Source organism: Thalassobellus sediminis (assembly GCF_044386045.1).
GTDB lineage: Bacteria > Bacteroidota > Bacteroidia > Flavobacteriales > Flavobacteriaceae > Thalassobellus > Thalassobellus sediminis.
The window spans coordinates 57672-115342 of sequence record NZ_JBISCD010000036.1; the positions used below are offsets into that span (position 1 = coordinate 57672).

Here is a 57671-nt window from a genome sequence, read left to right on the forward strand (position 1 = left end):
GTGCTTGTTCGTTTGTTCTACTTCTTGTATGTATAGCTGGCCACCCAAATACACCTTTAACAAAACCATTTTTTGTGTGAATGTTTACAATTTTACTTGGAGCTATCTGGTGGTCACTACCGCCATTTCTAATCACGTAAATAAGTCCGTTATCACTTATATAATTAACATACCACGAAATTTCATCGGCATGTCCTTCAATAACAACTTTGTATTTTGCTTTGGGGTTTATAACGCCTACGGCCGAACCGTAAGTATCGGTAATGAATTCATCAACATAAGGTTTCAGGTAATCCATCCATAGTTTTTGACCATCCCACTCATAACCAGTTGGTGAAGCGTTATTTAAATATTTTTCAAGAAAGTCAATCGACTTTTTATTAAGAATGCTCTTCTTTGCCATGTATAAAAGTTTTGCACTAAAATAATAATATAAATACAAAAAAAATGTTTTAAACAGTGGAAATTAGTAATTTTGATGCATTAAAGCTTTGTTGTTTTTATAGATGAAATATTTAAAACTTATAATATTATTTTTCCCTGTTTTGCTTTTTGCTCAAGTTGCTGATGCTGAGCAAGATTCAACAGAAACAAAGTATCTTATTATTAAAGGCGATTCAGTTCCTAGAACAACTATAAATCTAGAAGAGGTCATGCTTTTAAATAAGCTGAAGTTTGATAGTAAAAAAGACAGAATTAGGTATTTAATTTTACGTAGAAAAACTATAAAAGTATATCCGTATGCTAAAATGGCGGCTGATAGATTAGATTCTTTAAGTGCTCGTTTAGAAACAATGACTAAAAAGCGTGATAAAAAGCGTTATACTAAAATGCTTCAAAAGTATATTGAAGGTGAGTTTTCTGAAAAGCTTAAAAAATTCACAAGAACAGAAGGGCAAATATTGGTTAAGTTAATACATAGGCAAACCGGAAGAACAGCATTCGATTTAGTAAAAGAATTGCGAAGTGGTTGGCGTGCCTTTTGGTATAATACAACGGCAAGTATGTTCGATATTTCTTTGAAAAAAGAGTTTGATCCTCTTAATGAAAAAGAAGATTATTTAATTGAAGATATTTTGCAACGTAATTTTCAAAGTGGACGTTTAGAGTATCAAAAATCTGCTATTCCTTTTAATTTTTACGATTTAACTGATAAATGGCTACATCAATCTAAAGAACCATAAACTATGCACATTCAAACAGCATACGAAGAAAGGCTAAATGCTCTCACGCATGCTTTTGGTACTTTGTTTGGTATTGTTGCTTTGGTATTACTTGTTCGTTTTGACAGTAATAAAACTGTTTGGAGTCTTTTTAGTGTTATTGTTTATGGTATTTCTATTATAGTTTTATTTTCAGCCTCTACTTTATATCATTCTGTAAAGAATGAAAAAAAGAAACATTACTTCAGAATTGTAGATCATATTAGTATTTACTTGCTCATTGCTGGTACATACACACCTGTTTTATTAATTACACTTAGTGAAAGTAGTGGATGGTTGCTTTTTTGGATAGTTTGGGGAATTGCAGCTTTTGGCGTGGTTTTAAAGCTATTTTTTACGGGGCGTTTTGAGTTGTTTTCAACATTGCTGTATTTAGTAATGGGGTGGCTTATTGTTTTCGATTTTTCTAATTTATCTTATATTATTGGAAGTGATGGTATTTTGTTTCTTTTTGCTGGCGGATTAGCATATACAGTCGGCATTATTTTTTATGCCATTCAAAAAATACCGTATAATCATGTTATTTGGCATTTGTTTGTTTTAGCAGGTGCGGTGTTTCATTTTTTTATGATATTCTTTTATGTGATTTAGTATGATTAAACTTCAACCAGCAACTACGAAAACCGATTACGAATGTATTTCAAAATTAGCACATACTATTTGGCATGAGCACTATATAAAAATCATCAGTTTAGAACAAATAGAGTATATGCTAGAAAAGTATAATTCTGTAAAAAGCATTGAAGAACGTGTACAAGCAGGTGTAAAATTTTATTGTTTAACTTATAATGATAAACCCGTAGGTTATACAGCCATTGAAAACAAATCTGATTATTTATACATTAGTAAATTATATGTTTTAAAAACTTATAGAGGTAAAAAGATAGCAAAAGCAGCCATGTTATTTACAGAGTCTATGGCTAAAGCTCAAAATATATCTGTTATAAAACTTAATGTGAATAAGTATAATACCAATTCTATGCTAGCTTATGAGAAAATGGGATTTGTAAAAACAGCATCTACAATAGAGGATATTGGTAATGGCTTTGTTATGGATGATTATTTGATGGAGAAACAAATATAGTTTACAGTCTCAGTCTTCAGTAATTCAAAAATCGCTAATCATAATTGGTTAATCAAAAATCAATTTCACCCTTCAATAACCTCCTTATATTCCTCAAAAAAGGCTTCAAATAAGCTCATGTTTTCGTTAAAGAATTCCATAACATCACGCCAAGTGTTTTTGTTATGTATAGATACTTTCTGTTCTAAAGGCAAGTAAATACGAGAAATTTCTTTTTCATTTTCTAAAAAATACTCTTCTTCAAAAATAGCATCAGGCACGTATTCTTCAATAAAGATAGATTTTAAAGCCACTAGTTTTTCCCAGTATTTAATACGGTTTTCTAAATCGTCTTCAAGGTCTAAAGCAATTAAAGCACTTTTGGTATCAAAATGAAATTTAAAACTAAAGCCTTTCAGTTTGGTGTTGTATAAAATCCATTTCCGTGGAAATGATTTTCCAAAACTCGTCCAAAATTCTTGTTTTAATTTGCGTGATTCTTCTTTACTAAACATCAAAAAGTTGTTTTTAAATTCCCTTGAAGAAGGGAATCTCCTCAATTTTATAATTTCAATTCTTGTCATTCCTGCGCAGGCTGGAATCTATTTTACATTAATTCAGTTTCAATTTATGAGATTCCTGCATTCGCAGGAATTACAGGTTATATCAAATAAGCAATACCAACCCCTAAAATAATGGAAATAAATTTCGATAAATTAAATTTATGTCCTTCACCACTTTCAAACAAAATGGTTGTCGAAATATGGAAAAAGATACCAATAACAAGCGCATTTATAGCGTGTCCGTAATTAGAAAGCGCTTCCCAAGTATGAGAAATCATGGTGCCTAAAGGCGTCATACTTGCAAAAACAAGCAGAAACAATCCAATTTGAATTTTACTGTAATTAGACTTAAATAAAAACATGCTAATAATAGTTGCAATAGGAATTTTATGTATTAAAACACCATAAACCATATCGTTATGTTCATGTATAGAAAACCCTTCTAAAAAACTATGAATACATAAACTAACAAACAACAACCATGGGAACGACGTGTCGTGCTTATGTACGTGTACATGCCCGTGTTCGGCACCTTTAGAAAACAGTTCTAACACTATTTGCAGCATAATACCACACATAATAAAAAGTCCAGTAAGTTTGGTGTCTAAATGCTCATACACTTCTGGTAATAACTCAAAAAGCGTTAATGCCAATAAAAAAGCACCACTAAAAGATAGTAGGAGCTTAGTGTTCCATGTTTTTTTGTTTTTGGTAAAACTTGCAATAAGTACACCCAAAATAACAGCGTAAAAAGGTAATAAGTAGTTATTCATTTAAAAAAATAAAGCTCACAACTGTGAGTATAATTTGCAGTCAAAAATTGACTATTTAAAAATCATGACTAATCTGTCGGAAGTCTTAGCATTAAACTTACGTAATTTATAATCGCCAAAAACATCTAGTAAAAATACACCAGCTGCTTCAAAAAGCGCTTCAAAATCCGCTAAAGTAAAAGCCCGAACACGTTCCTGAAAATTATATAAAGTACCATCAACCGTAAAGTTAATGTCTTTTACAATATAACCGTCTTCCACAAAGCGTTTTAAATTAAAGGTAATACCATCAACTGTTTTAATCTCTTCGGGCACTAGATTATCAATAACAAATTCACTATTCATAAAATCAATCACCCCAAAACCAAATTCGTTAAGGTTCGCTTTTATAGCCTTAATCGTGTTTAAGTTGTCCTCATCCTTATCAAAATACCCAAAACTCGTAAACAAATTAAAAACAGCATCAAACTGTTTAGAATAAGGTTTACACATGTCGTGCACATCAAAATGTAACGAATGGTTTTCAAACTGTTTGGCGTAATTAATACTGTTTTCGCTTAAATCTACACCAGTAACATGGTAGCCTATTTTGTTTAAATACAAAGCATGTCGCCCTTTGCCACAAGCCAAATCTAAAATAGTACCACGCTCCGGAATATTTAAATAATCGGTAAGCGTATCCATAAAAGCATGTGCCTCCGTATCGTCTCTATCCTTGTATAAAATATGGTAAAATGGTGTGTCAAACCACGAGGTAAACCATTTTGTAGTGTCTTTGCTCATATATGTTTTTGGGGTTCCCTCATGTTGCTTAGGCAACATAAGGTCAGGCTTTCCGCTATATCTTTTGCAAAAAAAAGCAAAAGGATGCCGCATCAATCCTTAACCCGAATTATCAATAAACTTTAACGTTTGCCGCAAAATTACGTTATTTTTGCAAAGTATTTGATAAGAAAAATGGAAGAAAATTTTACAATGGTAGCCAAAACCCTTTTTGGCTTTGAAGAATTATTAGAAAAAGAACTCACTCAACTAGGTGCGCAAAATATAAAAAAAGGCACGCGAAATGTTTCATTTTCAGGCGATAAGGGGTTTATGTATAAAGCCAATTTAGCACTACGTACTGCTATTAAAATATTAAAACCTATACATAGTTTTACCGTAAATAGCGAAAAAGATTTGTATGATAAAATCTATGCCATGGATTGGTCTAAGCATTTAAAAGCCACAGGAACGCTGGCTGTAGATGCTACCATTCATTCCGATTTGTTTTCACACTCACTATATATAGCACAAAAAACAAAAGATGCTATTGTAGATAAGTTTAGAGATACAACAGGCGAACGCCCTAATGTCGATTTAAAATTTCCAGATCTTAAAATAAATGTACATATAGATAGGCATCAATGTACCATTTCTCTAGATTCATCTGGAGATTCGCTTCATAAACGTGGTTATAAAACAGCCACTAATATTGCACCAATAAATGAGGTATTGGCAGCAGGACTTATTATGTTGTCGGGTTGGGACGGACAAACCGATTTTATGGATCCTATGTGCGGATCGGGCACCATGCTTATTGAAGCCGCTATGATAGCTTGTAACATACCACCAAACCTCATGCGTAAAGAATTTGCCTTTGAACGTTGGAGCGATTGGGATGTAGATTTGTTCGAAAAAATTGAAGAATCCTTATTAAAGAAAACTCGCGATTTTCATCATAAAATAATGGGTTATGATAAAGCACCAAGTGCTGTAACTAAAGCCAAAGAAAACGTAAAAAATGCCCAATTAGAAGATTTTATAGAAGTTAAGCACGAAGACTTTTTTAAAACCCAAAAAGGCGGCGACGAAAAACTACACATGGTATTTAACCCACCATACGGTGAGCGTTTAAATATCGATATGGAAGAGTTTTACGCAAACATTGGCGATACACTTAAACAAAGTTACCCAGGTACCGATGCTTGGTTTATTACTTCTAATTTAGAAGCCTTAAAACATGTAGGCTTACGACCATCAAGAAAAATACATTTATTTAACGCCAAACTAGAATCAAGATTGGTTAAATACGTTATGTATGAAGGAAGTAAGAAAGGTAAATACATGAACAAAGACTAAATTCCTGCGCAGGCAGGAATCTTTTGATAGTAGTTCGTATTTAAATACAACTATAAAATTTAATAAACACATTTAGTCATTTCGACGAAAGGAGAAATCACATCATCATTTTAGCGTCTATATGCGATTTCTCCTGTCGTCGAAATGACTTAGGAACGCAAAACATAAAGTGAGTTTAGTTAAACACGTTTGTGCAGCATATCAATAAATAATGATTGTTTGTATTTGAGTTTTTAGGTATAAATAGTTGTTGTTAGTCATGTCGAAGGAGGTACGACTGAGATATCACATTCCTTTTTTTGTGATGATAAGATTACTGTGATGCGATTTCTCCTGCCGTCGAAATGACTAAGGAACGCAAACATAAAGTGTGTTTAGTTAAACACGTTTGTGCAGTATATCAATAAATAATGATTGTTAGTATTTGAGTTTTTAGGTATAAATAGTTATTGTTAGTCATGTCGAAGGAGGTACGACTGAGATATCACATTCCTTTTTTCGTGATGATAAGATTACTGTGATGCGATTTCTCCTAGCGTGGAAATGACATAGGATTGACTTTTACTTCTAAAACAAAGGTAAACGCTCACACTGAGCAATTAAAAACAACTTACCACAAGCACGTGCATCAGACAAGGCGTCGTGATGTTTTAAAGCAATATTATGCACTTTACAACAGGCATCTAACTTAGCAGGCTTATAGCCTTTTTTGCGATAAATTTTAAGCGTACATTCCCAACGGTCTTCCATAACTAAATCTGTGTGCGGAATGTTATAATCTTTCATCGTTTTTAGTAAAACGGATCTGTCAAACGATTCGTTGTGAGCCACGGTAACAATACCAGAAATACGTTTTTTAATCTCAGGATATACAGCATTAAATTTAGGAGAAAACCGCGTGTCGTCTTCTGTAATACCATGCACTTGTTGGTTGTGCCAATTATAATCGTTGTTTGGTGGTTGTATTAAAGCATGAAACTCCTCAATAATAACTCCATCTTTAAACGTAACAATACCAACAGAACAAATGTTGTGTCCTTTTGCGGTTTCAAAGTCTATTGCAGCGAAAGTGGTTGCCATGGTTTGGTTTTGGGAGTAAAGTTACTGTTTTATGTTTGGAAATTGAATTAAAAATCCCTGCGCATGCTGGAATCTCATTAATATAAGTACTTAAGTTTCTTTATGTGATTTCTCCTTGCGTCGAAATGACTTTGGTAACGCCACTAGTTGCAAACTAGTGGTAGAGGTTAAGAAATAATGGGGTTTACTTTGTTATATTTTCATTGCTTCAATTTGCTTATTTAAAAATTCTTGAATCTCTTTTTTATGTCTAGAACTTAAAGGTCCACTAATTCTTCCGTTTTTTTCCATATCCGTTATTTCATCTTCCTTTTTTGGAAAAGGAAAGCGACCAGCCCAACTAGTATAATTTTGAAAATTGTTTAATAGTTCAATTTCTTTTTTAGATAGCTCTATTTTATAGTGATCAACTATTTCCATGTATCCATGACCATCAGTTTTTTTTGATTTCCATTTGTTCATGAATTCCTTGAAAGAAGTAATTTGCCCATTAAGAATATTGTCTTTTTCTTCAAATAATGCTCTAGCTTTTAATATTAATTCTAAACTTACTGCGTACATAAGCATACTTCCTCTAATTAATCCAAGAATGTGAATTCGTTCATTATCGTCTTTATTTTTTATAACTTCTTTTGCTTTTTCGAATGAATCGTCAGCAGCAAGTTTTAGACTTAAAGCATGTTCTTCATAAATGAGCCATGATAGTGAAGATCTTATGTTGGAATATTTTCTAATAATAACGATATTCTATTTTGAAATTGGGTTTTAATTCTTTAAATCGATTTATTTTCATAAATAAGCTAAAGTAGATTTTTTTATGGTATTATAAATAAGTTGATAAAAGTATATTAACAACAGTTCATCTTTTAAGTCTATTTAACAATCTCTTACTATGAGTTATACTTAACTTTAGAAGAGGCTTCATAAGACCGTTTCAAGCCTTACAATGATATCTAGTTTTTAATACTCCCAAATTTTAGTTGGTGTTTTCTTTTGCTTGTGAATATCATTGCCGCTTATTCTGTCCCAAAAACGTCCACCTACAATTTGTTCTACATCGTATGTGCAAACAAGATAGTCTTCAATATTACCACTTAATCGCTTGTTTTCCATTTCGAAAGTCCAAAGCGATAACCTGCCTTTAATATCTTCAGCAAGTACACTTTTTACAAAAGCATGCGGAACAGGAACGTCTATTCCGTATTTATCGGTAGGATTTCCTATGGTTTCAACCTTTTTCTGAAAATAGAATATGGGTGCGGTTAGTACATAGGTTTCTAAAATATCGTCTTTGTTGTTAAGGGTGCGTATGGCTTGTTCTAGTTTACGCCACATACGTCTGTTAAAATGGGGTTTTTGAGGCGACATATTAGATAACAAAAAGGTTTCGCTATTTTGAATTTCTTGTATGTCTTGGTTGGCACTTGCTACAAGATGCCCTCTGTCGAATCCGCTGCCTTTATAAGCGTTTAAACCTGCTCTAAACCTTTTTGGAAGTCTTATATCTGCACGGAAATTATTCATCCTGTCTGCATCTTGCAATATGTACTGATTTCTATTAATTATTTCGAGCGTCCATTTTGCTTGTCTAAAATACCATGAGTATCCTATGGTAAAATATCTACCAGTTAATATTTCATCGCAAACGGGAGCTCCATAGCGGAGTTCTGGTTGAATTTGAAAAGGATTATTCATTTTGGTTGGTTTTTAGGTTTAATAATGGATGGTGTTTGTATTATTTGTGAATTCGTTTTTAGAGTCTAACAATTTGATATTAAATTGATTAAAAAAAGTGTATCTGTCGATAGGCTAAGTTATATTTTTAATAAATGCCTGTCAATAAGTACTTGTACGTAATTTTAAGTAAGTTGTTTTTAGTCTATCCTGTAGAAAAAATGGGGTAGAAAACATGATATAATAATATGCTATTTTGAGATGTGCATATAATTTTTAAAACTAGTCATTTAACTTAGTTCTTTATGGCATTTTCTATTTGTCTTCTGTGTCTTAAAATATGAACTATGGCATGTTCCATTAATTGTTCAAAATCATAAGTGACGTTCCATCTGGTGTTAAACTTTAGTTTTTCGATGTCTTTATTTGTTTTATACCAAAGGCTTTCAAAAGATTGTTCGGTAAAATCTAACATCTTATCAATTTCTGTAATTCCTTTGTTTGGTGTTTCTACGTTTTCGCTGTATTCAAACCATGCTTTATTATTTGCTGCGTTTATATAATTGGCATAGGTGTAACCCGATTGAATAATGTGGGTGGTTATAGTTTGTACAGATTTGCAATCTGGATCTTTAGTGTCTTTATCTGTTATTTTTTCAAAAGATTCCTGAGAAAGAGTAGCTAAGATTTGTTTAAGTGCTATGGTAGCCCTTTTGTATTCGTCTAACAACGCTAATAACATGCCGTTTTTTGTCATATTTACTAGGTTTATTTTTTAAAAGGCTTCACAATTGATTTAGCAAAACTATCATGAATTGCTTGTCCTTTTTTATCTCCGTGAATGGTTAGTAAAGATAACCAACCTAATGCTGCTTTTAATATAAAACGTACAATAGCTATTGGAAAATTGATATTCTTAGTTTCATCTTTTTCTTTTTTAACCACAATGTCATTAAAAAAATGTCCAATGGTTGCTCCAAATATACTTACCAATATAGGTTCGTATAGTAAAAATAAAAATATAAAAACCGATATTCTAACCGTATTTGAAACTGTTTCGAATGCATTAAAAATTTCGGTTGCTGAATACATTAAAGTAATTAATACAATGGAATCAATAACAGCCGCTTTAACTCTGGTTGATAATCGTGCGTAATTGTTTCCCATGCTATTTTATTTAAGTTTTTTTTAAATCTTTTATACAGTAAAATATATTAAGTTAAGACTTATTACTTTCTAAATTATAAAGATCTTTTTCTGTAAAAGCTCTAAAAGCAAATTTATAACCTTCGTAAGCAGCTATAGCGTAAAAGAATAAATCCATAGGGCTAAAGGTTTCTACCATTAATGATGGTACTAAGCTGTAATCTATTAAGCCTAAAACTTCTATATAGCCTAAGCTTTCTTGGTTAGCGGCAAAACCAATCATGCTAAAAAAGTTTCCTAATAAGCAACTAAGTATAGCAATAACAGCACCTGTAATACCAAATATTTGATCGATACCTTTACCAATATAACGCATAGTTAAGCCAACACCTGCACCTATAGCAATGGCCATATAACCTATTTGATATTCTGTTGCAACAGTTATAGCTGCCCATAATAAACCACCTGCAATACCTACAATTAAGCCTGCTATGAGTGCTTTTGGGTAATCTTGCTCTGCTTTAAATTTATCGATGTCTCGTTCTGATAGGTTTTGTAAAACCTGCCCGTGTTCAACAACTTCGGTATCATCAATTTTTTCAATTACTTCGTTATCTAATTCAAACGATTTACATTCTGTATCAAAATTGGCAATTTCCCCTGTTTCACTACAAATGAGACCTATTTTCATATCTAGTTCTCTTTTAGTACATTTTTTACAAAATTTTAAATGTGCTTCTCTGTTCATGTGCTGCTAAGTTGAAGGTTTTTAAAAAAAAAGTCTCCTTCAAACATAAGTAAAAACTTTTGAATACGTAGGAAAAAATCGATGTTAATTAAAGTTGTTCTGTAATTTAAAGTGATAATAAATTATTAGCAATATTATCTCGTAGTTCTGGTTTAGCATAAACTTCTTCCGCGTAAGCGTTCCAATCAGCAACTACTTGATTTATTTCTGTAATGATATTGTCTGCCTTTTTAATGTTCATGCTTTTGGCTACGGTTAATAAATCATGGCGTGTAAAATCCTTCCGTTTTCCATTGATACTTAAGGCATGCTGACTTACCCAAACGCTACCAGGTCTGTAAGCGTAGCAAATATCGTAAGCGGGGGCTAGCTCCCATGGTTGCCCTTGTTTTAGTCTGAAAGCGAAATTTTTGGTGTGGTCGTCACAATTTTTTGCAATAACGTTAAATGCCATTCTGCGAAACATTTGTTCTGCCTGTGGATAAGGCAAGCGAAGTATACGCATGGTTTGAAAGAGTTGCTCGTAACTAAAACTTTGCATCTCGTTAAAATCGAAATGTTGCATGGCGCAAAAGGTTTGTATGTGGTGTTTAATGTTGCCACCTTCTCTATCAAAACGTTTGGTCATAAAGTGAGCGCGTCCGTTTTCTTCTAATAGAATAGATTCCATCATGTCAATACCGCAGTCTCTTGCCATATTGTAATAGGCCATTTCAATTCTGCCGTAGCCTTTGCTTTCTCCAAATTGTGCTTCGCTAACACCATCTAATTTTATAAGATATTGCTCGAAACCTTTTGGCGATTTGGTTTGTCCGGAGCGTATTTGTCCAGTTTTTTTATTGTAAGCTATAATCGCTTTTGGTCGCGCACCACCTGCAGATGTTCCTATTTTTAGTATGTCGAGCATGGCTTGTTGCTCGTCTTGGTTTAAATTGGTTTCAAAATCCTCTCGCTTATTTAGCATGCGTTGTGCAATATCAACCAAACTGTGTATTTCTACTTCAAAAGTGCGTTTGTTAGGCTTTAGTTGCGTGGGTTCAAATTCTAAAGCTCCCATACCTCTGGTACCTATAAAGCATAATTGCTCAATAGGGTTCATGCTGTTTTCTGCACGTCCTTGTTGCGCTAACCAGCTATTTATAAGTTGATTTCCGTATTTGTCTGGTAATACATCGGCTAATAAACCTGGTAAGCCTTTAAATGTGTCGTAATCGCCATTTCTTAGCATGCGCAATTCAGGAAAAGAAAATATTTGTGTTCCAGATTGAACAGGGATTTTAATAGGTGCTAAATCGATACCTGTGGCTTTAAATTTAGGATCGTATTCAAAACTAGCAATTCCTGTGGCATCATCCCAAGAAACGGCACCAACTATTTGATCCCATATTTTAACAAAAGCTGTGTTTGTACTTACCATTCCGATTCAGTTTCATTGTTATTATTACTGTTTCTAGCACGTTGGCGTTTTTGTTTTTCTAGTTTAGCTAACTCTAACGGACTTATTTGAGTCTCTATTTTAAATGAATTAAAAACATGAAGCAAATCGAGTGCGCGAAGTATTTGTACAAGAGATGTTAATGAAATAGCTTCTCCGTTTTCTATTTGACTAATGGTCCAGCGATTAACACCTGCGTGTTCTGCTGTTTGTGCCTGGGTTTTATTTTGATTTAAGCGTTGCTGCTTAATATAGCTACCTATGGTCTCAATGATAGATTTATCGCTCATTGAAGTCCAGTTAATGTTAGTATTTGCCATAATTAATATATTTAAATACCATTAATGTTAGTATTTACTAATGCAAGTTACTAAAAATATTTGAGATAGGCGTGTAGAATGATGTTGATTGTTGGTAAAAGCCATCAATAATAATTGTTTCAAATGTTAATGTTGGTTTTTACTTTCTTTAAAACAGGTGGTAGGAGGTGTTATTTGTCTTTTTTGTAAAGCGGAATGCGATACGAAATGGTATAGCTGTAACCAACGCCTATACCGCCACTATCAAAAGTTTTGTTGAATCCAGGAATGTATACGTTTTGGAAGTTATCTGGTTCAGTTTCACTAGCTAAAACTTTAAGTTGCACATTAAGACCTATAAATAAATTATTAAATAATTCGGCTTTCATACCTAACATAAGTTCTACCCAAACAGCTGTTAAATCTTTAAACTCTATTAAATCGGGTGAAGAAAATTGTGGCTCCCAGTATTGGTTAGTATTATATATATTGTAGCTATTAAGATTTTGACTAAAAGTACTTGCTCCAACACGAAATCCTGCAAATATCATATTATCCATATCTAACCAGTTTTGATACATGTTGTAGTCAATACCTGCTTTAATATAGCTTCCTTTACTAGTAATATCAAGGTAGTCAGTACTCGTGTTTTTCTCTTCAGTGCCAATTTCTCCAGCAATATATAGCCGTTTTTTTAATCTGTAATCTGCTGTAACTTCAAACCCTGTATAGTCATCATCAAGAAATGTACGTGCAAGTTTGCTGATATCTGCGCCTACCCGAAGACCATATTTTTCTTTAATCTTTATAGAATCGGTTACAGTACTAGTAATAATATCATTTTGTGCGTTTACAGGAGCACAAATGAAAAGTATTAGTATGATGTTACTAATAAAATATAATAAAATGTGCTTCTTCTTCATTTTCTACAGGTTGATTATCGTTTGTGGGTTGACTTGACTGTATCCAGTTATCGGAATCTGGCTCAATATTAAAAGTTACATTTTTAAAAATGGTTTTGTAGCCACAAGCACGAGATACATATACATCTTCTCTTGTGTAATTTATGGTTATAATATCTGGATTGCCCTCTGCAAAATCGTCGTTAGGATCATTAGGTGTTCCATTATTATTTACTTCATAGTTATTGTGTAGTATGTATTGTGTTGTATCTTCATTAGTGTTTAATGGTAATACAATAGTGCTTGTTGCAGTATAAATACCTAAGGCATCGTCATTACCAACTCCAATAATAAGCAGATTAGTAGCGTTTTTTTTGTTTTCTATATTTTCTGAATTATAAACATCAACAATTAAATTTGGAGTTGTTGGTGTATTTTCAGGACATATATCATCACGTTCGCAACTTATGTAGGTTATTGTTGCAATTAGAATGATAACAAGTAGGCTTATTTTTTTCATTAATAATTTTATCGTTTTTCCAAAAGTACAACATTTTCTACATGGAATGTTTGTGGAAACATATCAACAGCTTGGGTTTTTGTTACTTTATACTGCGCATCCATTAAGGCTAAATCTCTGGCTTGCGTAGCGCTATTACAGCTTACGTAAACTACTTTTTTAGGTGCTATATTTAATATTTGTTGTACGACATCTTTGTGCATACCATCACGTGGCGGATCGGTAATAATAACATCTGGTTCGCCATGTGTGTTTATAAAATCAGCATTAAATACATTTTTCATATCGCCAACAAAGAATTCAACGTTATTAATGTTATTTAATTGTGCATTTTCTTTGGCAGCTATAATAGCATCTGGTACTGCTTCCACACCAATTACTTTATTAGCTTGTTTTGCAACAAATTGAGCAATAGTACCGGTACCTGTATATAAGTCGTAAACTAATTCGTTTCCATTTAAACCAGCAAAGTCTCGTGTTATTTTATATAACTCAAAAGCTTGATCGGAATTTGTTTGATAAAACGATTTGGCGTTAATTTTAAATTTTAAGCCTTCCATGTCTTCAAATATGTGGTCATTTCCTTTATAACAAATAACATCTTGATCGTAAATGGTATCGTTTGCTTTTTCGTTAATAACGTATTGTAAGGATGTTATTTCTGGAAACGTTTCAGCAATAAAATCTAATAATAATTCACGTTTCGTTTTATCTTCTTGAAACATCTGAAGCATCACCATAATATCACCAGTACTTGATGTACGAATCATCATGGTACGTAATAAACCGGTTTGATTACGCGTATTGAAAAATTCTATGTCATTTTCAATAGCAAATTTTTTAACCGCATTTCTTATGGCGTTTGAAGGATCTGCTTGTAAATGGCATTTGTTTATGTCTAAAATTTTATCCCACATACCCGGAATATGAAAACCTAAAGCATTTCTATCTCCTAGATCTTCATCAGATTGAATTTCTTCTAATGTTAACCAACGGCTATCGCTAAAAGAGAATTCCATTTTATTTCTGTAGAAATATTGATTAGCAGAGCCTAATATAGGTGTTACTTCAGGAAGTTCTATATGCCCAATACGGATTAAGTTATTGGTAACTTCTTTTTGCTTGTAAAATAACTGGTGTTCGTATGCCATATCTTGCCATTTACAACCACCACAAACTCCAAAATGCTCGCAAGCAGGTTGGGTTCTTTTATCAGAAAGTTTATGAAAAATCGTTGCTTTTCCTTCGTAATAAGCTTTTCGCTTTTTAAAAGTCTGTACATCAACAATATCACCAGGTACGGCATTTGGTAAAAAAATCACTTTTCCGTCAGGTGCTTTGGCTATGGTTTTTCCTTTTGCGCCAGCATCAATGACTTCTACGTTTTCAAAAACTTGTTTTCTTGTTTTTCTTCTAGACATGCTGCAAAAATAGTGAACTCATTTGTACTTTTTTGATTGAAGCGAAAAATAGTTATTTTCTTTTTATATTTTGTTTTTTTCGAGCTGCATAGCCTCGTTACGGAGCAATAGAGAAAGATGAAATTTGGGAAGAAAAGTACATTTTACAGCCAATTATAAAAAGTGTAAATGAGTTTATGAATAACCACAAATAAATATTACTTTATTTCCATTAACTTTAAAGGAATTTCAATTTAATCTAAAATAAAATGAACCTTTTTAGAATCTTACGGTCTTTAAAGTATAAAACGAAAGTTTTACAATGAATAAAAAAGAAGAACTAATAGATAGTAAGTTGATACTTGAATACCAGTCTGGAAATGGTAAAGCTTTGGCTCTATTAGTTAAACGCTGGCATAAGTCATTCTGCAACAAGGCTTTTTGGGTAGTTAAAGATGCTGATTTAGCAAAAGATATAGCACAGGATAGTTGGAATGTTGTAATTGATAAAATAGATAGGTTAAAGAATCCTAATAGTTTTGGTAGTTGGGCATTACGTATTGTTTATAACAAATCTCTAGATGTTATAAATGCAAATAAAAGGAATAATAAAGCTCTTGAAGATTATAAATATGAACAGAATGAACTCGTTATAGAAGACGAAAACGATACTGAAAACTTGAAAAACACACTTTTAAAATCAATAAAAGAATTACCACAACATCAACAGGTTGTAATTAGGTTGTTTTATCTACAAGACTATTCATTAAAAGAGATAAGTGATATTTTGAATATATCAGTTGGTACAGCAAAATCGAGATTATTTCATGCTAGAGAAAAATTAAAACAAACATTAAAAAATAAAAATTATGAAAACTAATAATGAAGACATCGACAAATTAATTAAAGAAACCTTAACAGAAGAAGAAGCTAAATTCTATGACGAGTTGGATGAGCAAAACCTATTTCAAATGTTAGCAGGTATTTTTAAAGGTAAAAACACATGGTTAGCTATAATTATGAATATTATGAACATAATTATTTTTGGATTACTTATTTATTGTATTATTCAAACTATGGATGTCGAAAAAACTAACGATTTAATTTTATGGGTAGGTGCGGTGATATTATGTTTTTTGACCATGAGTATGATTAAAATATATATGTGGATGCAAATACATAAGAATGCTGTTATTCGTGAGATTAAGCGATTAGAATTACAAGTATCATCACTCTCAGGAAGAATGTCTGAATAACATTTTTTGAAGCAATTAATATTTAGTAATTTGCGAGTCCTAGGGATGATTTCTCTCCCACGCTGCTTTTTCGAATCTTCGGAAGAATAAAGGTACAGAAGGAATGGTTATTTATTAATTTAACACAAATTAAAATGGCTGTTTTAAAAAAATTAGGTTCTCAGCAATTAATTGAATTAGAAAACAAGTATGGAGCTCACAACTATCACCCACTTCCTGTGGTTTTAAACAGGGGAGAAGGTGTGTATGTTTGGGATATAGATGGCAAACAGTATTACGATTTCCTTTCGGCATATTCCGCAGTAAATCAAGGGCATTGTCACCCAAAAATAGTTAATGCTATGGCGCAACAGGCGCAAACTTTAACGTTAACCTCTAGAGCATTTCATAACGATGTGCTTGGTAGATACGAAAAATTTGCTTGCGATTTTTTTGGGTTTGATAAGCTATTACCAATGAATACGGGAGCAGAGGCAGTTGAAACCGCTTTAAAGCTTTGTAGAAAATGGGCTTATGAAGTAAAGGGTATTGATGAAAATAAAGCTGAAATTATTGTTTGCGAAAATAATTTTCACGGACGTACAACAACTATTATTTCTTTTAGTAATGATCCTGTTGCACGTGAAAATTTCGGACCGTTTACAAACGGGTTTATTAAAATTGAATATGATAATTTAGAAGCTTTAGAAGCTACTTTAAAAAATAATCCGAATGTAGCAGGTTTTTTAGTGGAGCCAATACAAGGAGAAGCAGGTGTTTATGTGCCAAGCGATAATTATTTAGCAAAAGCAAAAGCACTTTGCGAACAGTATAATGTATTGTTTATTGCAGATGAAGTTCAAACAGGTATTGCTAGAACTGGACGTTTATTGGCTACTTGTGGTAATTGTAATTGTGAAAACAAAAATTGCTCAAATACACCAGATGTAAAACCGGATGTTTTAATACTTGGTAAAGCCATAAGTGGCGGTGTGTATCCTGTGTCTGCTGTTTTAGCAAACAATAGCATTATGGGTGTTATTAAACCAGGAAATCATGGTAGCACTTTTGGGGGCAATCCTGTAGCTGCTACAGTAGCTATTGCTGCTTTAGAAGTTGTAAGAGATGAGAAACTTGCAGAAAATGCAGAAACATTAGGGCAATTGTTTAGAAGTGAATTAAATAAATATATTGAAACGAGTAGCATTGCTAAATTGGTTAGAGGTAAAGGTTTGCTTAATGCGATTGTTATTAATGATGATGAAGAAAGTGATACAGCTTGGAATATCTGTTTAGCATTACGCGATAATGGTTTGTTAGCAAAACCAACTCATGGTAATATTATACGTTTTGCGCCACCTTTGGTTATGACTAAAGAACAATTATTAGATTGTGTTAGCATTATTATAAAAACATTGAAGCAATTTGAAAGCTAAAAATGGATATTTGATAGATAAAAATTAATTTTATATGGAAGGAAAGTCGGTTTTTGAAAGTTTTGAATTAGAAGTAAATGATGAAATTAAAGGGTTTTTAAAAGAAATAGCAAAATGGGCTTATTTTTTATCTATTCTTGGTTTTGTGGGTATAGCATTTATGATTATTGGAGGTGTTGGTGTTAGTCTCTATACAGGTTTAAATCAATTTGGAGGAAATACAGCTTATGGGTTGGGGTATTCCGCTGGAATAGGTCTAGTGTATGTTATTTTAGCTTTGATTTATTTTTTCCCAGTTATATATTTGTTTAAATTTTCTGTTAAAATGAAAAAGGCTTTAAAATCTATTAATAATGAAGACTTTAAAAATGCTTTTTTAAATTTAAAATCACATTATAAGTTTATGGGGATTTTTACCATAGTAATAATATCTATCTATTTTTTTATATTAGTAGGAGCTATTGCTGGCAATGCATTATTTTAATTTAATACCTACTAGTAGTAGAAAATAAAAAAGAGGCTATTTTAAAAATTAAGATAGCCTCTTTTTATATATTTAATAATTTACTGGTTTTGTTGTGCTTCTTCAATTGCTTGTTCAATAACACTTTGAAATTCTTCCCAATCGCCAGTAGCTAAAACATAAATAATTCTTAGTAATACAAGAACACTAATAACAGCTGATATCAAGGCGACTATTTTTGCTGTTTTCATTGCTTGAATGTCTCCTTCATAGTCATCAGGGTTTAATTGAGCATCTTTAACTTTATTATGTGCAATTATATATGCTGGAACAGATAGTATGGCTCCACCTAGGCAGCAGCAAATAAAACCTAAAATAGATAAGACGTATACAATAGTTGGGTTAAGTTGTTTTTTCATGGTTGTATATTTAATTAATTTTTTTCAATATAAAACTAACTATTATGGTAGCAATAGAAATAATTGCTAATGAACTTATAATTTTATTTGAAAATTTAAATTTATAAAATAGATTAATAATTATTATTAAAAACAAAGGGATTAGTGTGTAAATAGCAGGGTACATATAAAATGCCTCAACAAACTCTCCTTTAAAAACCAAAAGTGCTGATCGTTGTATACCACACCCCAAGCATTCTATTCCAAAAAGCTTCTTATTTAAGCATGGTAGCATGTATTCTTCTGGAGATTGCAAAAGTAATTGATGTTTGTTTTAGCAAATTTAAAAAAATAAACATAAGCTAAAACCTACTATTGATTTTTATTTTGAATCATGTTCATCTTTCTTTATTGTTAATTTGATTTGGTTTTTTTAGTGTAATTTAGCCGTCTTAATTTTTAAGAATAACAAATGAAATATTTAAACTACTTACTAATCATTATTGGAGGATTTGTAGCAATGTATGCTAAGACTGGTTTAGAGCAAAACCAATACATTTTAATAGGAGGTATTGTTTTACTTATGATTGGAGTTTATAGAATATCAAAAACGATTCCTAGTAAAAATACTGATGAAGATAATTTTGATGAGGAAACAAATAATTAGTTATGACTTTTAAAATAGGCGATCATGTAATGGTTTTAGACGAAAACATGTCTGGTGTTGTTAAAGGCATTGTTGGAACTTCAATTTCTATAGAAACTGAGGATGGTTTTTTGTTAGACTTCAAAAGTGAAGAGCTTATAAAAAATGCTTCTAAAAGTATGTTAAACAAAGCTAGGATACCAAATTCTGTTATTTCAGAAAAAGAACTGCCAGCAAGGAAACAACAAAAGCGTGTAAAAGCTAAAGACAGATATGAACCAACTATGGAAGTGGATTTGCATATTAATCAGTTAGTAAAATCGTCACGAAGTATGTCTAATCATGATATGTTAACCCTTCAATTAGATACAGCTAGACATAAACTAGATTGGGCTATATCAAAGCGTATTCAAAAAATTGTTTTTATTCACGGAGTAGGTGAAGGGGTTCTAAAAATAGAATTAGAATATTTATTTGGACGCTATAGCAACGTAAAATTCTATGATGCTAATTACCAAAAATATGGTTTAGGAGCTACCGAAGTTTATATTTATCAAAACTCTAATTAGAAGTCTATTTAGTTATAGTTCTTGTGTAAATACCAAAATCAAGTTCATCACTTTGTATTGTCCCTAAATCAAAATCTAATAATTTTATAGAAACAGTTATAGTTCTTTTATAAGAGTTAGTAAGTAATGCGCCAGAAGAGAACGAATCTTTAGCGTTTTCTTCCAGATATCTTGGAATTTGTCTTTCTACTATAGTTTCATCAGTATCATTAAGAAGGTTAGAGTCGCTATTTTCATCTTCATTTATGGTTAGTACACCATCACCATCATCATCATTATCTAAATAATTAGGAATACCATCTTCATCTGTATCTAAAGCATCGCTAATGTTTCCATCACCATCTATATCTGGTTTTTCTAATGATGTTTTTACATTGTCATTATCATCATCTTCATCAATATAGTCAGGAATTCCATCTTCGTCTGTGTCTTGAGCATCTGTAAAATTACCATCACCATTAGGGTCTTGGTTTTCTAGTTCATTAGAAATACCATCACCATCATCATCAGTAAAAGTTGATAAAAAACTTACTTTGGCACCAGAAGCAGCGCTAAAATCACTTAGGATATTAGTGGCAGAACCAGGGATGTCTTGGCAAATTAAATCGCTAGGGTCACCATCATAAGTTCTGTAATTAAAAACAATACTGGTGCCGTTAATAGTTAAAGTTCTTTCTGTATTAGCTTCTGTTGGGTTAAATATGGCTTCATTGGTTGTTGAATACGGAAATAAAAGAATCAATGATTCATATGGATCTTTACGAACATCAGACAAAACATAATTGTCTCCAGTAACAAATTTGTCAATATTTGCTTCACGACATAGCTCTAGAGTTTTGTCAAAATCAAATTCAACTGTAATAATATCGCCATCATCACAGGTGTATAAAGTTAGTAAACTTAAAGGAAGAAGAATATAAAATAACTTACGCATTTGTATTTGGGTTTTAGGCAAAAATAAAGGAATTGTTATTTATAACGTAGGATATTAATAATAATTTTATTTCAAGTATTTTTGTGGTTTAAAAGAAATAGATGAATCCAATATATTTTGATAATGCTGCTACCACTCAAATACGAGATGAGGTGATTAATGCGATGACGAAAGTTATGAGAAGTAATTACGGAAACGCTTCGTCTTCACATAGTTTTGGTAGGTCATCAAAAGTTTTAATTGAGAAATCAAGAAAGATTATTGCGAGTAGTTTAAATGTTTCTGCAGGTGAAATTGTGTTTACAGCAGGTGGTACAGAAGCTGATAATTTAATATTAAATAGTGCTGTTAGAGATTTAAATATTAAACACATTATAACTTCAAAAATTGAACATCATGCTGTTTTACACACTGTAGAGCAATTGCAAAAAGAATATGGAATTACTGTTAGTTATGTAAATATAGAAAAGAATGGAGATGTAGATTTTTTGCATTTAGAAACTTTATTGCAAGCTGAAGAGAAAACACTAGTTAGCTTGATGCATATAAATAATGAAATAGGTAATATACTAGACATAAAACGTGTTGCCGATTTATGTAAAGCGAATGATGCTTTGTATCATACTGATGCTGTGCAATCTGTAGGGCATTATAAAATAGATTTGCAAGATATTCAAGTTGATTTTTTAGCGGCTGCTGCACATAAATTTCATGGGCCAAAAGGTGTTGGGTTTGCTTTTGTTAGAAAAAATACTGGTTTAAAACCCCTTGTTTTTGGAGGCGATCAGGAGCGTGGACTTCGAGCAGGGACCGAAAGTGTACATAATATTGTGGGACTTGAAACGGCTTTAAAAATGGCTAATGATAATTTTGAAACAGAAGCTGCATACGTTAAAGAACTAAAACAATATTTTATAGATTCTGTTACTAAGTATATTCCTGAAGTAACTTTTAATGGACAGTCACATAATTTAGAAAAGAGTAGTTATGCCTTGGTAAATGTATGTTTGCCTGTGCCTCCTGAAAAATCGGCGATGTTATTATTTCAGTTAGATTTAAAAGGAATTGCTTGTTCAAAAGGAAGTGCTTGCCAAAGTGGAAGCTCTCAAAACTCTCATGTTTTGACTGAAATTTTAACAGATGAAGACTTGCTTAAACCTTCTTTTCGTTTTTCTTTTAGTATTTATAATACTAAAGAAGAAGTAGATTACGTTGTTGATGTTTTGAAGGAGTTTATTTAGTAATGTAATTAAAACTTCATAGTAGTTCTTACGTTAAAAACCCGCGGTGTTAAGTAATTAGGAATGGCGTATTGACGCTTGCTATACACATCTCTTACCCATGTATTTGTAATAGAGTTTTGTGCATCAAACATGTTGAATATCTCAAAACCAAATGACAAGGCTTTAAAAGGTTTTTTCCAACCGCTTTTAAATTGTTTTTTGTCATCTACAATTACAAACTGTAACCCTAAATCGGCTCTTTTATAATCTGGGAGTCTGTTTTGATAATCGTAAGGATCTACATAACTAGGAGAGCCTCCAGGTAAACCTGTGTTATAAACCAAATTTAAATACATTTTCATATTTGGTACATTTGGCACATAATCTTGAAATAAGGCGGCAAATTTTAAACGTTGATCTGTTGGTCGTGCAATATAACCTCTATTATCAATGTTTTCTTCGTTTTTTAAGTATCCAAAACTAAACCATGATTCTGTGCCTGGAACAAATTCACCATTCAATCTCATATCTAAGCCATAGGCACGTGCTTTTGCGTTGTTATTAGCACTGTATCTAATTCGTACATTTTCAAGTGTATATGGGTTTACATCGGTTAGTCCTTTATAATAAAGCTCAGTTGTTAGTTTAAAAGGTCTATCCCACATTTTAAAACTATAATCGTTTCCTAATACTATATGAAATGATTTTTGTGCTTTTACATTGGGTTGTACAACGCCATTAGCATCACGTAATTCTCTATAAAAAGGAGGTTGGTAATATAAACCAGTTGAAATTCTAAATAACATGTCTTTTTCCCAATAAGGTTTTATTGTGAATTGTGCACGCGGACTAAAAACGGTTTGGTTTGATGACGCAATCTCATCGCCACTAACCGACCAGTTATGAACTCTAACACCTGCGTTATACCAAACATCACTGGTTCCTATTGTTGAGCGCTTACTCCATTGCGCATAAGCTTGTATTCTATTTATTTGTGTATTGTTTGTAGTGCGAACATTGTTAAACGCTTCTAATGGGCCGCTAAAAGGTATATAAGGTTGTTCATTTCTTAAAACTGTTTTTGGAGGCCTTATTGAAAATCCCGCCGAATCAATTTGTTCCCATTCAACTAAGCGATCGCGTATATCTTCATTAGTGTATTTAAGAGACCATTCAATACGATTTTTATCAATCTTTAAATGGCCTTTATGTTCAATGTTAGTTATAAGCGCGTCTAAGTCATTGCGACCATGATTTAATTGGCTTCCAATACCTTCACTAAATTCAACTTCCCCTAAGTCTTCTTCACCAATATTGGTGTTTACTTCTCCAAGTCTGTATTGTGCTAAAATATCAAAATACTCTTCTTCTGTTGTGTGATAAGTTGATGTGATTAAATCAAGAGATAAATTCTCATTAGCAAAATAAGTACCTTTAAAAGCACCAAAAAGCGTTTGGTATTGATCTTTTTCTTGACCTTCGTAGAATATGAGTAATGCTATTGGTTCTGCCAGAGTTCCGAAATTAGTTTGTCTTGTTTGTGGTTGGTAGTTGTATTTATTTAAAGATGCATTTCCTAAAAAACTTAAATGAAATTTATTAGAAAATTTATAAGTAAAATACCCTTGAATATCTGCAAATGAAGGGTTGAAATTGGTCTCCGTTTCTTTGGCGTTAACTAGTAAGCTATTATCGCGATAGCGAGCACCTACGATTGCTGAAAATTTTGAATCTTCACTTATGTTTTCAACAGAAAGACTACCTCCCAATAAGCTTAAATCGGCATTAACTTCAAATTGATAAGGTGTTTTATATGTAATGTCTAAAACTGAAGATAATTTGTCTCCATATTTAGCTTGAAATCCTCCTGCTGAAAAATCGACATTTTGTACCAAATCAGTGTTTACAAAACTTAATCCTTCTTGCTGTCCAGAACGTACTAAAAAAGGGCGGTATACTTCTATATCGTTAACGTATACGAGGTTTTCATCATAGTTTCCACCTCGAACATTATATTGTGTGCTTAATTCATTATTATTACTAACACCAGGAAGTGATAATAGAAGATTTTCTACACCTGCATTTGCTCCTGGTATTTTACGTATAGTTTCAGGTTTAATTGTAATAATACCTTCAACGTCTTTTCTTCTTTTTCCCGAAATTATAACTGTGTTTATTTGTTCAACAGAGGTGCTCATAACTGGGTTAAACTCTATTGTTTCTCCATTTTTTAAACGAAAAGGACTAATAATTTTTTTAAATGCTATATGTGTAAATTCAACAGTTATATCTTGATTAGCAGGAATGTCAATGGTATAAAAACCATTAATATTGGTTACTGTTCCATCTGTTCCAGTTTTGATACTTACATTAGAAATGGGGAAATTATCGACATCTAAAATAACACCTTGAATAGTGCCTGTTTGCGCATAACCAATATAAAATATTGATAAAAATAATATAGCGAAGAGTGAGAATTTTGCTTTCAATTGGTTTGTTGGTTTATTTTCTGTAAAATAACGCTTCAAAAGTAGAATTATTTCCAACATTATCAGTTAGAATTACTTTTAAATTATTTTTGGTATCGGTTATAACGTTATCATTAAAATCGTGAGTGAGTGTTTTTGTTTTATAATCGTACTCCATTAAGATCCATTTTCCATTAACAGTTGCTCTGTAATTAGAGATGCCTGAGCCTGTATCGTTAATTTTAATTTTTAAATAACGATACTTACTAAGCCATTGGCCGTTTTTAAAATTAATAGGAGTAATAGTAGGTTTTATAGTGTCTCTAGCAAGTGTGTATGTGCCAAGTATTTTTGTGTTAGTAGTTAAGAGGTTTTCTTTTCTTTTAGTAGTAGAATAAGTTGGGTACTTTTTGTAACCTACCAAACGCGCAATGTATAGTTTTTGTTTGTCTTCTTCATTGTATTTGCTAATGTCAAAAGTTATATTGAAACTTTTTTTTGCAGCAATCGTGTTTTTGTGAAGCGTTAGGGTGTCGTTTTTTACATCAAAATCTAAATAGAAATCATCATAAAATGTGTCTTTGTAAAAATCAACAGCAATATTTTCTTCTTTTAAATTAACTGCTTGATCGGTTTTAATAAAATAAGGTGTTATTTTTTTTGCTGTAGTTTCTGTAATACTGTTTTTTGAGCCTTTAATATTTATGGTTACCCATGATGCATTATTTTTATAATCGGCTACTTTAATTTTATAAACCGAATAGGTGCTGTCTTCAATATTTAAGACTCCATTATTTATAACAGGTTTTAGTAAACTTAAAGGATTGTTTTTTTTGAATAATTTTTGAATGCGACGTTTTTTAGTTGTGTAAATTTCATAATCAATTAATTGATTAAGATGTCTCGTTTCAGCAAAAGAGAATTTTTTAAAGTCAATTTCAAAATTTCTATTACCGTTTACAAAGGTTTGAATATTGTAAACACCATTTGAATTTGCAGCTAAATTTTGTCTGTCAATTGTTTCAATACCAAAGCCAATGTTTCCATAAGCTTCTATGTTTTTTATTACATAATCGCCATTTTGTAATGGGATTAAGTTTAGCTTTTGTTTGGTGTTCGATTTGTTTATAAACGCATTATCGTCAAGAGGGTAGGCGTAAATTGATTTAATTACAGGAGCAATATCATCTTTTATATCAATTCCAAAAAGCATTGGGTTCATAGGTCGTTCAGCCTTATCTCTAATTTCAAAATGCAAATGAGGACCACCAGACCCACCCGAATTTCCACTATAAGCAACTAAACTGTCTTTTGATACGGGTAAGGTTTCTGCAGAAGGAAATAATTCTATTTGATAAGATTCCTTTTCATATTGATGCTTCTTAATATAAGCTTCAATTTCTGGTGCAAATTTTTGTAAATGACCATAAACACTCGTATAGCCATTTGGGTGTGTTATGTATAAAGCTTTTCCGTATCCATAATGAGACACTTTTATGCGGCTAACATAACCGTTTGCAATAGCTTTTACTTTTAAACCAACACGTTGCTGTGTTTTTATATCTAATCCAGAATGAAAATGGTTAGAACGTAACTCTGCAAAAGTACCAGAAAGTATGAGAGGTATTTCTAAAGGGTTGCTAAAATAATCTTGTGGATAATTGTTTTGAGCACTAGAAAGGGCTGTGAAAATTAAAAAAATAAAAAGACTGAATCGCATAGGTAAGTATTGGTGCTAAAATATTAATTAGATATGAGAACGCAAAGAATAAAACAAAAATGAAGCCATTGTATTGAGTATGAGTAATAATACTCTAATTTGAAATTTTATGAAAAAACAATTGTAATTTATCATTAGGTATGTTAACTTTGTGATATAAGTATTGAAATTTGTAAATGAGTAATATTGAAGATATTGTAGATTCTTTAGAAAACAAAATTAGCAAAGTATTACAGAAACTAGAGCTTTTAAAGCAAGCTAATTTAAAATTAACTGAAGAATTAGAAGTTTCAAAAAAAGAAATTTATAACCAAAAATTGCATATAGCAACTTGGGAAGAAAAGTATGAAGCTCTTAAAATCGCAAATTCAATACTAGGTAGTGACGATAATAAAAGAGATACTAAGCTTAAAATAAACGCATTAATTAGAGATATAGATCATTGTATTGGTCAACTTTCTGAATAAGGCAACATAAATTCAATGTCAGAAAAGCTTAAAATAAAGTTGTCAATAGGTAATAGGGTATATCCTTTAACTATTGAAGCGAGTCAAGAGGAAGGACTTCGTAAAGCGGCTAAAAACATTGAAGCTATGATAAAACAATTTGAGCAAAGTTATTCTGTTCGAGATAAACAAGATGTTTTAGCCATGTGTGCTTTACAATTTGCATCTCAAGTAGAACAGAAGTCTATAGATAAAGCAAATGTAAATGAACATGTTGAAGAAAAGCTCAATGCTTTAAATGATTTGTTGCATTCTTATTTAGTCTCTTAAAACGTTCTTTAAATAAACTAAAAGTTACTGCCTACATTGGTTATTTTTTTTGATAAACTCAACGTTAATTCTTTAAAAAGGGTGAGTTTAAGTTGTAAAAGCACGCTGCCTTGAGCAGATCCTTGATCAGCTTGTTAGCCCTAAACTTGTTTTTAAGGAGTTTATACAAAACTTTAAGCTGGTGTAGGCTTTTTTTATATATACAATTAATAAAATACGATGGATAACTCAATTATATTTGCATTAGGAGGTGTTGCTTTAGGGCTAATTATTGGCTTTATTATAGCAAAAACTCTTGAAAAGAATAATGCTTCAAAACTTGTAAAAGAAGCAAAGAAAAATGCCGCTTTAATACTTAAAGAAGCAAATAGCGAAGGCGAATCAATTAAAAAAGATAAGATACTTCAAGCTAAAGAAAAATTTTTAGAGCTTAAGTCAGAACATGAAAAAGTAATTCTTTCTCGTGACAAAAAAATGGCTGAAGCAGAAAAACGTACTCGTGATAAAGAGTCACAAGTTTCTAGTGAATTATCAAAAACATCTAAACTTAATCAAAGTTTAGATAGTAAGATTAAGGACTATGATCATAGAATAGATGTACTTGAAAAGAAGCAAGAAGAAATAGATAAACTTCATAAAAATCAAGTACAGCAATTAGAAGTTATTTCTAGTCTTTCTGCAGAAGAAGCGAAAGAGCAATTAGTAGAATCTTTAAAGGGTGAAGCTAAAAATGATGCCATGGCATTTGTTCAAAGTTCATTAGAGGAAGCTAAATTGACAGCAGAGCAAGATGCTAAGAAGATTATTATTAACACCATTCAGCGTATAGGAACAGAAGAGGCGGTAGATAACTGTGTGTCTGTTTTTAATATAGAATCTGATGATGTAAAAGGACGTATTATTGGTCGTGAAGGACGAAATATTCGTGCTATTGAAGCTGCTACTGGTGTTGAGATTATTGTTGATGATACACCTGAGGCTATTATCTTGTCTTGTTTTGATTCTGTGCGAAGAGAAATTGCTCGTTTGTCATTACACAAATTAGTAACTGATGGTAGAATTCACCCAGCAAGAATTGAGGAAGTTGTTAAAAAGACTCAAAAACAAATAGAACAGGAGATTATTGAAGTTGGTAAACGTACCGTTATAGATTTAGGAATTCATAATTTACATCCAGAACTTATTAAGATGGTTGGGCGTATGAAGTATCGTTCTTCTTATGGGCAAAATTTGTTGCAGCACTCGCGTGAAGTAGCTAAACTTTGTGGTGTTATGGCGGCTGAATTAGGTTTAAATCCAAAATTAGCAAAACGTGCAGGATTATTGCATGATATAGGTAAAGTGCCAGATGCAGAAGCAGATATGGAAACTCCTCATGCTATTTTAGGAATGCAATGGGCAGAAAAATATAATGAAAAAGCTGATGTTTGTAATGCTATTGGAGCTCACCATGATGAAGTAGAAATGAAATCATTAATAGCACCAATTATTCAAGTTTGTGATGCTATTTCAGGAGCTCGTCCAGGAGCTCGTCGTCAAGTTTTAGATAGTTACATACAACGTTTAAAGGATTTAGAAGATATTGCTTTTGGATTTACAGGCGTTAAAAAAGCTTATGCTATTCAAGCGGGTAGAGAACTTCGCGTTATTGTAGAAAGTGAAAAAGTAGATGATCAAAAAGCTGCCGATTTATCATTTAGTATTTCTCAAAAGGTACAAACGGATATGACTTATCCAGGACAAGTTAAAGTAACTGTTATTAGAGAAACTAGAGCGGTAAATATTGCTAAGTAAAATTCCTGCGAAGGCAGGAATCTCATTAAGAGAAACATTAAGTGTTAAAACTAAAAAATCCAGCGTCAGCTGGATTTTTTAGTTTTATTGTAACTTCTAACTTATTTCCTAGGATGAAACTTCTCAACCACTTTGGTTAAATGACTTTTATCTAGATGCACATATATTTCAGTAGTGGTTATACTTTCATGACCAAGCATGAGTTGTATAGAGCGTAAATCGGCATCGTTTTGCAATAAATGTGTTGCAAACGAATGTCTAAATGTGTGTGGAGAAATACTTTTTTTTAGTCCAACTTTTTCTGCTAGTTGTTTAATAATAGTAAAAATCATGGCTCTTGTTAATTGTTTACCTCGGCGGTTTAAAAATAAAGTATCTTCAAAACCAGTTTGAATATTTATGTGGTTACGAATATTGGTTCTGTAAATATTTATAAACTTTTGAGTAATGCCCACAATAGGTACAAAGCGTTGTTTGTCTCCTTTGCCGGTAACTTTAATAAAACCTTCATCAAAAAATAAATCAGATAATTTTAAATTAATCAATTCGCTAACACGTAAACCACAACCATATAAGGTTTCTAACATCGCACGATTGCGTTCGCCTTCTGGTTTACTTAAATCGATAGCATTAATTAGGCTGTCAATTTCTTCTTCTGATAAGGTGTCAGGAAGTTTTCTGCCTATTTTGGGCGATTCAATTAATTCTAAAGGATTTGAAGGTCGATAATCTTCGAAAACTAGATAGCTAAAAAAGCTGCGTAATCCGGAAATTAAACGAGATTGAGAACGTGCATTTACATTTTTTGCGACATCATAAATAAATTGCTGAATAATTTCTGGTGTAATTGAAATTGGAGATATACTCATGTTGTTCGTTTCTAAATAAGAAATCAACTTTTGTACATCTAGGGTGTAATTATCAATAGAGTTTTTAGATAGTCCGCGTTCTATCTTTAAATATAATTGATAATCTTTAAGAGCTTGCTGCCATTTCATGATTGGTAAAAATAAGCATAAAAAAAACTACCCTAAGGTAGTTTTTTTAGAATATTTATGTTCAATAAATTAATCCCATTTATCTGTTAACATATTGATTAAATCAATAATGGCCCAGATACCTAATCCACCTATTGTAATTATAAATAAGATATTGGCCCAAACAGGTTTGTTGTAATACCATCTATGAGCAGCAAAAGGCCAACCTAAAAAGAACCATAAAGCAACACCTACCCATTTATCTTTTGCCTTAACCGTAGTTACAGGAGTTAAGACTTCTAGAGTTTCGTTTTCACTAACAGATACTTCAGTGTTAGTAGTTGTTGTAATAGATCTTTTTACAGGAAAAGATGCATAACTAGTAGAATACGTTAAAAAGACTACTAGAAAAGAAAGTAATAATTTAATTTTCATGTTTAAATGGTTTATGTTTGTTGGACTAATTTATACAAAATAACTTAATAATGTCAAGATATTACTTACTTTTTTTGTTTTCTTTTTCTTTCTTTAATTATTGTTTGTCTCAAGAAAAATATGAGTTTGTTGGAGGTGTTAAGTTAAATGACTCAACAGTAGTATCATATAAAATTTTTTTTAAAGAACAAGCAGATAGAGTTAGTGGTTATTCTGTTACAGATTTACGAGGAGAGCATGAAACTAAGTCTAATATTATTGGTGAATATGATGTTAAAAAGAAAGAGTTAAGTTTTAGAGAAACAGGTATTGTTTATACCAAATCTCCAATTTCTCAAGATGATTTTTGTTTTTTAAACGTAACTGTGAAAAACTTTGTTTTTGGTAAAACTAAAAATGTTAAAACCAATTTTATCGGACTATTTTCAGATAATACAAAATGTATTAATGGTGAAATCATGTTGAATGCTATAGAAAAAGTAGAAAAACGTCTAGAAAAGGTTGTTAAAAAGATTAGTAATTCAAAAAAAATACCTGATAGTATTAAGCAAAAGGTAAATTTGATAAAAATGATGGATTCTTTAAATATGAATATTTTAAGAAAAAATCAGACTTTAAGTGTTTTTTCAAAAGCTAATAAAATTAATTTAATTATTTATGATGGTGGTAAAGAAGATGGAGATAAAATTACGATTTCTGCTAACGGTAAGGTATTAGTAAATGAATATGAAGCAGATATTAACAAAAAAACAATTTCTATTGATTTAATTGATGAAAAAACATCCGTTGTGATTAAGGCGAATAATGAAGGTTCAATAGCTCCTAATACCATAGTTGTAGAAATAGATGACAATAATAATTATATAAAAGCTTTATCAAATTTAAAAAAAGGAGAATCTACACAAATTGATATTTTAAAAAGCAGATAAAGTATTTTTAATATATTTACCTTATGAAAAAATTAATAATCATTAACGGTCCAAATCTTAATCTTTTAGGTAAAAGAGAGCCAAATATTTACGGAAGTTTATCTTTTACTGAGTTTTTAGAGGAAGTAGTTGGTAAGTATCCAAATGCAGATATAGATTATTTTCAATCTAATATAGAAGGAGAACTTATTAATAAGCTACATGAAGTAGGTTTTAGTTATGATGGTGTTATTTTAAATGCTGCGGCTTATACACATACATCAGTAGGAATAGGAGATGCTGTAAAAGCAATTGAAACGCCTGTTGTAGAAGTACATATTTCTAATACCTATAATAGAGAAGAGTTTAGGCATCAGTCATTTATATCTCCTAATGCTAGAGGCGTTATATTAGGTTTTGGCTTACAGAGTTATGAGTTAGCTATTCAGAGTTTTTTTTAAACAATCCTAAATATTAAAACTATAAAAAATGCGATTCAAAATTTGAATCGCATTTTTTATAGTTTTAATATCCAACCGCGTCTCCTTTGGGGAGTCAAGGTGGATCTTATTATAAATGTATCACTTCATCATAAGCATCAGCAACAGCTTCCATAACCGCTTCACTCATTGTTGGGTGTGGATGCACTGTTTTTAATACTTCATGACCTGTAGTTTCAAGTTTTCTACCTAAAACAGCTTCAGCAATCATATCGGTTACACCAGCGCCAATCATATGGCAACCTAACCATTCGCCGTATTTAGCATCAAAAATAACTTTTACAAAACCATCTTTATTTCCGCCTGCACTCGCTTTACCAGAAGCAGAGAAAGGAAATTTACCAACTTTAATATCAATACCTTTATCTTTAGCTTGCTTTTCAGTTAAACCAACAGAAGCAATTTCTGGAGAGCAATATGTGCAACCAGGAATGTTTCCGTAATCTAAAGCTTCAACATGTTGTCCTGCAAGTTTTTCAACACAAAGTATTCCTTCCGCGGAAGCAACGTGTGCTAATGCTTGACCAGGAGTAACATCTCCAATAGCAAAGTATCCAGGAATGTTTGTTTGGTAAAAATCGTTAACTAAAATTTTATCTCTATCAACAACAATTCCAACATCTTCTAAACCAATATTTTCAATGTTTGTTTTAATACCAACAGCAGAAAGTATAATGTCAGCTTCTAAAACTTCTTCACCTTTACTTGTTTTTACAGTTGCTTTAACGCCTTTACCAGAAGTATCAACCGATGTTACTTCGGCAGAAGTCATTATTTTTATACCACTCTTTTTAAAAGAACGCTCTAATTGTTTAGAAACATCTACGTCTTCAACAGGTACAACATTTGGTAAATATTCAACAATAGTAACTTCAGTTCCCATTGAATTGTAGAAATATGCAAACTCAACACCAATAGCTCCAGAACCAACCACAATCATTTTCTTTGGTTGTTTTGGTAAAGTCATCGCTTCTCTATAGCCAATTACTTTTTTACCATCTTGAGGTAAATTTGGTAATTCGCGAGAACGTGCTCCAGTAGCAATTATAATGTTGTTTGCACTATATTCTGTGCCATCAACGTCAATTTTTTTGCCTGGTTTTAGTTTTCCATAACCAGAAATAACGTCAATTTTGTTTTTCTTCATTAAAAATTCAATACCCTTGCTCATGCCATCGGCAACACCACGGCTACGTTTTACAACGGCGTCAAAATCTTTATCAAAATCTTTAACAGATAAACCATAATCACCTGCATGTTTTAGATATTCAAAAACTTGAGCAGACTTTAATAAGGCTTTTGTAGGGATGCAACCCCAATTTAAGCAAACCCCACCAAGGCTTTCTTTTTCAACAATAGCAGTTTTAAAACCTAATTGTGATGCTCTAATAGCTGTAACATATCCACCAGGACCACTTCCAAGAACAATTATATCGTATTTACTCATGTGTAATTTTTTAGGCTACGAATTTACGAAATCGATTTTGAATAATAAATTTTAGAAACCTATAAATTTATATCTTTTATTACCTTTGTTTTGCAATTTCATTATATGAATATATCAAGAACAAGTTTTCCTAGAATCGTTATTATTGGTGGTGGTTTCGCAGGAGTAGCTTTAGCTAAAAAATTATCGAAGCAAGAAGTTCAAGTTGTTTTGTTAGATAAAAATAATTACCACACATTTCAACCGCTTCTTTATCAGGTTTCTACAGGTGGTTTAGAGCCAGATTCTATTGCTTATCCTATTAGAAAAATTCTTAAAGATTTTCCTAATTTTCATTTTCGCTTAGCAGAAGTAAATGAAATTGATATAGAAAATAAGGTTGTTAATACCGATATTGGCGATTTAAAATTCGATTATTTGGTTGTTGCTTCCGGTTCTAAAACAAATTATTTTGGTAATTCTGAAATAGAAAAGCACAGTATGGCCATGAAATCCATACCACAGTCGCTCAATTTACGGAGTTTAATTCTTGAAAACTTTGAAGATGCCTTATTAACATCCGATTTAAACGAGCGTAATGCTTTAATGAATTTTGTAATAGTAGGAGGTGGGCCAACAGGTGTTGAACTTGCCGGTGCATTGGCCGAAATAAAAAAAGGTATTTTACCAAAAGATTATCCCGATTTAGATACCCGTTTAGCTCAAATACATATTGTACAATCAGGCGATTGTATTTTAAAAGGAATGAGTACTAATGCTTCAGCAAAAGCAGAAGATTTTTTAGAAAAACTTGGCGTTCATATTTGGAAAAACGTACGTGTTACTAATTATGATGGAAAAACGGTTACCACAAATACCGATTTAACTTTTGAAACAGCTACATTGGTTTGGGCTGCAGGTGTAAAAGGCGCTACCATAAAAGGACTAGATTCAGAAGAATTTATAACACGAGGTAATAGACTTATAGTAAACGAATTTAATCAGGTTAAAGGTTATAATCACATTTTTGCAATTGGAGATATAGCTTCTATGGTTAGTGATGAATTTCCTAACGGATTCCCCATGATGGCGCAACCTGCCATACAACAAGGCGATCAATTAGGCGATAATATTTTAAAATTAATAGAGCAGAAACCTATGGAGCCTTTTACATATAAAGATAAAGGGGCTATGGCAACCATTGGTAGAAACAAAGCGGTTGTAGATTTAAAAAAGTTTAAATTTCAAGGCGTATTTGCTTGGTATGTTTGGATGTTTGTGCATCTCTTTTTCTTAATAGGTTTTAGAAATCGCATGGTAGTTTTTATAAACTGGGTGTATAATTATATTCGTTTCGATAGAGAGGCGCGATTAATTATTAGACCATTTAAGAAGAATCTTAAATTATAATATGAATCATGTCTATTTATTAGTCAAACAAATAAAGTAATAACCAGTTGATTATCAATTATTTTAATTAAATTTATAAGATTAACTAATCAAAATTTAATTAAAAATGAAAAAACATGTCATTATTGTCATGATGCTTTTTGTTGGTGTCATGTATTCTCAAAAGAAAAAAAACGGAACAGTTTACATTGAGCATCCAGCAATTGATGTTGTTGAAGCTATGCAGCAAGCAGATGTAGAAGGAAACGTTGAAAAAGTAGCTTCTTTTTTATCTGATGATTTTAAATCTGTTAGTGGTACAACTAGAAATAAGAATGCAAAGGGAAATGATAAAGAGTCTTTTTTAAAGTGGACAAAAAATAAAAAAGAGTGGTTGTCTTATGTAAGTTTAGTTAGGCATGGAGAAGCTTTTCCTGATGCTATTGTGTATAAAGATGGTAAAATTTGGGTTCAGACTTGGAATTACCTAAAAGGTGTGCATAATGATACTGGAGTAAAAATTGAAATGCCAACACATAGTTTGTACCGTTTAAATAAAGATAATAAAATTGATCTTGAAATTTATTATAACTATCCTGTTGGAAAAGAAATTAGAGAAAGTTTCTCTCCTAGAACCAATGGAATACTATATAATCAACATGACTACATTAATAAGGTTAGACGAATGATGGCAGCTTTTGAAAATATGGATTTAGAAAAAGCGTATAGTTATTTTGATGAAGAAGCAAGATTTAATTCATTAGAAATGCCTTGGGGAGAATCAGAAACATTGGAAGAGGTGAAAGCAAGACATAAAAAATTTTATGATAATTTTGAAATTGAAAGTATAGATGTTATAGGTTATCCAGATTTACTTCATTATGAAATTGGAGATGGTATGACTGTTCAGTCATGGTGGAACTTTAGATTAGTAAGAAAATCAGATAAGAAAAAAATTCAAATGCCAGCGATGTATTCGCATGATTTTAATAAAGAAGGTGTTATTGAAAGTTCAATGGGGTATTTTAGTTCTAAGGTTTTAGATTAATAAAGTTAAATTAGTGAAATAAAAAAAGCGCCTTTATTTAAAGGTGCTTTTTTTTTAAATCATCAGTAAAATGACGTCTTTCTTTATCTTTACTAAATTTCTCAGCATTATATTTTGAAGAACCTCCTTTTGGTATTGATAATGATTGCCATTCTTTACCTTTTAAAAGCTTTCCTAAAAATACCATTTGTCCAATATGATATGGGTAATGAGTCAATTGTCTGTTAATGGCTTCAGTAACTGTATGTCCTTCATTTCTAATATAAACAATACGTTCTAAATCGGTAGTTTCTAAAGGTGTAATAGCTTTAAATAAACAAGCCCAAGCACTTTCCCAAGACGCAATAATTTCTTCTAAGCTATTATAACTGCTTATAAATTCAGCATCACGGTTTCTCCATGTTTTTTCGCCGTCTTCATCTAAAAAGTTAGTCCATCTGCTAAGCATATTACCAACAATATGCTTAACGATTATTGATATACTGTTTGAGTCTTCATCACTTTGCCATTCCATTTGTTCAAACGAAAGTTGAGCAAAAGTTTTGTCGCCTAAGCTTTTATAATATTCAAATTGCTTAATAATACTTTCTAAATAGCTTTCCATTCAACAAATATAATTTTTATTTTTCAGGAATAAATTTTAGTGAAACACCATTTATACAATGGCGCTTTCCAGTCGTTATTCTTGGGCCATCATTAAAAACATGTCCTAAATGGCCGCCACAAGTAGCACAGTGTTCTTCAGTTCTTGTATAGCCTAATTTGTTGTCGGTAGAAAAAGCAACGTTACCTTTAATTTCTCTATCAAAACTAGGCCAACCACTACCAGAATCAAATTTGTGCTCGCTTTTAAATAATGGTGTTTCACAAGCTTTACAAACATAAACACCTGCTTTGTAGTTTTTGTTAAATGGACTCGAAAAAGCTCGTTCTGTACCCGCTTTTCTTAGTACATGATATTCCATGTCTGATAATTGTGCTTTCCATTCGCTATCCGTTTTAGTGATTTTATATGTCTTGGTTTTTGTTTTGTTAGGTTTTTGAGCAGAACTATTACAGCTTAAAACAAAAAAGGATACTATTAAAATTATTAATTTTTTCATTTATATAGGTTTTTATGTTTTGTCGAGAATGTATACGAAACTTAACGTTTTAATCGAAAATAATTTCTGGTGTTAAGTGACCAATAAAAAAAATCGGTGTCTAAAAAATATTTAAAAGACAATTATTGTATTTTTATAACTTAAATAAACCATTAACCATGAAAATTAAAAGCATATTTATCCTCCTTGGAACTGTAGCATTATTTTTTGCTTGTGCCGAAAATCCATTTACAGGAAAAAAAACAATGGCCCTTGTGCCTAATTCTCAGTTGTTTCCAACAGCATTTGCACAGTATGACCAGTTTTTAACTGACAATAAAGTTGTTACTGGCACATCAGAATCTGCTATGGTTACTAGAGTAGGACAAAAAATAGCTGTAGCTGCAGAGCGTTGGTTAAACGCTAATGGTCATCAGGGCTATTTAAAAGATTATAAGTGGGAGTATAATTTAGTCGATGATAAAACAGTAAATGCTTGGTGTATGCCAGGAGGTAAGATTGTTGTATATACAGGGATTTTACCAATAGCAAAAACGGAAGCTGGTTTAGCTGCAATAATGGGGCATGAGGTGTCTCATGCACTTGCAAACCACGGACAACAACGTATGAGTGCAGGTATGGTGCAGCAAGGATTAGCAGTAGCAGGAAATATTGCTATTAAAGATGAACATTCTAGAGGTTTATTTAATCAATATTATGGTGTAGGTTCTAACGTTTTAGGAATGTTGCCATTTAGTAGAAGTCATGAAACCGAAGCCGATAAAATTGGCTTGTATTTAATGGCTATTGCTGGTTATACCCCAGAAGAAGCTGCCGAACTATGGAAACGTATGAGTGCTAACAGTGGAGGGCAAGCGCCACCAGAAATGTTAAGTACGCATCCATCAAACGAATCAAGAATTGCTAACCTTACAGCTTTAGCTCCAAAAGCAAGAGCTGAAGCTGCTAAATTTGGTGTTACATCTTTTAAGTAATAATATATTATCACTTAAATAAAAATATTTGTTTACTTTAGAAGCTGCTCATAAAAGGGCAGCTTTTTTGTTGAAAAAAGAAATCACCATTTCTTATTTTAATAATTCCAATGTAGTTTGGAATCTCATAAATTATGTGAAAAAGCTTATTAACTATGGCTAAACATATTATATGAATCAACTAGAAAAAGGAAGTAAAAAGCTTCTTAATGCTTGGGCGTTTTACGATTGGGCAAATTCAGTTTATACCCTAACAATAGCGTCGTCTATATTTCCTATATTTTATTCTGCATTATTTCTCTCAGAAATTAAAACCGTTCATGCTTTTGGTATGGATTTTAAAAGTACAGCTTTAATAACGTTTGTTACAGCTTTTACTTTTTTGGTAGTTGCTTTTACATCTCCAATTCTTTCAGGTATTGCCGATTATGTTGGTAACAAAAAGAATTTCATGAAATTCTTTTGTTATGTAGGAAGCGCAGGGTGTATTGGTTTGTATTGGTTCGATATTACTCCAGAAAAAATACATTTAAGCTTGTTATTCTATTTTATGGGTTTAATTGGGTATTGGGGGAGTTTAGTGTTTTATAATTCTTATTTACCAGATATTGCTTTTGAAGAACAGCAGGATAGTATTAGTGCGAAAGGGTTTTCCATGGGTTACATAGGAAGTGTCATTCTATTGATATTAAATTTATTAATGGTTATGTTTCCTCAATGGTTTGGTTTCGATATTAGTATATCTGAAGCTATAAGTAAAAGTGGGACTGAAGCAGAGATTCAAACAGCAATGACTACTGCAAAAGACGCAGCTTCTTTTGAAGCTATGAAAATATCATTTATAACTGTTGGTATTTGGTGGGCATTATTTAGTCAATATTCATTTTATTATTTACCAAAAGGCAGTTCTTCTGGTCATAAAGTTACTAAAGATGTAGTTTTTAATGGTCTTAAAGAGTTAAGATTGGTATGGGTGGAGCTTAAGCAAAATTTGCGTTTAAAGCGTTATTTATATGCGTTTTTTGTTTTTAGTATGGCGGTACAAACCATTATGTTAGTCGCGGTTTATTTTGGAGAAGAAGAAATAGCTTGGGGAGATGGTAATGCCAAAACAATGGGTTTAATTGGTAGTATTTTGGTTATACAAATACTAGCAGTTTTAGGAGCGATTTTAACATCAATGGCTTCAAAAAAATGGGGTAATATTAAAACGCTCATCATTATTAATTTTATTTGGATGGCTTTATGCTTTTATGCTTATTTTATGAAAACACCTATGCAGTTTTATATAGCGGCAAGTATGGTTGGTTTTGTAATGGGAGGTATTCAATCTTTAGCACGTTCTACGTATTCTAAGTTTTTACCAGAAACCGATGATACCACATCTTATTTTAGTTTTTATGATGTTGCAGAGAAAATAGGAATTGTAATAGGAATGGTGATTTTTGCGTTTATAGATCAAATTACCGGTAGTATGCGAAACGGTATTTTGTTTTTGTTTGTATTCTTTTTAGCAGGTATTGTTTTGTTATTTAGGGTGCCAAAAGAAGTTAATGGAATGTGATTCTAAAAATATAAAAGAGGCTGTGTTAAAACATTTTAACACAGCCTCTTTTTATTATAAATTTAAATAAATTCTAATAAGTAGAAATACTTCCTGAACCAGCAACTTTTGTATCTTCTCTTTCAGGGTTTCCTTTATATACAATATCTCCTGAACCAGCAACTCTAGCTTTTAAATTATCAGTACTTACTACTTTTGCATCTCCAGAGCCAGTTACAGAAACTTCAGTATTGCTTGATTGTAACTCTAGTCCGTGGAAATCTCCAGAACCAGAAATGCTAGCTTTTAAATTATTTGTATTTCCTTTAAGTTTAATATCTCCCGAGCCAGCTATAGAGGCTTTAATTGAAGATGCTTCTATGTTTAAAACAATGTCTCCAGAGCCAGCTAATGAAACATTTAAGTCGGTTGAATTTATAGGGGTTTTGTTCCATAAATCGCCAGACCCAGCTAAAGAGACTTTATTTATATCTTTAAAAGGAATGGTTATTTTTATAGTTTTATTTTTGCTTGACTTTATGTTTTTGCCATTCTTTACTTTTACTATTAGGTTATTGTTTTTAATTTCAGTAACAATATATTCTAATAAATTTTCTTCACCTTCAATGGTTATATTTCCTTCTGTTCCGCTAACAAGAACGAAATCAAAAGAACCTGAGCATTTTATGCCGTCATATTCGCTTGTACTTCTCTTAATGGTCTTCATGTTGCCATTTCCTTTAATAGAATTTCCCCACTGTGCGTAAGATGTTGTTGCTAAAAGGATGGTTGTTAAAAATAATACTGTTCGTTTTTTGATTGAATGTTTCATTTGATTGATTTTTGATGATTATAAATTATTTTTTTACAAGAGATACACTTCCGTAATCAGATACTATATTAACAGTGTTTTTAGAATTAGTATCTCCGTGATATCCGATATAGTGTTTTGAAGTAGATTCTACAACTTTCTTAGTAAAAACTAATCCATCACTATCTCTTAAAGACGCATAATCTAAATTAATATCGAAAGTGAAATTATGAGTTGCATCATAGCCGATTTTTATACCAACATAATCGCCTTTAATTGTTATGTTTTCAGCATTTTTAGTCAATCTGTTTATTTTTATAGAGCCATAATCAGACTTAAGCGAAACGTTTTTATAAACATCACCTATATAGGTAGTCAGATAATCGCCATTGCCAGTTACATTATTTGCCTTTTCTATTTTTATACTGCCATAATCACAGTTATAATTAACAACTTCTGCAACTTCAATTTTAGAATTTGTATAATCAGCATTAATATTTATTTTTTGTGATTTAGAAACTGTAAAATCACTATAATCGGCATTAATTTTTCCACTTTTTATGTATTCAAAATAACAACCTTTTGTATAATCAAAATTGATATCATTGTTATCTGCCATTAATTCTTTGGTCGTAATTTTTCCGTAATCACAGTTTATTTTTGCAACACCTTCAAGTTTATCTAAATTAATAGAACCGTAATCGTTATTTAAATCTACATGGTTTGTTATTGGAATTTTAATTACATAGTTAATTTTCATATTAACATTGTTGTTGTTACCCCAGTTCCACCATGAACTTGATTTTGATTTACTGAATATTGTTTTTGCAGATACAAAGTTTGATGATCCTTCAAAATCGACTCCAATATTATCTAATTTTTTTTGTACTTTTTCTTCGTCATTTCCAGAAGTGGTAATGGTTACTTCAAAAACAATGCGGTTTTCATTCCATGTAATAACATCAATGTTTCCATAGCTGTTATTTACTTTTAATGTAGCATTCGCCGAAACGGAATACGTTTTATTAATAACTTTCTTTTTCGTGTATTTACCATCCGTTTTTTCTGAAGCTAAAACGAATAGGGGAAGCATGATGAATGCTAATAAAATTCTATATGGTAGTACTGTTCTCATTTGACTGATTTTTTAATTGTTTGATGATGTTAATTTGTTCTAAAGTGTTTTGTAAGATGTCTATTCTATTTTGGAAATTAGAAATCATAGCGTATATCACTTGGTTATCATTGCCACTTTCATTTAAGTCGTATTTTAAATTTTCGTAATCTTTTTCTAAGTTTTTAATTCTATCTAAGGCATCTTCTATTATTTTCTTAGTTTCAGGAGAAGATACTTCTTGAAGTTTGTTTAATTCATCGTTAATTGAAACGATGAAAAAATCTTCAGTTTGTGCCATTTTAGGAGATACACTAGCTAAATCTCTTGTTTCCGGTTGTTGCTGAGTAACAATGAAAATCGATACTAAAAGCGCTATAGAAGCAGCTATACCCATAAAAGGTTTCCACAATTGTCGACTTCTTTTGTTAATAGTTAACTTAGGCTCTGCTTTGTTATTTAACTTATCTAAAAAGCGTTGTGTATGATTTGTTTCAGGGGTTTCCAAATCAAAATCATGCTCTAGCCTATTAAATAGATTGTCTAAATTATCTTTACTCATAGTCTTAATTTTAAATCTCAACAGTTGCTAATAATTTCTGCCTTAAACTATCTTTAGCTCTAGAGATTGTTGTTCTGCAATTAGCGTTAGAAATATTCATAATCTCACTAATTTCCTCGTAATCATATCCTTCAATAAGGTTTAATGTTAAAGCAATTCTGTAGTTGTCTTTAAGTGTTTTCATGGTGTTTAATACTTGCTGCGCCTTTGTGTTTGTAAACTCATAATCACTATCAATTCCATCAGAATCATCTTCAATTTTATACAGCATATCATCTAAAGAAGTTTCTTGTTTTTTGTTATTCTTTTTATAGTGATAAATGCTGTTGTTTATAACAATTCGCTTTAACCAAGGACCAAAAATCTTAGCATCTTTTAGATTATCTAATTTTGTAAATGCTAACAAAAATGAGTCTTGCATAATATCTTCTGCTTCAAAATTGTTTTTCACAATTCTAAAAGAAGTGTTATACATGGCTTTGTAATATCTGTTGTAAATTTCCAATTGCGCAGATTGGTTTCCAGACTTACATAAGTCAATCAGTTGTTCAGTATTTAAATTGGTTGGTGTCAAATATGATCAAATTGTTATAGTAAAGAGTGTTATATTTTTTATTTGTTACAGTTTTTCAAAAAAAAATCCTACGCTCTAAAAGATTGTAGGATTTTAATATGATTAAAAATGAAGATTAATTATGACTCAGCAGGCTTTTCAGCTTTTTCAATAGAAATCTTTAACTCTTCAGATTCTTTATCTAAATCAATTTTTATATTATCACCTTCTTCTAAATTTGAAGCTACAATTTCTTCAGCTAAAGCATCTTCAACATATTTTTGGATAGCTCGCTTCAATGGGCGTGCTCCATACTGCTTATCGAAACCTTTATCGGCAATATAATCTTTAGCACTTTCAGTAATTGTTAAGTTATAACCTAAAAGTTTAATACGCGCAAGTAGCTTTTCTAATTCAATATCAATAATCTTATTAATATCTTCTTTTTCTAAAGCATTAAATACTACAACGTCATCAATTCTATTTAAGAATTCAGGAGCAAACGATTTTTTTAGAGCATTTTCAATAATACTCCTAGTGTTAGCATCTTCTTGAGCTTTTTGAGAGGCTGTTCCAAAACCAATACCTGTACCAAAATCTTTAATTTTACGAGCTCCAATATTAGAAGTCATAATAATAATGGTGTTTCTAAAATCAATTTTTCTACCTAAACTATCTGTTAAATAACCATCGTCGAGTACTTGTAAAAGCATGTTGAAAACATCTGGATGCGCTTTTTCAATTTCATCTAAAAGAATAACAGCGTAAGGTTTGCGTCTTACTTTTTCTGTAAGTTGACCACCTTCTTCGTAACCAACGTATCCTGGAGGCGCTCCAACTAATCTAGAAATAGCAAATTTTTCCATGTATTCACTCATGTCTATACGTACAAGTGATTCTTCGCTATCAAACAACTCACGAGATAATACTTTGGCTAACTGCGTTTTACCAACCCCTGTTTGTCCTAAAAAGATAAATGACCCAATTGGCTTATTAGGATCTTTAAGTCCAGCACGGTTTCGCTGAATGGCTTTAACAACCTTTGCAACAGCTTGGTCTTGACCAATTACTTTCCCTTTTATAAGGTTTGGTAATTCTGCAAGTTTATTAATTTCGGTTTGAGCAATTCTGTTTACAGGTACACCAGTCATCATAGAAACCACATCGGCAACATTGTCTTCGGTTACGACTTCACGATGTTGTTTGGTGTCTTCTTCCCATTTTTCTTGAGCAGCTACAAGTTCTTTTTCAATGCGTTTTTCATCATCTCTAAGCTTTGCCGCTTCTTCGTATTTCTGCTTTTTAACAACCGAATTTTTAGTTTCTTTAACCGTTTCTAGTTGTTTTTCTAATTCTAGTATTTGTTTAGGAACATCAATATTAGTTATATGAACACGCGATCCAGCTTCGTCTAAAGCATCAATAGCTTTGTCTGGTAAGAATCGTTCAGTCATATAACGATTGGTTAATTTTACACAAGCTTCAATAGCTTCAGGTGTGTAATCAACATTATGGTGTTCTTCGTATTTGCCTTTAATATTGTTAAGAATTTCAATAGTTTCTTCTACCGTAGTAGGTTCTACTATTACTTTTTGAAAACGACGTTCTAAAGCACCATCTTTTTCAATATACTGCCTGTATTCATCTAAAGTTGTAGCACCAATACATTGTATTTCTCCTCTTGCTAAGGCTGGTTTAAACATATTTGAAGCATCTAAACTTCCTGTAGCACCACCTGCACCAACTATGGTGTGAATTTCATCAATAAAAAGAATAACATCATCATTTTTTTCAAGCTCATTCATAACAGCTTTCATGCGTTCTTCAAACTGTCCACGATATTTTGTACCAGCAACTAAACTAGCAAGGTCTAAAGTAACAACACGTTTGTTAAATAGAATACGAGATACTTTTCTTTTTACAATTCTGAGCGCTAAACCTTCTGCAATAGCAGATTTACCAACTCCAGGTTCACCAATGAGTAGCGGATTGTTTTTCTTTCTTCTACTTAAAACTTGAGATACACGTTGTATTTCTTTTTCACGTCCAACTACAGGGTCTAATTTGCCTTCTTCGGCCATAGCAGTTAAATCGCGTCCAAAATTATCTAAAACAGGGGTTTTAGACTTTTTATTTGTTTTTCCAGCTGGCGTATTAAAAATGTTGTCTTTTGAAGCATCTCCTTCGGGTGTAGTATCGTCATCTTGAAAAGATTCAGATTTTGGTTCTATATAATTATTGTCGTTTGTAATCATAAATTTAAATTGTTCTTTAACATTATCATAGTCAACTTTAAGCTTATTTAAAAGCTTGGTAGTGGGGTCGTTTTCATTTCTTAAAATACAAAGCAGTAAATGCGCTGTATTTATTGAGGTGCTTTGAAATAATTTTGCTTCTAAAAATGTGGTTTTTAGAGCGCGTTCTGCTTGTCTGGTAAGATGTAGATTCTTTTTTTGATTAGATGCTACTGTTATATTAGGGTTGGCAGGACTTAGTATTTCTACTTTTCGTCTTAAATGATTTAAATCAATATCTAAAGCATTTAATATGCTAATGGCTTTGCCATCTCCATCACGTAATAATCCTAGCATTAAGTGCTCGGTGCCAATAAAATCATGACCTAAACGTAAAGCCTCTTCTTTGCTAAATGCAATTACATCTTTTACTCTTGGGGAAAAATTATCATCCATAATAGGGTTCCTTTCTGCATTAAAAATACTAAAACATTTTACTTAAGGCAAAAACTATACCTTAAATTAATGTGAAAGTTGCTAATTGACGAAAAAAACTTTAAAAAATCAAAATTTAACTAGGCATACTTATTAACGAAAATGTAGGTCTAAATTGTTAATAAAAAGTCTCAAAAAACAGATATATATCATCTTTTCTGACTGATGGAATTAGTATATTAGCATGTTTTGAAATATTGATAAAAACTTAATTAAATTATATATGGCAGAAGGAGAAAAATTGATCCCTATTAATATTGAAGATGAGATGAAATCGGCTTACATTGATTATTCAATGTCAGTTATTGTGTCACGTGCTTTACCAGATGTAAGAGATGGTTTAAAGCCTGTTCATAGACGTGTGCTTTATGGTATGCATGAACTAGGTATTAGAGCAAATTCGGCACATAAAAAGTCCGCAAGAATAGTTGGTGAAGTTTTAGGTAAGTATCATCCTCATGGTGATACATCTGTATACGATGCAATGGTGCGTATGGCTCAAGAATGGAGTTTACGTTATATGCTGGTTGATGGACAAGGGAATTTTGGTTCTATTGACGGTGATAGTCCAGCAGCAATGCGTTATACAGAAGCGCGTATGAAAAAAATATCTGAAGACATGTTGGCAGATATTGACAAGGAGACAGTAGATCATAAATTAAATTTTGATGATACGCTACAAGAACCAACCGTTTTACCAACACGTATCCCAGGGCTTTTAGTTAATGGAGCATCAGGTATTGCTGTAGGTATGGCAACTAATATGCCTCCTCATAACTTAACAGAAGTTGTAAATGGAACGATTGCTTATATAGAAAATAACGATATTGAAATAGATGAGTTAATTACTCATGTTAAAGCACCAGATTTTCCAACAGGAGGAACAATTTACGGTTACGATGGTGTAAAAGAAGCTTTTCATACGGGTAGAGGGCGTATTGTTATGCGAGCGAAAGCTAATATTGAAGAAGTTAATGGTCGTGAGTGTATCATTGTAGATGAGATTCCTTACCAAGTGAATAAAGCAGATATGATTAAGAAAACTGCTGACTTGGTAAACGATAAAAAGTTAGAAGGTATTTCTACTATTCGTGATGAATCTGATAGAAACGGAATGCGTATTGTGTACGTTTTAAAACGTGATGCTATTCCAAATATTGTATTGAATAAATTATACAAGTATACAGCGTTACAATCCTCATTTAGTGTAAATAACATAGCATTAGTTAATGGGAAACCTCAGTTGTTGAACTTAAAAGAATTAATACATTATTTTGTTGAGCATAGACATGAGGTTGTTGTAAGAAGAACAACTTATGAGTTACGTAAAGCAGAAGAACGCGCACATATTTTAGAAGGATTAATCATTGCTTCAGATAATATAGATGAAGTTATTAAAATAATTAGAGCGTCTTCAAATGCAGATGAAGCACGTGCTAATTTGATAGAACGTTTTAAATTATCAGAAATTCAAGCTAAGGCCATTGTTGAAATGCGTCTTCGTCAATTAACAGGACTAGAGCAAGACAAATTGCGTGCTGAGTATGACGAGATCATGAAAACTATTATCGATTTAAAAGATATTCTAGACAGGAAAGAGCGTCGTATGGATATTATTAAAGGCGAATTAGAAGTTGTAAGAGATAAATATGGTGACGAGCGTCGTTCAGTTATTGAATATGCAGGTGGTGATTTAAGTATTGAAGATATGATTCCTGATGAAAAAGTAGTGATTACTATTTCGCATGCAGGATATATTAAACGTACTTCACTTACTGAATATAAAACACAAAATAGAGGAGGTGTTGGTCAAAAAGCATCAACAACTCGTAATGAAGATTTCTTAGAACATTTATTTGTTGGTACCAACCATCAATATATGTTATTCTTCACTCAAAAAGGAAAATGTTTCTGGATGCGTGTTTACGAAATTCCAGAAGGTAGCAAAACATCTAAAGGTAGAGCTATTCAAAACCTTATAAATATAGAGCAAGACGATAAAGTGATGGCTTTCATTTGTACGCAAGATTTAAAAGATGAAGCGTATATTAATAGTCATTATGTAATTATGGCTACTAAAAAAGGTCAGGTTAAGAAAACATCGCTTGAGCAATATTCTCGTCCAAGAACAAACGGTATTAATGCTATCACTATTAAAGATGATGATGTTTTATTAGAAGCTAAATTAACGACAGGAGAAAGTCAAGTAATGTTAGCATTAAAATCTGGTAAAGCCATTCGTTTTGAAGAAGCTAAAACACGACCTATGGGACGTAGTGCTTCTGGAGTAAGAGGTATTCGTTTGCAAGATGAAAAAACGGATGAAGTTATTGGGATGATTGCTGTTGATGATATGGATAGTAATGTTCTTGTAGTATCTGAAAATGGTTATGGTAAACGATCTAGTTTAGAAGATTATAGAATTACCAACCGTGGTGGTAAAGGGGTTAAAACTATCTCAATTACAGAAAAAACAGGTAATCTAGTGTCTATTAAAAACGTTACAGACGAAGATGACTTAATGATTATTAATAAATCTGGTATTGCTATCCGTATGGCTGTTCAAGATTTGAGAGTTATGGGAAGAGCAACGCAAGGTGTTAAATTAATTAACCTTAAAGGAAGTGATTCTATTGCAGCAGTTGCAAAAGTAATGCATGATGAAGAAGGCGTTGAACCTGTTGATAATACTGATGCTGTAGAAGGTGGCACAACTCTTGATAATAATCAAGAAGAAGATATTAACACTGAAAATTAAATTAAATATTATTAAAATGAAAAAACAAATTATTATAGCTTTAGCACTTTCTATTGGTGCATTTTCATTTGCCCAAAAAAAAGAATTGAAAGCGGTAGAAAAGGCTATTAAAGGTAACAACTTTGCAGAAGCTAAAGCAGCTTTAAAACAAGCTGAAGGTTTAATGTCTGCAATGGACGAAAAGAGTAAAACAAAATATTACTATTTATTAGGGCAAGCTCTTTATGCAGGCGGAGCTGGATCAATGGATGATGTTGATAATGCTTTAGAAAGTTTAGAAAAAGCAGAAGGGGCATATGGCACTGAAATTGCTGCTTTAAAGCAAGAGATGGTAAATGGAATGTTAACTAAAGGAAACGCATCATATGAGAAAAAGGAGTTTTCAGATGCATCTAAGTATTTCGAAAAATCATATAGATTAAGTGAAAAAGACACGCTATTTCTTTATTATGCAGCAGCTACAGCTGTTAATGTTCAGGAATATGACAGAGCTATAGGTTTATATGAAGAACTTAAGGATTTAGGTTATACAGGTATCAAAAAAGAATTTTTTGCTACCAACAAGGAAACTGGAGAGGAAGAAGTTTTAGAAGAAGGTACAAGAGATCTTTATGTTAAAGCTAAAAGTCATATTAATCCAGGAGAACGTGAAACAGAATCAAGAAAAGCTGAAATTGTTAAAAACATAGCACTTATTTATGTTAGCCAAGGTGAGGATGAAAAAGCTATTGTAGCAATGAAAGCAGCGAGAGCAGAGAGTCCTGACGATATTAATCTAATTCTTAGTGAAGCTAATGTTCATTACAAAATGGGTAATATGGATCAGTTTAAAGCTCTTATAAAAACTGCTACACAAATGGATCCTGAAAATGCTGAACTTCAGTATAACTTAGGTGTTGTATCGGCTGAAGCTGGAGAAAATGAAGAAGCTAGAGGCTATTATCAAAAGACTATTGAAATAGATCCAAGCTATATTAATGCATATATAAACCTTTCAGCTTTAGTATTATCTAGAGAGCAGCCTCTTATTGAAGAGATGAATGGGTTAGGAACTTCTAAAGCAGATGATAAACGATATGATGAATTAAGAGAAGAGCGTCAAAACCTTTATAGAGAAGCTATTCCTTATTTATCAAAAGCTTTAGAAATTGATGCTAAGAATATTAATGCAGCTAAAACATTAATGAATATCTATAGTATTTTAGGAGAAACAGATAAATATAAGAGTATTAAAGAAACAGTAGATGCTTTAGAAGCAAACTAATTTCTCTCTTATTTAGTGATATAAAAAAAGCCGCAATTTGCGGCTTTTTTTATATCACTTTTTTAATTACACGTAATTTATGTGTGTGTATTTTTTTATCTACATTGTAAATACCTGAATGATCTAATCTATCAACTCTCACTTTACCATGAGCGTGTATAATGTAGTTATCTTTCATTATAATACCAACATGAGTTATAACACCTTCATTATTATCAAAAAAAGCTAAATCACCAGGTTCGCTTTCTTCAATAAAACTTAAAGCTTCTCCTTGAGAGGCTTGTTGTGAAGCATCACGTAATAGTTTGTAGCCATTAAGTTTATAAACCATTTGTGTAAAGCCTGAGCAATCAATGCCAAAAGGGGTTTTTCCTCCCCATAAATAAGGAGTGTTTAAATATAAAAAAGCAGTTTGTATTAAGTTTTCTTTTGGAGTCTTACCTTCAACTATATTACCATCGTGGGAATGATTTAAAACAGATAATCCATTTAGTGAAGAGCCTAATACTATAGTATGTAATTGCTGATTATTGTCTTGAATAAATTCAACTAAATCAATACATATTTTTGGGGTTTCTTTGTTTAGTAATTTATATTGATCTTCCGTAATTTCTATGTATTGCTTATTATCAATCCAGCCTTCATAAGAATCAAAAGCAAGTCTTATTTTGCTCCAACTTTTACGTTGTTCTAAAATTTTGAAAATATCTCCATAAAGCACTTGAGATACAAGTTCACTAGTATCTGAGGCTTCTTCTCTAAGAGGAACAATGCTTAAATTACAAATTCCGTACTGCATTAATTAATAAGCTTAATTACGTTCAATAACAATTGCAGATGCACCACCGCCACCATTACAAATAGCTGCTGCACCAATTTTACTGTTATTTTGTTCTAAAACATTTAATAAAGTGATTAAAATTCTAACACCAGAACAGCCCAAAGGATGCCCTAATGATACAGCTCCTCCATTTACATTTACATTAGTGTCGTTAAGTCCAAGAATTTTCATGTTAGCTAAACCAACTATTGAAAATGCTTCGTTTAATTCGAAAAAATCAACATCTTTTATGTTTAATCCTGCTTTATTTAAAGCTTTAGGTAAAGCTTTTGCAGGAGCTGTTGTAAACCATTCTGGTTCATGAGCAGCATCTGCATAACTTTTTATAGTAGCTAAAATTTTTAACCCCAGCTCATCTGCTTTTTCTTTACTCATTAAAATCATAACGCCAGCACCATCATTAATTGTTGAAGCGTTAGCAGCAGTTACTGTGCCGTCTTTAGTAAAAGCAGGGCGAAGTTGTGGTATTTTATCTATTCTTACATTACTAAATTCTTCGTCTTTTGAAACTATGATAGGTTCTCCGCGTCTTTGAGGAACTTCAACAGGTATTATTTCATTATCAAATTTACCAGCTTCCCATGCAGCAGCAGATCTCGTGTATGATTGTATAGCGAAAGCATCTTGCTCTTGTCTAGAAAATTTATATTTTTTAGCGCAAGCATCAGCACAAATACCCATAGCGTTTTCGTCGTAAGCATCAACTAATCCATCTTTTTGCATACCATCTATAAGCGATGTTGAGCCAAATTTTGTACCTGTTCTAGCATACAAGTAATGAGGAATTAAACTCATATTTTCCATGCCTCCAGCAACAATAATATTAGCATCCCCCAAAGCAATTGCTTGAGCCGCTTGCATAACAGCTTTCATACCAGATGCACAAACTTTATTGATGGTTGTACAAGGAACAGTATTAGGTATACCTGAAAAAATAGCTGCTTGTCTTGCAGGAGCTTGTCCTGTTCCTGCTTGAACTACATTACCCATAATTACTTCTTCAACTAATTCAGGGTTTAAATTTATTTTGTTTAATGCACCTTTTATGGCTGCTGCTCCAAGTTTTGGTGCCGAAATAGTAGATAAACCACCCATAAAACTACCTATAGGTGTTCTTGCTGCGGCTACGATAACAACTTCTTTATTCATAATTAAATTAATTAGCTTAGTTGTAGGCGAAAATAATGATTTTTTGGTAGAAATTTGAAAGATTCACGTATTATAAAAAATGGTTATAGCTTATAATTTTATTACATTTGAAATTAGTATTATAAGTGATTGTGTTACTACTGATGAAATAAAACAGATAGATGAAAGACTTTATAAATAGCCTATATAGAAACCATTCCTTAATTTATAAAGGACTTTTGTTTGTGAGCACCACTATTTTAATAGTGTATTTATTTCCAAAAAGTGGAAAGTTCAAGTATAATTTTGAAAAAGGAAAGCCTTGGCAGTCTGAAAACTTATATGCTCCTTTTGATTTTGCAATAAAAAAAACGGAAGAGGAAATAACTTTTGAGAAAAATGCGATTACAGATAATTCGGTTTTATATTTTAATGTAGATGAGTCTATTGTTGAAAAGGTTAGACAGATATATAAAAGTGACTTTAATAAGGTGTTTCATGATTCACTATTTAAAAAAGAATTACCCACAATATATAGTTTAGGAGAAAATATCATTGATGAATTATATGCTTATGGTATTTTAAATGAAAATTATGATTTCTCTGATGAAAGTTCTGTTGTTCTTTTAAAAGGTAGAGTTGAAAAACAAAAAGCTATATTTTTAAATTTAATAAAACAGGATGCTGTTAAAGAAACAATTGATAAAGTATTAGCAGCTAATAATGAAGAAAAATTAAGTACTGATTTCGTTTCTTTGTTTTTTGATTTAATAGAGCCTAATTTAATATATGATAAATCATTTACAGAACGTGTTTTAAAAGAAGAGCTAGATAAGATTTCTTTTGCAAGAGGAAGTATAGAAAAAGGAACTTTAATAATTTCTAAGGGAGAAGTTGTAGAAGGAGATAAGTTTCAAAAATTAAATTCGCTTAAGTCCGAATATGAATCACAAGTTTGGAGTAAATCTAATTATATATGGGTGCTATTTGCATATACATTATTGGTTGCATTAGCTCTATTAATGTTGTTGCTTTTTTTACGAAAATATAGAATTTCAGTATTTGAAAATAATACAAAAGTTATTTTTATATTCTTTAATATATTTTTAATGATATTAATTACAACTTTAGTAATTAGTTATAATGCAAAATATATTTATGTCGTTCCTATTTGTATTTTACCTTTAGTTTTTAAAGCTTTTTTTGATGCTAGATTAGGATTGTTTGCACATGTAATTACAGTGCTTTTATTAGGGTTTATAGTTCCTAATAGTTACGAATATATGTTTCTTCAAATTATAGCAGGTATTGTAACTATATTAACAGTTTCTGAGCTTTATAAGCGTGCTAATTTGTTTATTTCAGTTGGTCAAATAACCTTAATATATATAGTTGCTTATTTTGCATTTTTTGTTATTCATGAAGGCACCATTGATACTATTAAGTGGGAGACTTTTATCTGGTTTGTTTTATGTGGTTTGGCAACTTTGTTTGTACAACCACTAATTTATATTTATGAAAAACTTTTTGGCTTAGTGTCTGATGTATCTTTGTTAGAATTATCAGATACTAATTCAAAGTTATTAAAAGAACTTTCAAACAAAGCACCAGGAACATTTCATCATTCATTAAATGTTGCTAATCTTGCAGAGGCCTCAGCTAATGAAATAGGAGCAAATGCTATGTTAGTTAGGGTGGGAGCATTATATCATGATATTGGTAAAATGAAAAGCCCAACGTATTTTACAGAAAATCAATCAACAGGAATAAATCCACACGATGAGTTATCTTCAAAAGAAAGCGCTAGAATTATTACTGATCATGTTATTGATGGTATAGAAATAGCAAAAAAGAATAATTTACCAGACCGAGTTGTAGACTTTATTCGAACCCATCATGGTACAAGTGTGGTTTATTATTTTTATATGCAAGAGAAAAAGGATTTTGAAGATGTTGATAAACTAGATTTTTGCTATCCAGGTCCAAAACCATTTAGCAAAGAAACTGCTATTTTAATGATGTGTGATAGTATTGAAGCAGCTTCAAAAAGTTTAAAAGAACCAACATCTACTAAAATTGATGCCTTTGTAGAAAGTATTATTGATAAGCAAATAGAAGAAGGTCAGTTTTTAAATGCTAACATAACTTTTAAAGAAATTCAGTCTATAAAAAAAGTTTTAAAACATAAGTTGGCTAATATCTATCACTTACGGATAGAATATCCGGAATAGTGAAAAAAAAGTAAAAAAAGTAAAAAAAATGTTTGTGTCATACAGGAGTAAAAGTTACATTTGCATCCGCATTTGAGACAAAGTGCATAGTTCATTAAAAATTAACGGAGAGGTGCCTGAGTGGCCGAAAGGAGCGGTTTGCTAAATCGTCGTAGGTGGAAACACTTACCCAGGGTTCGAATCCCTGTCTCTCCGCAAAAAAATAAGATAACCAATTCGGGGTGTAGCGTAGCCCGGTTATCGCGCCGCGTTTGGGACGCGGAGGTCGCAGGTTCGAATCCTGCCACCCCGACACTGTTTTCGTAGAAACATAAAAACTACGGGCTCTTAGCTCAGCTGGATAGAGCACCTCCCTTCTAAGGAGGCGGTCGAAGGTTCGAATCCTTCAGGGCTCACTTAAAGCTTCACTATTTATAGTGAGGCTTTTTTGTTTTTATAAGGTTAAAATTTTGAAGTAACAATAACAATCTTTTCATTATCAACATTGGTGGTAAAAAATATAAAAGAATCACCACCATCTTTAATATTGAATTTTTTACGAATTTCTTGAACTGTTTCAGGGAAGTTTCTTGTTGTAATGTTCGCTTTGGTTATGTTAAGTTTTTTAAGTGCTTTTTTATTGTAATCTATAATGTTTTCAATTTTAAAAGCTCTTCCAGGGAAATTTATTTCTATTTCACTAGTATATAAATGAGAATGCTTATGAAGTTTAAAAAGGTTTAACTTATTTGATATAGAATGAAACCCACCAGCTTTTAAAATAGCGCTATTAGGTTCGTATAAATAGGCTAGTGGTTTATTGTATTCAGAGTCTATTAATTTTTCATTTTCTAACGAAAAATTAAAAAGATCATTTTTATCTTTTTTAATGTTTACAGTTTCAATCGAAATTTCTCCTTCAAAGCCATCTTCTAAAATCCAAAGTAATTCTTTTACGTCATTGTTTATAGCAACAATATGAATGGTTTTAACATGTTTTAATTCATTAATGCCAACCGATAAATCGAGTAGGGGAGATGTTTTAATTAAGATGTTTTTAGAGTGCATAAAAAGTAATTCTAAATGTTGCGGAACATTAGGCAAGCAATCATTTAAAAAGAACACTTTTCCTTTGCTGTCATGTCGTCTAGATGGATCAATATAAATCCAATCAAAATTCTTGCTAGTGGTTTTTAAATACGCAATACCATCAGCATGAATGGTTGTAATATTTTTAACTTCTAACTGTTTGTAATTATGATTAACAATATTAGAAAGGCTTTCATTGATTTCGCAATGTTCTACTGTTTTAAAGCGTTTTGAAAAGAAAAAACAATCGACTCCAAAACCTCCTGTTAAGTCTATTATAGAATCGCCTTGAATTAATTCAGATTTGTATTTAGCTGAAATTTCAGAAGATGTTTGCTCAATATTTAATTTGTTAGGATAGTATATGCTTTTACAATGAAACCAAGTTGACAACTTCTTTTCGCAACGTTTTTTAGCTTCAATTTGTTCAATAATAGCTTTGGTTTCAACCGAAGAGAAATTAGTGCCTTTTAATAATAATGATGAAATATCTGAGTTTAAGTTTTTATTTATAAACTCTTGTATTTCAGTATTTAAAATTAATGTATTCAAGTGGACCTATAAGTCTTTAGTGAGTTTTTGAACAATTTTATTTTCAGATAAAAACTCCTTTAAAATAACTTTTATAGCAGTATAGGCTGGTATGGCAAGAATAAGTCCAATAATACCAAATAAAATTCCTGTTATTAAAATAACTAGAAAAATTTCTAACGGATGCGACTTTACGCTTTTAGAAAATATAATGGGTTGGCTACCAAAATTATCAACCAATTGCCCAATTATAAACACCACAAACACCCATAACGTTTTGGGTAAAATAATATCGCTAAAACTTTCGCCAAGGTTGCTGGTCATGGTAAGTGTAAGCATTAAAAAAGCGCCAATTAACGGACCAACATAAGGAACTAGATTTAGCAATGCACATAAAAAGGCAATAACTATAGCATTTTCTACGCCTATAATGAGTAAGCCAATAGTATAAATAATGAAAAGGATAAGTATTTGAAAAATTAACCCAACAAAGTATCTTGATAATAAATCTTTAATTTTTTCTGATGATTTTTTCCAACGCGATTCTTTATTGTCTGGTATAAAAGTCATGATGCCACTTTCAAAAAGTCTGCTATCTTTTAAAAAGAAAAAGGAAATAAAAAGCACCGAAAATAACCCAATACTAAAGCTTCCAAGTCCGCTAATAATGGAATTTAAAAAGTCTGGAATTAAAGAGTAATCTATTTTAGATAGAAAGTTTGATTCTTTTAAAGACTGCTCAATATCTATTTGATGAATATTAAAATATTCAATAATTTCAATATATAAATTCTCAATATTTCCTTGTAATTCATTAATATTTAAAAGAGATAAATTCTGACCTTGTTTAACTACTAAAGGAATAAATAAGCCAACTAAACCAACAAAAACACCTAGCAAAACTACCATTGTAACAATAACAGCGATGGTGTTTTTAAATTTTAGTTTTCTTTCTAAAAAAAGAACAATGGGTCTACCAATTAAAGAAATAACAGCAGCAATAGCAATATAGCCTATGACCGACTGTATTTGGTATAAAAAGAACAATACTAAGGCAATGCCCAAAATAATGCCGACAGCTCTTAGAATACCGTTTGAAATGGATTTAGAATTCATTTAGTAAATATAATAATTTGTATGCAACGAGGCTAAATAAGTTGTTTTGTCATTTCATATAAAGCAATGTTGGTGGCTTGAACCACATTCATGCTGCTGTTTTGTCCAAACATATTAATATGAATAACAGCATTAGACATTTTTAAAATGCTTTCCGATACACCAAAATTTTCATCACCAATAACCAATACAATTGGTTTTTCTGTTGAAAACTCGCATGTATGTATAGGACTGCTTTCACTTGTTATTTCTAATGAAATGATTTGATAATCATCTTTTTTTAAATCTTGAATAACTTTTGAAGCTGATTCACAGATGTTATAATCAACTACTTTTTCAGTTGACCTAGAGGTTTTTGTTATTTTTCGTCCAATGGTTATTTGTTCACCACAAAGTATTAATTTTTCAATACCAAAAGCATCAGAAATTCTAAATAAACTACCAATATTAGGGGGGTTAGTTACATTATCGCAAACAAGTGTTATTGGGAATTTTTTTGATTTAAAATTAGTGTTGTAGTGGGTGAGTTGCATGTTTAGTAGATCGGTTTTCAGTATTAGCTAACATTTTTTTGAGATTAATTTCCTTTTAAGAGGAGCCAAAGAATAAAACTCAGAACTAATATGAAAACTATAATTTTTAAGATTATTACAGCTAATAATTTGAGTGTAATTTCTTCGTCAGTATCTACATGAAAAAAATATTCAACTAAAACGATTAATAATTCTTTCATATATATTCGTGAATTCGTGGCTAATATTTAATTTTCAAAAACATATTTAATAATATTAGCGCCCATTTTAAGTGCTTTTTCTCTCACATCATTAGAGTCGTTATGTACTTCGGGGTCTTCCCATCCATCACCTAAATCACTTTCAAAAGTAAATAGTAACACCAGTCTATCTTCATTAAAAATACCAAAAGCTTGTGGACGTTTGCCATCATGCTCATGAATTTTTGGTAACCCATTAGGGAATTTATAAGCTATGTTGAAAATGGGATGAGTTGCTGGTAATTCTACTAAATCTTTATTCGGAAATACTTTTTTTAATCCTTTAGTTATATAAGGTTTTAAACCATAATTATCATCAATATGTAAAAAACCACCTGAGATTAAATAATTACGAAGGTTTTCTGCATCTGTTTCGCTAAAAAACACATTACCATGCCCTGTCATATGGATAAAAGGATATTGAAAAATATCGCTACTTCCTGTTTCTACGGTTTCTGGTTTTGAGCTTATTTTAGTGTCAATATGGTCGTTACAAAAGCTAATTAAATTTTTTAATGCCGTTGGATTTGCATACCAATCGCCACCACCAGGATATTTTAAAAGTGCTATTTCTTGAGAAAATATGCTTAAAGGTAAGAGTGAAAATATAAAAATGCAATATGCTTTCATATTATGGTTATTCGTTTATAAATGCTACGCTATGGCAAGCTACAATTGCAGCAGTTTCTGTACGTAATCTAGTGTTTCCCAAAGTTACAGGAATAAAATTGTTTTGAAGTGCTAATTCAATTTCTTTAGTTGAAAAATCACCTTCGGGTCCAATTAAAATAGTGATGTCTGTTTTAGGGTTTAGTTCGTTTTTTAAAGATTTTTTATCGGTTTCTTCGCAATGCGCAATAAATAAATCGCTATTAAAATCTTGTTTAATAAAGTCTTTAAACGAAATAGCGGTGTTAAGTTTTGGCATGTAACAGTTTAAAGATTGTTTTGTTGCCGATTGTAAAATTTTTTCAAAACGTTCTGTTTTGATAATTTTACGTTCGCTATGATCGCAAATTATAGGCGTAATGCTATCAATACCAATTTCGGTAGCTTTTTCTAAAAACCATTCGTAGCGATCGTTCATTTTTGTGGGCGCTACGGCTAGGTGTAAACTATAATCGCGTTTAGGTTGTAATGTTTTAGAAACAATAGTAACCATACATTTTTTTATATCTGGTATGGTAACTTTGGCATTAAACAACCAACCTTGTCCGTTTGTAATATGTAAAGTGTCTCCAGTGCTTTTGCGTAATACTTTTACAATATGTCTACTTTCTT

General features: G+C 31.6%; 60 protein-coding genes, 3 tRNA genes and 1 other RNA gene (2 of these 64 cut by a window edge). 27 read left to right on the forward strand and 37 right to left on the reverse strand.

Annotation, left to right across the window (positions count from 1 at the left end):
• Nucleotides 1–403: the beginning of a M42 family metallopeptidase gene (locus ACH5TW_RS01595; protein WP_439334726.1), read on the reverse strand. Its footprint begins 686 nt before the window's first position; the window shows 403 of its 1089 coding nt (coding positions 1–403); the start codon lies at nt 401–403; its stop codon lies off the left edge, out of view.
• A gap of 103 nt (nt 404–506) precedes the next feature.
• Between ACH5TW_RS01595 and ACH5TW_RS01600 the strand changes: the two genes are divergently transcribed.
• From ACH5TW_RS01600 to ACH5TW_RS01610, 3 genes are read left to right on the forward strand one after another with little or no spacing between them, the layout of a single operon-like run.
• Entirely contained in the window at nt 507–1184 is a 678-nt protein-coding gene (locus ACH5TW_RS01600; RefSeq protein WP_439334727.1) for a DUF4294 domain-containing protein, read from the forward strand.
• Between the two features lie 3 nt (nt 1185–1187).
• Nucleotides 1188–1814, forward strand: a complete 627-nt coding sequence (gene trhA, locus ACH5TW_RS01605; RefSeq protein WP_439334728.1) for a PAQR family membrane homeostasis protein TrhA — start codon at nt 1188–1190, stop codon at nt 1812–1814.
• Between the two features lies 1 nt (nt 1815).
• Nucleotides 1816–2307 (forward strand): GNAT family N-acetyltransferase, encoded by a 492-nt coding sequence (locus tag ACH5TW_RS01610; protein WP_439334729.1) that lies wholly within the window; start codon nt 1816–1818, stop codon nt 2305–2307.
• Between the two features lie 65 nt (nt 2308–2372).
• Here the strand turns inward: ACH5TW_RS01610 and ACH5TW_RS01615 are convergent, their stop codons facing one another.
• From ACH5TW_RS01615 to ACH5TW_RS01625, 3 genes are all read right to left on the reverse strand, one after another.
• A complete protein-coding gene (locus ACH5TW_RS01615) occupies nt 2373–2801 on the reverse strand; it encodes a DUF4268 domain-containing protein (protein ID WP_439334730.1) in 429 nt (142 codons plus the stop codon).
• A 146-nt stretch (nt 2802–2947) separates the two neighbouring features.
• Nucleotides 2948–3622, reverse strand: coding sequence for a ZIP family metal transporter (locus ACH5TW_RS01620; protein WP_439334731.1), 675 nt, complete (start codon nt 3620–3622; stop codon nt 2948–2950).
• 51 nt (nt 3623–3673) lie between these two features.
• Nucleotides 3674–4405: a class I SAM-dependent methyltransferase gene (locus tag ACH5TW_RS01625; protein ID WP_439334732.1), complete on the reverse strand. Its 732-nt coding sequence runs from the start codon at nt 4403–4405 to the stop codon at nt 3674–3676.
• A gap of 174 nt (nt 4406–4579) precedes the next feature.
• Here ACH5TW_RS01625 and ACH5TW_RS01630 point away from each other — a divergent pair, with 174 nt between their 5' ends.
• The gene (locus ACH5TW_RS01630) at nt 4580–5743 is read left to right on the forward strand and encodes a THUMP domain-containing class I SAM-dependent RNA methyltransferase (RefSeq protein WP_439334733.1); all 1164 of its coding nucleotides are present in this window, start codon (nt 4580–4582) and stop codon (nt 5741–5743) included.
• 567 nt (nt 5744–6310) lie between these two features.
• On the opposite strand, the gene ACH5TW_RS01635 is transcribed toward ACH5TW_RS01630, so the two are convergent.
• From ACH5TW_RS01635 to rlmD, 11 genes are all read right to left on the reverse strand, one after another.
• The gene (locus tag ACH5TW_RS01635; protein ID WP_439334734.1) at nt 6311–6823 is read right to left on the reverse strand and encodes a 3'-5' exonuclease; all 513 of its coding nucleotides are present in this window, start codon (nt 6821–6823) and stop codon (nt 6311–6313) included.
• 192 nt (nt 6824–7015) lie between these two features.
• Complete coding sequence (locus ACH5TW_RS01640; RefSeq protein WP_439334735.1) at nt 7016–7390, reverse strand: hypothetical protein; 375 nt, start codon at nt 7388–7390, stop codon at nt 7016–7018.
• A gap of 393 nt (nt 7391–7783) precedes the next feature.
• Nucleotides 7784–8518 (reverse strand): DNA/RNA non-specific endonuclease, encoded by a 735-nt coding sequence (locus ACH5TW_RS01645; protein WP_439334736.1) that lies wholly within the window; start codon nt 8516–8518, stop codon nt 7784–7786.
• Between the two features lie 274 nt (nt 8519–8792).
• The gene (locus tag ACH5TW_RS01650; RefSeq protein ID WP_439334737.1) at nt 8793–9254 is read right to left on the reverse strand and encodes a DinB family protein; all 462 of its coding nucleotides are present in this window, start codon (nt 9252–9254) and stop codon (nt 8793–8795) included.
• An 11-nt stretch (nt 9255–9265) separates the two neighbouring features.
• A complete protein-coding gene (locus ACH5TW_RS01655) occupies nt 9266–9664 on the reverse strand; it encodes an RDD family protein (protein WP_439334738.1) in 399 nt (132 codons plus the stop codon).
• Nucleotides 9665–9716: 52 nt separating this feature from the next.
• Nucleotides 9717–10391, reverse strand: coding sequence for a hypothetical protein (locus ACH5TW_RS01660; protein WP_439334739.1), 675 nt, complete (start codon nt 10389–10391; stop codon nt 9717–9719).
• A 106-nt stretch (nt 10392–10497) separates the two neighbouring features.
• Entirely contained in the window at nt 10498–11808 is a 1311-nt protein-coding gene (locus tag ACH5TW_RS01665) for a type II toxin-antitoxin system HipA family toxin (RefSeq protein WP_439334740.1), read from the reverse strand.
• The gene (locus tag ACH5TW_RS01670; protein ID WP_439334741.1) at nt 11802–12146 is read right to left on the reverse strand and encodes a helix-turn-helix domain-containing protein; all 345 of its coding nucleotides are present in this window, start codon (nt 12144–12146) and stop codon (nt 11802–11804) included. Before ACH5TW_RS01670 ends, ACH5TW_RS01665 begins: the two co-directional genes overlap by 7 nt.
• 170 nt (nt 12147–12316) lie before the next feature.
• Nucleotides 12317–13048 carry a DUF6048 family protein gene (locus ACH5TW_RS01675; protein WP_439334742.1) on the reverse strand — a complete coding sequence of 244 codons (732 nt, stop codon included), beginning with the start codon at nt 13046–13048 and terminating at the stop codon, nt 12317–12319.
• Nucleotides 13014–13547: a DUF6452 family protein gene (locus tag ACH5TW_RS01680; protein ID WP_439334743.1), complete on the reverse strand. Its 534-nt coding sequence runs from the start codon at nt 13545–13547 to the stop codon at nt 13014–13016. Before ACH5TW_RS01680 ends, ACH5TW_RS01675 begins: the two co-directional genes overlap by 35 nt.
• Nucleotides 13548–13555: 8 nt before the next feature.
• Entirely contained in the window at nt 13556–14968 is a 1413-nt protein-coding gene (gene rlmD, locus ACH5TW_RS01685; protein WP_439334744.1) for a 23S rRNA (uracil(1939)-C(5))-methyltransferase RlmD, read from the reverse strand.
• A 301-nt stretch (nt 14969–15269) separates the two neighbouring features.
• Here rlmD and ACH5TW_RS01690 point away from each other — a divergent pair, with 301 nt between their 5' ends.
• The 4 genes from ACH5TW_RS01690 to ACH5TW_RS01705 all read left to right on the forward strand — a co-directional run bounded on the left by ACH5TW_RS01690 (nt 15270) and on the right by ACH5TW_RS01705 (nt 18102).
• Nucleotides 15270–15827: an RNA polymerase sigma factor gene (locus tag ACH5TW_RS01690; RefSeq protein WP_439334745.1), complete on the forward strand. Its 558-nt coding sequence runs from the start codon at nt 15270–15272 to the stop codon at nt 15825–15827.
• Nucleotides 15817–16203: a DUF6768 family protein gene (locus ACH5TW_RS01695; protein ID WP_439334746.1), complete on the forward strand. Its 387-nt coding sequence runs from the start codon at nt 15817–15819 to the stop codon at nt 16201–16203. The genes ACH5TW_RS01690 and ACH5TW_RS01695 overlap by 11 nt, the downstream gene beginning before the upstream one ends.
• 134 nt (nt 16204–16337) lie before the next feature.
• Complete coding sequence (gene rocD / locus ACH5TW_RS01700) at nt 16338–17618, forward strand: ornithine--oxo-acid transaminase (protein WP_439334747.1); 1281 nt, start codon at nt 16338–16340, stop codon at nt 17616–17618.
• Between the two features lie 34 nt (nt 17619–17652).
• The gene (locus ACH5TW_RS01705) at nt 17653–18102 is read left to right on the forward strand and encodes a hypothetical protein (RefSeq protein WP_439334748.1); all 450 of its coding nucleotides are present in this window, start codon (nt 17653–17655) and stop codon (nt 18100–18102) included.
• Nucleotides 18103–18182: 80 nt separating this feature from the next.
• On the opposite strand, the gene ACH5TW_RS01710 is transcribed toward ACH5TW_RS01705, so the two are convergent.
• Nucleotides 18183–18500 carry a CCC motif membrane protein gene (locus tag ACH5TW_RS01710; protein ID WP_439334749.1) on the reverse strand — a complete coding sequence of 106 codons (318 nt, stop codon included), beginning with the start codon at nt 18498–18500 and terminating at the stop codon, nt 18183–18185.
• Between the two features lie 10 nt (nt 18501–18510).
• Nucleotides 18511–18774 carry a DUF2752 domain-containing protein gene (locus ACH5TW_RS01715; protein ID WP_439334805.1) on the reverse strand — a complete coding sequence of 88 codons (264 nt, stop codon included), beginning with the start codon at nt 18772–18774 and terminating at the stop codon, nt 18511–18513.
• Between the two features lie 177 nt (nt 18775–18951).
• On the opposite strand from ACH5TW_RS01715, the gene ACH5TW_RS01720 reads away from it, so the two are divergent.
• Complete coding sequence (locus ACH5TW_RS01720) at nt 18952–19146, forward strand: hypothetical protein (RefSeq protein ID WP_439334750.1); 195 nt, start codon at nt 18952–18954, stop codon at nt 19144–19146.
• A 2-nt stretch (nt 19147–19148) separates the two neighbouring features.
• The gene (locus ACH5TW_RS01725) at nt 19149–19694 is read left to right on the forward strand and encodes a DUF8465 domain-containing protein (protein ID WP_439334751.1); all 546 of its coding nucleotides are present in this window, start codon (nt 19149–19151) and stop codon (nt 19692–19694) included.
• A 4-nt stretch (nt 19695–19698) separates the two neighbouring features.
• On the opposite strand, the gene ACH5TW_RS01730 is transcribed toward ACH5TW_RS01725, so the two are convergent.
• Nucleotides 19699–20628, reverse strand: coding sequence for a hypothetical protein (locus ACH5TW_RS01730; RefSeq protein WP_439334752.1), 930 nt, complete (start codon nt 20626–20628; stop codon nt 19699–19701).
• Between the two features lie 101 nt (nt 20629–20729).
• Between ACH5TW_RS01730 and ACH5TW_RS01735 the strand changes: the two genes are divergently transcribed.
• Nucleotides 20730–21869 (forward strand): cysteine desulfurase family protein, encoded by a 1140-nt coding sequence (locus ACH5TW_RS01735; protein WP_439334753.1) that lies wholly within the window; start codon nt 20730–20732, stop codon nt 21867–21869.
• 8 nt (nt 21870–21877) lie between these two features.
• On the opposite strand, the gene ACH5TW_RS01740 is transcribed toward ACH5TW_RS01735, so the two are convergent.
• Entirely contained in the window at nt 21878–24400 is a 2523-nt protein-coding gene (locus ACH5TW_RS01740) for a TonB-dependent receptor (protein WP_439334754.1), read from the reverse strand.
• A complete protein-coding gene (locus ACH5TW_RS01745; RefSeq protein WP_439334755.1) occupies nt 24354–26039 on the reverse strand; it encodes a M23 family metallopeptidase in 1686 nt (561 codons plus the stop codon). The genes ACH5TW_RS01740 and ACH5TW_RS01745 overlap by 47 nt, the downstream gene beginning before the upstream one ends.
• Nucleotides 26040–26215: 176 nt before the next feature.
• Here ACH5TW_RS01745 and ACH5TW_RS01750 point away from each other — a divergent pair, with 176 nt between their 5' ends.
• The 4 genes from ACH5TW_RS01750 to rny all read left to right on the forward strand — a co-directional run bounded on the left by ACH5TW_RS01750 (nt 26216) and on the right by rny (nt 28609).
• The gene (locus ACH5TW_RS01750; RefSeq protein WP_439334756.1) at nt 26216–26506 is read left to right on the forward strand and encodes a coiled-coil domain-containing protein; all 291 of its coding nucleotides are present in this window, start codon (nt 26216–26218) and stop codon (nt 26504–26506) included.
• 15 nt (nt 26507–26521) lie between these two features.
• Nucleotides 26522–26815, forward strand: coding sequence for a cell division protein ZapA (locus tag ACH5TW_RS01755; RefSeq protein ID WP_439334757.1), 294 nt, complete (start codon nt 26522–26524; stop codon nt 26813–26815).
• A gap of 56 nt (nt 26816–26871) precedes the next feature.
• Nucleotides 26872–26978: non-coding RNA, 6S RNA (gene ssrS / locus ACH5TW_RS01760), on the forward strand.
• A 56-nt stretch (nt 26979–27034) separates the two neighbouring features.
• Complete coding sequence (gene rny, locus ACH5TW_RS01765) at nt 27035–28609, forward strand: ribonuclease Y (protein WP_439334758.1); 1575 nt, start codon at nt 27035–27037, stop codon at nt 28607–28609.
• Between the two features lie 101 nt (nt 28610–28710).
• Here rny and xerD read toward each other — a convergent pair whose 3' ends face one another.
• On the reverse strand, nt 28711–29607 hold the full coding sequence (gene xerD / locus ACH5TW_RS01770) for a site-specific tyrosine recombinase XerD (protein WP_439334759.1): 897 nt from the start codon (nt 29605–29607) through the stop codon (nt 28711–28713).
• Between the two features lie 69 nt (nt 29608–29676).
• A complete protein-coding gene (locus ACH5TW_RS01775; protein ID WP_439334760.1) occupies nt 29677–30021 on the reverse strand; it encodes a TM2 domain-containing protein in 345 nt (114 codons plus the stop codon).
• A 50-nt stretch (nt 30022–30071) separates the two neighbouring features.
• On the opposite strand from ACH5TW_RS01775, the gene ACH5TW_RS01780 reads away from it, so the two are divergent.
• Complete coding sequence (locus ACH5TW_RS01780; protein ID WP_439334761.1) at nt 30072–30950, forward strand: hypothetical protein; 879 nt, start codon at nt 30072–30074, stop codon at nt 30948–30950.
• Between the two features lie 23 nt (nt 30951–30973).
• Nucleotides 30974–31390, forward strand: a complete 417-nt coding sequence (gene aroQ, locus ACH5TW_RS01785) for a type II 3-dehydroquinate dehydratase (protein WP_439334762.1) — start codon at nt 30974–30976, stop codon at nt 31388–31390.
• A gap of 109 nt (nt 31391–31499) precedes the next feature.
• Here the strand turns inward: aroQ and lpdA are convergent, their stop codons facing one another.
• Entirely contained in the window at nt 31500–32876 is a 1377-nt protein-coding gene (gene lpdA / locus ACH5TW_RS01790) for a dihydrolipoyl dehydrogenase (protein WP_439334763.1), read from the reverse strand.
• A 105-nt stretch (nt 32877–32981) separates the two neighbouring features.
• Here lpdA and ACH5TW_RS01795 point away from each other — a divergent pair, with 105 nt between their 5' ends.
• The gene (locus ACH5TW_RS01795) at nt 32982–34265 is read left to right on the forward strand and encodes an NAD(P)/FAD-dependent oxidoreductase (RefSeq protein WP_439334764.1); all 1284 of its coding nucleotides are present in this window, start codon (nt 32982–32984) and stop codon (nt 34263–34265) included.
• Nucleotides 34266–34371: 106 nt separating this feature from the next.
• Complete coding sequence (locus ACH5TW_RS01800; RefSeq protein ID WP_439334765.1) at nt 34372–35292, forward strand: nuclear transport factor 2 family protein; 921 nt, start codon at nt 34372–34374, stop codon at nt 35290–35292.
• A gap of 37 nt (nt 35293–35329) precedes the next feature.
• On the opposite strand, the gene ACH5TW_RS01805 is transcribed toward ACH5TW_RS01800, so the two are convergent.
• Entirely contained in the window at nt 35330–35896 is a 567-nt protein-coding gene (locus ACH5TW_RS01805; protein ID WP_439334766.1) for a DUF1572 family protein, read from the reverse strand.
• Nucleotides 35897–35912: 16 nt separating this feature from the next.
• Nucleotides 35913–36395 (reverse strand): peptide-methionine (R)-S-oxide reductase MsrB, encoded by a 483-nt coding sequence (msrB, locus tag ACH5TW_RS01810; protein WP_439334767.1) that lies wholly within the window; start codon nt 36393–36395, stop codon nt 35913–35915.
• A gap of 158 nt (nt 36396–36553) precedes the next feature.
• Here msrB and ACH5TW_RS01815 point away from each other — a divergent pair, with 158 nt between their 5' ends.
• On the forward strand, nt 36554–37369 hold the full coding sequence (locus ACH5TW_RS01815) for a M48 family metallopeptidase (RefSeq protein WP_439334768.1): 816 nt from the start codon (nt 36554–36556) through the stop codon (nt 37367–37369).
• A gap of 172 nt (nt 37370–37541) precedes the next feature.
• Nucleotides 37542–38933, forward strand: coding sequence for an MFS transporter (locus ACH5TW_RS01820; protein ID WP_439334769.1), 1392 nt, complete (start codon nt 37542–37544; stop codon nt 38931–38933).
• 73 nt (nt 38934–39006) lie between these two features.
• Here ACH5TW_RS01820 and ACH5TW_RS01825 read toward each other — a convergent pair whose 3' ends face one another.
• The 5 genes from ACH5TW_RS01825 to ACH5TW_RS01845 form a co-directional block, all read right to left on the reverse strand.
• Nucleotides 39007–39744: a head GIN domain-containing protein gene (locus ACH5TW_RS01825; RefSeq protein ID WP_439334770.1), complete on the reverse strand. Its 738-nt coding sequence runs from the start codon at nt 39742–39744 to the stop codon at nt 39007–39009.
• A gap of 25 nt (nt 39745–39769) precedes the next feature.
• Complete coding sequence (locus tag ACH5TW_RS01830) at nt 39770–40858, reverse strand: hypothetical protein (protein ID WP_439334771.1); 1089 nt, start codon at nt 40856–40858, stop codon at nt 39770–39772.
• Complete coding sequence (locus ACH5TW_RS01835; protein ID WP_439334772.1) at nt 40836–41399, reverse strand: hypothetical protein; 564 nt, start codon at nt 41397–41399, stop codon at nt 40836–40838. The genes ACH5TW_RS01830 and ACH5TW_RS01835 overlap by 23 nt, the downstream gene beginning before the upstream one ends.
• A gap of 10 nt (nt 41400–41409) precedes the next feature.
• Entirely contained in the window at nt 41410–41973 is a 564-nt protein-coding gene (locus tag ACH5TW_RS01840; protein WP_439334773.1) for an RNA polymerase sigma factor, read from the reverse strand.
• 119 nt (nt 41974–42092) lie between these two features.
• Nucleotides 42093–44642, reverse strand: a complete 2550-nt coding sequence (locus ACH5TW_RS01845; RefSeq protein ID WP_439334774.1) for an ATP-dependent Clp protease ATP-binding subunit — start codon at nt 44640–44642, stop codon at nt 42093–42095.
• Between the two features lie 262 nt (nt 44643–44904).
• On the opposite strand from ACH5TW_RS01845, the gene gyrA reads away from it, so the two are divergent.
• Nucleotides 44905–47439, forward strand: coding sequence for a DNA gyrase subunit A (gene gyrA, locus ACH5TW_RS01850; RefSeq protein ID WP_439334775.1), 2535 nt, complete (start codon nt 44905–44907; stop codon nt 47437–47439).
• Between the two features lie 16 nt (nt 47440–47455).
• A complete protein-coding gene (locus tag ACH5TW_RS01855; protein WP_439334776.1) occupies nt 47456–48703 on the forward strand; it encodes a tetratricopeptide repeat protein in 1248 nt (415 codons plus the stop codon).
• 49 nt (nt 48704–48752) lie between these two features.
• Here the strand turns inward: ACH5TW_RS01855 and ACH5TW_RS01860 are convergent, their stop codons facing one another.
• Entirely contained in the window at nt 48753–49502 is a 750-nt protein-coding gene (locus tag ACH5TW_RS01860) for a C40 family peptidase (protein WP_439334777.1), read from the reverse strand.
• 12 nt (nt 49503–49514) lie between these two features.
• A complete protein-coding gene (locus ACH5TW_RS01865; RefSeq protein WP_439334778.1) occupies nt 49515–50693 on the reverse strand; it encodes an acetyl-CoA C-acyltransferase in 1179 nt (392 codons plus the stop codon).
• Between the two features lie 161 nt (nt 50694–50854).
• Between ACH5TW_RS01865 and ACH5TW_RS01870 the strand changes: the two genes are divergently transcribed.
• From ACH5TW_RS01870 to ACH5TW_RS01885, 4 genes are all read left to right on the forward strand, one after another.
• Nucleotides 50855–52903, forward strand: a complete 2049-nt coding sequence (locus ACH5TW_RS01870; protein WP_439334779.1) for an HD family phosphohydrolase — start codon at nt 50855–50857, stop codon at nt 52901–52903.
• Between the two features lie 106 nt (nt 52904–53009).
• Nucleotides 53010–53098 (forward strand) — tRNA-Ser (locus ACH5TW_RS01875).
• Between the two features lie 22 nt (nt 53099–53120).
• A tRNA-Pro gene (locus ACH5TW_RS01880) sits at nt 53121–53195 on the forward strand.
• 29 nt (nt 53196–53224) lie between these two features.
• Nucleotides 53225–53298 (forward strand) — tRNA-Arg (locus ACH5TW_RS01885).
• A gap of 46 nt (nt 53299–53344) precedes the next feature.
• Here the strand turns inward: ACH5TW_RS01885 and ACH5TW_RS01890 are convergent.
• The 5 genes from ACH5TW_RS01890 to ACH5TW_RS01910 all read right to left on the reverse strand — a co-directional run.
• Nucleotides 53345–54523, reverse strand: coding sequence for a THUMP-like domain-containing protein (locus ACH5TW_RS01890; protein ID WP_439334780.1), 1179 nt, complete (start codon nt 54521–54523; stop codon nt 53345–53347).
• A 6-nt stretch (nt 54524–54529) separates the two neighbouring features.
• Nucleotides 54530–55618 carry an AI-2E family transporter gene (locus ACH5TW_RS01895; protein ID WP_439334781.1) on the reverse strand — a complete coding sequence of 363 codons (1089 nt, stop codon included), beginning with the start codon at nt 55616–55618 and terminating at the stop codon, nt 54530–54532.
• Nucleotides 55619–55650: 32 nt separating this feature from the next.
• Nucleotides 55651–56151, reverse strand: a complete 501-nt coding sequence (locus ACH5TW_RS01900; protein WP_439334782.1) for a TrmH family RNA methyltransferase — start codon at nt 56149–56151, stop codon at nt 55651–55653.
• A gap of 227 nt (nt 56152–56378) precedes the next feature.
• Nucleotides 56379–57020, reverse strand: a complete 642-nt coding sequence (locus ACH5TW_RS01905; protein WP_439334783.1) for a DUF4159 domain-containing protein — start codon at nt 57018–57020, stop codon at nt 56379–56381.
• A 7-nt stretch (nt 57021–57027) separates the two neighbouring features.
• On the reverse strand, nt 57028–57671 hold the 3' portion of the coding sequence (locus ACH5TW_RS01910) for a 16S rRNA (uracil(1498)-N(3))-methyltransferase (RefSeq protein WP_439334784.1). The gene runs 61 nt beyond the window's last position; only the last 644 of its 705 coding nucleotides appear in the window; the start codon falls outside the window, past its right edge — the gene reads right to left on this strand; the stop codon is at nt 57028–57030.

Coding starts and splice junctions, on each gene's coding strand:
- ACH5TW_RS01795 (WP_439334764.1), top strand. CDS start 32,982: ATGAATATATCAAGAACAAGTTTTCCTAGAATCGTTATTATTGGTGGT.
- ACH5TW_RS01750 (WP_439334756.1), top strand. CDS start 26,216: ATGAGTAATATTGAAGATATTGTAGATTCTTTAGAAAACAAAATTAGC.
- ACH5TW_RS01905 (WP_439334783.1), bottom strand. CDS start 57,020: ATGAAAGCATATTGCATTTTTATATTTTCACTCTTACCTTTAAGCATA.
- ACH5TW_RS01830 (WP_439334771.1), bottom strand. CDS start 40,858: ATGAGAACAGTACTACCATATAGAATTTTATTAGCATTCATCATGCTT.
- gyrA (WP_439334775.1), top strand. CDS start 44,905: ATGGCAGAAGGAGAAAAATTGATCCCTATTAATATTGAAGATGAGATG.
- ACH5TW_RS01710 (WP_439334749.1), bottom strand. CDS start 18,500: ATGAAAAAACAACTTAACCCAACTATTGTATACGTCTTATCTATTTTA.
- ACH5TW_RS01805 (WP_439334766.1), bottom strand. CDS start 35,896: ATGGAAAGCTATTTAGAAAGTATTATTAAGCAATTTGAATATTATAAA.
- ACH5TW_RS01835 (WP_439334772.1), bottom strand. CDS start 41,399: ATGAGTAAAGATAATTTAGACAATCTATTTAATAGGCTAGAGCATGAT.
- ACH5TW_RS01600 (WP_439334727.1), top strand. CDS start 507: ATGAAATATTTAAAACTTATAATATTATTTTTCCCTGTTTTGCTTTTT.
- ACH5TW_RS01860 (WP_439334777.1), bottom strand. CDS start 49,502: ATGCAGTACGGAATTTGTAATTTAAGCATTGTTCCTCTTAGAGAAGAA.
- ACH5TW_RS01740 (WP_439334754.1), bottom strand. CDS start 24,400: ATGTTGGAAATAATTCTACTTTTGAAGCGTTATTTTACAGAAAATAAA.
- ACH5TW_RS01735 (WP_439334753.1), top strand. CDS start 20,730: ATGAATCCAATATATTTTGATAATGCTGCTACCACTCAAATACGAGAT.
- ACH5TW_RS01720 (WP_439334750.1), top strand. CDS start 18,952: ATGAAATATTTAAACTACTTACTAATCATTATTGGAGGATTTGTAGCA.
- ACH5TW_RS01625 (WP_439334732.1), bottom strand. CDS start 4,405: ATGAGCAAAGACACTACAAAATGGTTTACCTCGTGGTTTGACACACCA.
- ACH5TW_RS01615 (WP_439334730.1), bottom strand. CDS start 2,801: ATGTTTAGTAAAGAAGAATCACGCAAATTAAAACAAGAATTTTGGACG.
- ACH5TW_RS01800 (WP_439334765.1), top strand. CDS start 34,372: ATGAAAAAACATGTCATTATTGTCATGATGCTTTTTGTTGGTGTCATG.
- ACH5TW_RS01680 (WP_439334743.1), bottom strand. CDS start 13,547: ATGAAAAAAATAAGCCTACTTGTTATCATTCTAATTGCAACAATAACC.
- rocD (WP_439334747.1), top strand. CDS start 16,338: ATGGCTGTTTTAAAAAAATTAGGTTCTCAGCAATTAATTGAATTAGAA.
- ACH5TW_RS01640 (WP_439334735.1), bottom strand. CDS start 7,390: ATGCTTATGTACGCAGTAAGTTTAGAATTAATATTAAAAGCTAGAGCA.
- ACH5TW_RS01635 (WP_439334734.1), bottom strand. CDS start 6,823: ATGGCAACCACTTTCGCTGCAATAGACTTTGAAACCGCAAAAGGACAC.
- ACH5TW_RS01895 (WP_439334781.1), bottom strand. CDS start 55,618: ATGAATTCTAAATCCATTTCAAACGGTATTCTAAGAGCTGTCGGCATT.
- msrB (WP_439334767.1), bottom strand. CDS start 36,395: ATGAAAAAATTAATAATTTTAATAGTATCCTTTTTTGTTTTAAGCTGT.
- rny (WP_439334758.1), top strand. CDS start 27,035: ATGGATAACTCAATTATATTTGCATTAGGAGGTGTTGCTTTAGGGCTA.
- ACH5TW_RS01865 (WP_439334778.1), bottom strand. CDS start 50,693: ATGAATAAAGAAGTTGTTATCGTAGCCGCAGCAAGAACACCTATAGGT.
- ACH5TW_RS01645 (WP_439334736.1), bottom strand. CDS start 8,518: ATGAATAATCCTTTTCAAATTCAACCAGAACTCCGCTATGGAGCTCCC.
- ACH5TW_RS01870 (WP_439334779.1), top strand. CDS start 50,855: ATGAAAGACTTTATAAATAGCCTATATAGAAACCATTCCTTAATTTAT.
- xerD (WP_439334759.1), bottom strand. CDS start 29,607: ATGAAATGGCAGCAAGCTCTTAAAGATTATCAATTATATTTAAAGATA.
- ACH5TW_RS01660 (WP_439334739.1), bottom strand. CDS start 10,391: ATGAACAGAGAAGCACATTTAAAATTTTGTAAAAAATGTACTAAAAGA.
- ACH5TW_RS01690 (WP_439334745.1), top strand. CDS start 15,270: ATGAATAAAAAAGAAGAACTAATAGATAGTAAGTTGATACTTGAATAC.
- lpdA (WP_439334763.1), bottom strand. CDS start 32,876: ATGAGTAAATACGATATAATTGTTCTTGGAAGTGGTCCTGGTGGATAT.
- ACH5TW_RS01845 (WP_439334774.1), bottom strand. CDS start 44,642: ATGGATGATAATTTTTCCCCAAGAGTAAAAGATGTAATTGCATTTAGC.
- ACH5TW_RS01755 (WP_439334757.1), top strand. CDS start 26,522: ATGTCAGAAAAGCTTAAAATAAAGTTGTCAATAGGTAATAGGGTATAT.
- ACH5TW_RS01655 (WP_439334738.1), bottom strand. CDS start 9,664: ATGGGAAACAATTACGCACGATTATCAACCAGAGTTAAAGCGGCTGTT.
- ACH5TW_RS01670 (WP_439334741.1), bottom strand. CDS start 12,146: ATGGCAAATACTAACATTAACTGGACTTCAATGAGCGATAAATCTATC.
- ACH5TW_RS01900 (WP_439334782.1), bottom strand. CDS start 56,151: ATGCAACTCACCCACTACAACACTAATTTTAAATCAAAAAAATTCCCA.
- ACH5TW_RS01630 (WP_439334733.1), top strand. CDS start 4,580: ATGGAAGAAAATTTTACAATGGTAGCCAAAACCCTTTTTGGCTTTGAA.
- ACH5TW_RS01705 (WP_439334748.1), top strand. CDS start 17,653: ATGGAAGGAAAGTCGGTTTTTGAAAGTTTTGAATTAGAAGTAAATGAT.
- ACH5TW_RS01815 (WP_439334768.1), top strand. CDS start 36,554: ATGAAAATTAAAAGCATATTTATCCTCCTTGGAACTGTAGCATTATTT.
- ACH5TW_RS01715 (WP_439334805.1), bottom strand. CDS start 18,774: ATGCTACCATGCTTAAATAAGAAGCTTTTTGGAATAGAATGCTTGGGG.
- trhA (WP_439334728.1), top strand. CDS start 1,188: ATGCACATTCAAACAGCATACGAAGAAAGGCTAAATGCTCTCACGCAT.
- aroQ (WP_439334762.1), top strand. CDS start 30,974: ATGAAAAAATTAATAATCATTAACGGTCCAAATCTTAATCTTTTAGGT.
- ACH5TW_RS01775 (WP_439334760.1), bottom strand. CDS start 30,021: ATGAAAATTAAATTATTACTTTCTTTTCTAGTAGTCTTTTTAACGTAT.
- ACH5TW_RS01665 (WP_439334740.1), bottom strand. CDS start 11,808: ATGGTAAGTACAAACACAGCTTTTGTTAAAATATGGGATCAAATAGTT.
- ACH5TW_RS01675 (WP_439334742.1), bottom strand. CDS start 13,048: ATGAAGAAGAAGCACATTTTATTATATTTTATTAGTAACATCATACTA.
- rlmD (WP_439334744.1), bottom strand. CDS start 14,968: ATGTCTAGAAGAAAAACAAGAAAACAAGTTTTTGAAAACGTAGAAGTC.
- ACH5TW_RS01855 (WP_439334776.1), top strand. CDS start 47,456: ATGAAAAAACAAATTATTATAGCTTTAGCACTTTCTATTGGTGCATTT.
- ACH5TW_RS01650 (WP_439334737.1), bottom strand. CDS start 9,254: ATGACAAAAAACGGCATGTTATTAGCGTTGTTAGACGAATACAAAAGG.
- ACH5TW_RS01745 (WP_439334755.1), bottom strand. CDS start 26,039: ATGCGATTCAGTCTTTTTATTTTTTTAATTTTCACAGCCCTTTCTAGT.
- ACH5TW_RS01825 (WP_439334770.1), bottom strand. CDS start 39,744: ATGAAACATTCAATCAAAAAACGAACAGTATTATTTTTAACAACCATC.
- ACH5TW_RS01780 (WP_439334761.1), top strand. CDS start 30,072: ATGTCAAGATATTACTTACTTTTTTTGTTTTCTTTTTCTTTCTTTAAT.
- ACH5TW_RS01820 (WP_439334769.1), top strand. CDS start 37,542: ATGAATCAACTAGAAAAAGGAAGTAAAAAGCTTCTTAATGCTTGGGCG.
- ACH5TW_RS01620 (WP_439334731.1), bottom strand. CDS start 3,622: ATGAATAACTACTTATTACCTTTTTACGCTGTTATTTTGGGTGTACTT.
- ACH5TW_RS01695 (WP_439334746.1), top strand. CDS start 15,817: ATGAAAACTAATAATGAAGACATCGACAAATTAATTAAAGAAACCTTA.
- ACH5TW_RS01610 (WP_439334729.1), top strand. CDS start 1,816: ATGATTAAACTTCAACCAGCAACTACGAAAACCGATTACGAATGTATT.
- ACH5TW_RS01730 (WP_439334752.1), bottom strand. CDS start 20,628: ATGCGTAAGTTATTTTATATTCTTCTTCCTTTAAGTTTACTAACTTTA.
- ACH5TW_RS01725 (WP_439334751.1), top strand. CDS start 19,149: ATGACTTTTAAAATAGGCGATCATGTAATGGTTTTAGACGAAAACATG.